This is a genomic window from Mycobacterium sp. SMC-18 (genome assembly GCF_045310895.1).
In the GTDB taxonomy this organism is placed as follows: domain Bacteria; phylum Actinomycetota; class Actinomycetes; order Mycobacteriales; family Mycobacteriaceae; genus Mycobacterium.
The window spans coordinates 57,672-114,737 of sequence record NZ_JBJIAL010000010.1 but is presented as its reverse complement, the minus strand read 5'-3'; the positions used below and the strand labels follow the sequence as shown (position 1 = coordinate 114,737).

At 69.7% G+C, this 57,066-nt stretch carries 54 protein-coding genes and 1 pseudogene (2 of these 55 running past the window's edge); 35 read left to right on the top strand and 20 right to left on the bottom strand.

Annotation, left to right across the window (positions count from 1 at the left end; translation table 11 throughout):
• From ACJH6J_RS11560 to ACJH6J_RS11545, 4 genes are all read left to right on the top strand, one after another.
• On the top strand, nt 1-819 hold the 3' portion of the coding sequence (locus ACJH6J_RS11560; RefSeq protein ID WP_212812102.1) for a cytochrome c oxidase subunit II. 222 nt of this gene lie to the left of the window's left edge; 819 of the gene's 1,041 nt are visible here — the last part of the coding sequence; its start codon lies beyond the left edge, outside the window; the stop codon is at nt 817-819.
• A gap of 10 nt (nt 820-829) precedes the next feature.
• On the top strand, nt 830-1,249 hold the full coding sequence (locus ACJH6J_RS11555; protein WP_020103569.1) for a cytochrome c oxidase subunit 4: 420 nt from the start codon (nt 830-832) through the stop codon (nt 1,247-1,249).
• Nucleotides 1,250-1,437: 188 nt separating this feature from the next.
• Nucleotides 1,438-2,265: a hypothetical protein gene (locus tag ACJH6J_RS11550; protein WP_212812101.1), complete on the top strand. Its 828-nt coding sequence runs from the start codon at nt 1,438-1,440 to the stop codon at nt 2,263-2,265.
• Nucleotides 2,266-2,937, top strand: coding sequence for a DUF2561 family protein (locus tag ACJH6J_RS11545; protein WP_212812100.1), 672 nt, complete (start codon nt 2,266-2,268; stop codon nt 2,935-2,937).
• Here ACJH6J_RS11545 and ACJH6J_RS11540 read toward each other — a convergent pair.
• Nucleotides 2,934-3,533, bottom strand: coding sequence for a TetR/AcrR family transcriptional regulator (locus ACJH6J_RS11540; RefSeq protein ID WP_212812099.1), 600 nt, complete (start codon nt 3,531-3,533; stop codon nt 2,934-2,936). The genes ACJH6J_RS11545 and ACJH6J_RS11540 overlap by 4 nt on opposite strands.
• A 55-nt stretch (nt 3,534-3,588) precedes the next feature.
• Between ACJH6J_RS11540 and ACJH6J_RS11535 the strand changes: the two genes are divergently transcribed.
• Complete coding sequence (locus ACJH6J_RS11535; RefSeq protein ID WP_212812098.1) at nt 3,589-4,326, top strand: hypothetical protein; 738 nt, start codon at nt 3,589-3,591, stop codon at nt 4,324-4,326.
• A 90-nt stretch (nt 4,327-4,416) separates the two neighbouring features.
• Here the strand turns inward: ACJH6J_RS11535 and ACJH6J_RS11530 are convergent, their stop codons facing one another.
• Genes ACJH6J_RS11530 through ACJH6J_RS11515 form a run of 4 tightly spaced genes read right to left on the bottom strand, consistent with a single transcriptional unit; the run spans nt 4,417 to nt 8,670 of the window.
• On the bottom strand, nt 4,417-6,054 hold the full coding sequence (locus ACJH6J_RS11530) for a cytochrome bc complex cytochrome b subunit (RefSeq protein WP_212812097.1): 1,638 nt from the start codon (nt 6,052-6,054) through the stop codon (nt 4,417-4,419).
• On the bottom strand, nt 6,051-7,214 hold the full coding sequence (locus ACJH6J_RS11525; protein WP_064985845.1) for a ubiquinol-cytochrome c reductase iron-sulfur subunit: 1,164 nt from the start codon (nt 7,212-7,214) through the stop codon (nt 6,051-6,053). Before ACJH6J_RS11525 ends, ACJH6J_RS11530 begins: the two co-directional genes overlap by 4 nt.
• On the bottom strand, nt 7,211-8,047 hold the full coding sequence (locus ACJH6J_RS11520; protein ID WP_346414655.1) for a cytochrome c: 837 nt from the start codon (nt 8,045-8,047) through the stop codon (nt 7,211-7,213). Before ACJH6J_RS11520 ends, ACJH6J_RS11525 begins: the two co-directional genes overlap by 4 nt.
• An 11-nt stretch (nt 8,048-8,058) precedes the next feature.
• Nucleotides 8,059-8,670, bottom strand: a complete 612-nt coding sequence (locus ACJH6J_RS11515; protein WP_064985843.1) for a heme-copper oxidase subunit III — start codon at nt 8,668-8,670, stop codon at nt 8,059-8,061.
• Between the two features lie 51 nt (nt 8,671-8,721).
• Here ACJH6J_RS11515 and trpD point away from each other — a divergent pair, with 51 nt between their 5' ends.
• Nucleotides 8,722-9,831 carry an anthranilate phosphoribosyltransferase gene (trpD, locus tag ACJH6J_RS11510; RefSeq protein ID WP_406775021.1) on the top strand — a complete coding sequence of 370 codons (1,110 nt, stop codon included), beginning with the start codon at nt 8,722-8,724 and terminating at the stop codon, nt 9,829-9,831.
• Here trpD and ACJH6J_RS11505 read toward each other — a convergent pair.
• Nucleotides 9,769-11,583, bottom strand: a pseudogene (locus ACJH6J_RS11505) (DEDD exonuclease domain-containing protein); the annotation flags it as partial. The gene trpD and the pseudogene ACJH6J_RS11505 overlap by 63 nt on opposite strands.
• Before the next feature lie 131 nt (nt 11,584-11,714).
• Here ACJH6J_RS11505 and ACJH6J_RS11500 point away from each other — a divergent pair.
• From ACJH6J_RS11500 to ACJH6J_RS11485, 4 genes are all read left to right on the top strand, one after another.
• Nucleotides 11,715-11,960, top strand: a complete 246-nt coding sequence (locus tag ACJH6J_RS11500) for a hypothetical protein (RefSeq protein ID WP_406803961.1) — start codon at nt 11,715-11,717, stop codon at nt 11,958-11,960.
• Nucleotides 11,961-12,118: 158 nt separating this feature from the next.
• Nucleotides 12,119-13,282, top strand: a complete 1,164-nt coding sequence (ripC, locus tag ACJH6J_RS11495) for a peptidoglycan hydrolase RipC (RefSeq protein ID WP_244872600.1) — start codon at nt 12,119-12,121, stop codon at nt 13,280-13,282.
• Nucleotides 13,283-13,413: 131 nt separating this feature from the next.
• Entirely contained in the window at nt 13,414-14,091 is a 678-nt protein-coding gene (locus ACJH6J_RS11490) for a peptidase (protein WP_244872599.1), read from the top strand.
• 18 nt (nt 14,092-14,109) lie between these two features.
• Complete coding sequence (locus ACJH6J_RS11485; RefSeq protein WP_212812092.1) at nt 14,110-15,246, top strand: glycosyltransferase family 4 protein; 1,137 nt, start codon at nt 14,110-14,112, stop codon at nt 15,244-15,246.
• Between the two features lie 17 nt (nt 15,247-15,263).
• Here ACJH6J_RS11485 and ACJH6J_RS11480 read toward each other — a convergent pair whose 3' ends face one another.
• Nucleotides 15,264-17,054: a long-chain fatty acid--CoA ligase gene (locus ACJH6J_RS11480; RefSeq protein ID WP_212812091.1), complete on the bottom strand. Its 1,791-nt coding sequence runs from the start codon at nt 17,052-17,054 to the stop codon at nt 15,264-15,266.
• Nucleotides 17,055-17,174: 120 nt separating this feature from the next.
• Between ACJH6J_RS11480 and ACJH6J_RS11475 the strand changes: the two genes are divergently transcribed.
• From ACJH6J_RS11475 to ACJH6J_RS11455, 5 genes are all read left to right on the top strand, one after another.
• Entirely contained in the window at nt 17,175-17,564 is a 390-nt protein-coding gene (locus ACJH6J_RS11475; RefSeq protein WP_212814877.1) for a polyketide cyclase / dehydrase and lipid transport, read from the top strand.
• Between the two features lie 105 nt (nt 17,565-17,669).
• Nucleotides 17,670-18,107 carry an SRPBCC family protein gene (locus tag ACJH6J_RS11470; RefSeq protein ID WP_020103587.1) on the top strand — a complete coding sequence of 146 codons (438 nt, stop codon included), beginning with the start codon at nt 17,670-17,672 and terminating at the stop codon, nt 18,105-18,107.
• The gene (locus tag ACJH6J_RS11465) at nt 18,100-19,353 is read left to right on the top strand and encodes an ArsA family ATPase (protein ID WP_406803988.1); all 1,254 of its coding nucleotides are present in this window, start codon (nt 18,100-18,102) and stop codon (nt 19,351-19,353) included. Before ACJH6J_RS11470 ends, ACJH6J_RS11465 begins: the two co-directional genes overlap by 8 nt.
• Nucleotides 19,350-19,760 (top strand): hypothetical protein, encoded by a 411-nt coding sequence (locus ACJH6J_RS11460; RefSeq protein WP_212812089.1) that lies wholly within the window; start codon nt 19,350-19,352, stop codon nt 19,758-19,760. Before ACJH6J_RS11465 ends, ACJH6J_RS11460 begins: the two co-directional genes overlap by 4 nt.
• Before the next feature lie 87 nt (nt 19,761-19,847).
• Complete coding sequence (locus ACJH6J_RS11455) at nt 19,848-20,549, top strand: 1-acyl-sn-glycerol-3-phosphate acyltransferase (RefSeq protein WP_020103590.1); 702 nt, start codon at nt 19,848-19,850, stop codon at nt 20,547-20,549.
• Nucleotides 20,550-20,714: 165 nt separating this feature from the next.
• Here the strand turns inward: ACJH6J_RS11455 and ACJH6J_RS11450 are convergent, their stop codons facing one another.
• A complete protein-coding gene (locus ACJH6J_RS11450) occupies nt 20,715-21,980 on the bottom strand; it encodes a glycosyltransferase 87 family protein (RefSeq protein ID WP_212812088.1) in 1,266 nt (421 codons plus the stop codon).
• 90 nt (nt 21,981-22,070) lie between these two features.
• On the opposite strand from ACJH6J_RS11450, the gene ACJH6J_RS11445 reads away from it, so the two are divergent.
• Both ACJH6J_RS11445 and ACJH6J_RS11440 read left to right on the top strand, forming a co-directional pair.
• The gene (locus ACJH6J_RS11445) at nt 22,071-22,937 is read left to right on the top strand and encodes a hypothetical protein (protein WP_110767224.1); all 867 of its coding nucleotides are present in this window, start codon (nt 22,071-22,073) and stop codon (nt 22,935-22,937) included.
• Nucleotides 22,938-23,432 (top strand): polyadenylate-specific 3'-exoribonuclease AS, encoded by a 495-nt coding sequence (locus tag ACJH6J_RS11440; protein ID WP_064858738.1) that lies wholly within the window; start codon nt 22,938-22,940, stop codon nt 23,430-23,432.
• Nucleotides 23,433-23,438: 6 nt separating this feature from the next.
• Here ACJH6J_RS11440 and ACJH6J_RS11435 read toward each other — a convergent pair whose 3' ends face one another.
• The 5 genes from ACJH6J_RS11435 to sigC all read right to left on the bottom strand — a co-directional run bounded on the left by ACJH6J_RS11435 (nt 23,439) and on the right by sigC (nt 27,277).
• Nucleotides 23,439-24,833, bottom strand: a complete 1,395-nt coding sequence (locus ACJH6J_RS11435) for a copper resistance CopC/CopD family protein (RefSeq protein WP_406803987.1) — start codon at nt 24,831-24,833, stop codon at nt 23,439-23,441.
• Between the two features lie 49 nt (nt 24,834-24,882).
• On the bottom strand, nt 24,883-25,572 hold the full coding sequence (locus ACJH6J_RS11430; RefSeq protein ID WP_406803960.1) for a YcnI family protein: 690 nt from the start codon (nt 25,570-25,572) through the stop codon (nt 24,883-24,885).
• An 18-nt stretch (nt 25,573-25,590) separates the two neighbouring features.
• Nucleotides 25,591-26,160 carry a DUF5134 domain-containing protein gene (locus ACJH6J_RS11425; RefSeq protein WP_406803959.1) on the bottom strand — a complete coding sequence of 190 codons (570 nt, stop codon included), beginning with the start codon at nt 26,158-26,160 and terminating at the stop codon, nt 25,591-25,593.
• Nucleotides 26,161-26,188: 28 nt separating this feature from the next.
• Nucleotides 26,189-26,647, bottom strand: a complete 459-nt coding sequence (locus tag ACJH6J_RS11420; RefSeq protein WP_406803958.1) for a hypothetical protein — start codon at nt 26,645-26,647, stop codon at nt 26,189-26,191.
• Nucleotides 26,648-26,722: 75 nt separating this feature from the next.
• Nucleotides 26,723-27,277, bottom strand: a complete 555-nt coding sequence (gene sigC / locus ACJH6J_RS11415; protein ID WP_029105716.1) for an RNA polymerase sigma factor SigC — start codon at nt 27,275-27,277, stop codon at nt 26,723-26,725.
• Between the two features lie 105 nt (nt 27,278-27,382).
• Here sigC and ACJH6J_RS11410 point away from each other — a divergent pair, with 105 nt between their 5' ends.
• A complete protein-coding gene (locus ACJH6J_RS11410; RefSeq protein ID WP_406803957.1) occupies nt 27,383-29,647 on the top strand; it encodes a heavy metal translocating P-type ATPase in 2,265 nt (754 codons plus the stop codon).
• A 64-nt stretch (nt 29,648-29,711) separates the two neighbouring features.
• On the opposite strand, the gene ACJH6J_RS11405 is transcribed toward ACJH6J_RS11410, so the two are convergent.
• Complete coding sequence (locus ACJH6J_RS11405) at nt 29,712-31,646, bottom strand: cytochrome c oxidase assembly protein (RefSeq protein ID WP_406802646.1); 1,935 nt, start codon at nt 31,644-31,646, stop codon at nt 29,712-29,714.
• Between the two features lie 113 nt (nt 31,647-31,759).
• Here ACJH6J_RS11405 and ACJH6J_RS11400 point away from each other — a divergent pair, with 113 nt between their 5' ends.
• On the top strand, nt 31,760-33,133 hold the full coding sequence (locus ACJH6J_RS11400) for a PepSY-associated TM helix domain-containing protein (RefSeq protein WP_406802647.1): 1,374 nt from the start codon (nt 31,760-31,762) through the stop codon (nt 33,131-33,133).
• On the top strand, nt 33,130-33,786 hold the full coding sequence (locus tag ACJH6J_RS11395) for a DUF5134 domain-containing protein (protein ID WP_406775662.1): 657 nt from the start codon (nt 33,130-33,132) through the stop codon (nt 33,784-33,786). Before ACJH6J_RS11400 ends, ACJH6J_RS11395 begins: the two co-directional genes overlap by 4 nt.
• On the opposite strand, the gene ACJH6J_RS11390 is transcribed toward ACJH6J_RS11395, so the two are convergent.
• On the bottom strand, nt 33,783-34,496 hold the full coding sequence (locus tag ACJH6J_RS11390) for a zf-HC2 domain-containing protein (protein ID WP_212812078.1): 714 nt from the start codon (nt 34,494-34,496) through the stop codon (nt 33,783-33,785). The two genes, ACJH6J_RS11395 and ACJH6J_RS11390, sit on opposite strands and share 4 nt — an antisense overlap.
• A 112-nt stretch (nt 34,497-34,608) precedes the next feature.
• On the opposite strand from ACJH6J_RS11390, the gene ACJH6J_RS11385 reads away from it, so the two are divergent.
• A complete protein-coding gene (locus tag ACJH6J_RS11385) occupies nt 34,609-35,994 on the top strand; it encodes a class II 3-deoxy-7-phosphoheptulonate synthase (RefSeq protein WP_020103604.1) in 1,386 nt (461 codons plus the stop codon).
• 75 nt (nt 35,995-36,069) lie between these two features.
• Here ACJH6J_RS11385 and ACJH6J_RS11380 read toward each other — a convergent pair whose 3' ends face one another.
• Nucleotides 36,070-37,311, bottom strand: a complete 1,242-nt coding sequence (locus ACJH6J_RS11380; RefSeq protein ID WP_318985157.1) for a protein kinase domain-containing protein — start codon at nt 37,309-37,311, stop codon at nt 36,070-36,072.
• Between ACJH6J_RS11380 and ACJH6J_RS11375 the strand changes: the two genes are divergently transcribed.
• Nucleotides 37,301-37,705, top strand: coding sequence for an Rv2175c family DNA-binding protein (locus ACJH6J_RS11375; protein WP_406775661.1), 405 nt, complete (start codon nt 37,301-37,303; stop codon nt 37,703-37,705). The genes ACJH6J_RS11380 and ACJH6J_RS11375 overlap by 11 nt on opposite strands.
• Here ACJH6J_RS11375 and ACJH6J_RS11370 read toward each other — a convergent pair.
• The 4 genes from ACJH6J_RS11370 to ACJH6J_RS11355 form a co-directional block, all read right to left on the bottom strand.
• Nucleotides 37,692-39,200 (bottom strand): alpha-(1->6)-mannopyranosyltransferase A, encoded by a 1,509-nt coding sequence (locus ACJH6J_RS11370; RefSeq protein WP_406775660.1) that lies wholly within the window; start codon nt 39,198-39,200, stop codon nt 37,692-37,694. The genes ACJH6J_RS11375 and ACJH6J_RS11370 overlap by 14 nt on opposite strands.
• A 6-nt stretch (nt 39,201-39,206) precedes the next feature.
• Nucleotides 39,207-40,265 carry a bifunctional (2E,6E)-farnesyl/geranyl diphosphate synthase gene (gene idsA2, locus ACJH6J_RS11365; RefSeq protein ID WP_064858727.1) on the bottom strand — a complete coding sequence of 353 codons (1,059 nt, stop codon included), beginning with the start codon at nt 40,263-40,265 and terminating at the stop codon, nt 39,207-39,209.
• A 141-nt stretch (nt 40,266-40,406) separates the two neighbouring features.
• Nucleotides 40,407-41,033 carry an LppM family (lipo)protein gene (locus ACJH6J_RS11360; RefSeq protein ID WP_406775668.1) on the bottom strand — a complete coding sequence of 209 codons (627 nt, stop codon included), beginning with the start codon at nt 41,031-41,033 and terminating at the stop codon, nt 40,407-40,409.
• 90 nt (nt 41,034-41,123) lie between these two features.
• A complete protein-coding gene (locus tag ACJH6J_RS11355; RefSeq protein ID WP_212812074.1) occupies nt 41,124-41,717 on the bottom strand; it encodes an N-acetyltransferase in 594 nt (197 codons plus the stop codon).
• Nucleotides 41,718-41,927: 210 nt separating this feature from the next.
• On the opposite strand from ACJH6J_RS11355, the gene ACJH6J_RS11350 reads away from it, so the two are divergent.
• The 13 genes from ACJH6J_RS11350 to ACJH6J_RS11290 form a co-directional block, all read left to right on the top strand.
• Nucleotides 41,928-42,320 carry a DUF3040 domain-containing protein gene (locus ACJH6J_RS11350; protein WP_406775659.1) on the top strand — a complete coding sequence of 131 codons (393 nt, stop codon included), beginning with the start codon at nt 41,928-41,930 and terminating at the stop codon, nt 42,318-42,320.
• 407 nt (nt 42,321-42,727) lie between these two features.
• Entirely contained in the window at nt 42,728-43,162 is a 435-nt protein-coding gene (gene mraZ, locus ACJH6J_RS11345; RefSeq protein ID WP_020103613.1) for a division/cell wall cluster transcriptional repressor MraZ, read from the top strand.
• Nucleotide 43,163: 1 nt separating this feature from the next.
• Nucleotides 43,164-44,285, top strand: a complete 1,122-nt coding sequence (gene rsmH / locus ACJH6J_RS11340) for a 16S rRNA (cytosine(1402)-N(4))-methyltransferase RsmH (RefSeq protein WP_244872956.1) — start codon at nt 43,164-43,166, stop codon at nt 44,283-44,285.
• Entirely contained in the window at nt 44,285-45,499 is a 1,215-nt protein-coding gene (locus tag ACJH6J_RS11335) for a hypothetical protein (protein ID WP_406775658.1), read from the top strand. Before rsmH ends, ACJH6J_RS11335 begins: the two co-directional genes overlap by 1 nt.
• Nucleotides 45,496-47,439 carry a penicillin-binding protein 2 gene (locus tag ACJH6J_RS11330; protein ID WP_212812071.1) on the top strand — a complete coding sequence of 648 codons (1,944 nt, stop codon included), beginning with the start codon at nt 45,496-45,498 and terminating at the stop codon, nt 47,437-47,439. The genes ACJH6J_RS11335 and ACJH6J_RS11330 overlap by 4 nt, the downstream gene beginning before the upstream one ends.
• A 42-nt stretch (nt 47,440-47,481) precedes the next feature.
• A complete protein-coding gene (locus tag ACJH6J_RS11325) occupies nt 47,482-49,017 on the top strand; it encodes a UDP-N-acetylmuramoyl-L-alanyl-D-glutamate--2,6-diaminopimelate ligase (protein ID WP_371824535.1) in 1,536 nt (511 codons plus the stop codon).
• The gene (gene murF, locus ACJH6J_RS11320; RefSeq protein ID WP_212812069.1) at nt 49,014-50,513 is read left to right on the top strand and encodes a UDP-N-acetylmuramoyl-tripeptide--D-alanyl-D-alanine ligase; all 1,500 of its coding nucleotides are present in this window, start codon (nt 49,014-49,016) and stop codon (nt 50,511-50,513) included. Before ACJH6J_RS11325 ends, murF begins: the two co-directional genes overlap by 4 nt.
• On the top strand, nt 50,510-51,589 hold the full coding sequence (gene mraY / locus ACJH6J_RS11315) for a phospho-N-acetylmuramoyl-pentapeptide-transferase (RefSeq protein WP_212812068.1): 1,080 nt from the start codon (nt 50,510-50,512) through the stop codon (nt 51,587-51,589). Before murF ends, mraY begins: the two co-directional genes overlap by 4 nt.
• 69 nt (nt 51,590-51,658) lie before the next feature.
• The gene (locus tag ACJH6J_RS11310; RefSeq protein WP_212812067.1) at nt 51,659-52,324 is read left to right on the top strand and encodes a DUF5642 family protein; all 666 of its coding nucleotides are present in this window, start codon (nt 51,659-51,661) and stop codon (nt 52,322-52,324) included.
• Nucleotides 52,325-52,619: 295 nt separating this feature from the next.
• Entirely contained in the window at nt 52,620-54,356 is a 1,737-nt protein-coding gene (gene ftsW, locus ACJH6J_RS11305) for a putative lipid II flippase FtsW (protein ID WP_212812066.1), read from the top strand.
• Nucleotides 54,353-55,516 carry an undecaprenyldiphospho-muramoylpentapeptide beta-N-acetylglucosaminyltransferase gene (gene murG, locus ACJH6J_RS11300; protein WP_256445356.1) on the top strand — a complete coding sequence of 388 codons (1,164 nt, stop codon included), beginning with the start codon at nt 54,353-54,355 and terminating at the stop codon, nt 55,514-55,516. The genes ftsW and murG overlap by 4 nt, the downstream gene beginning before the upstream one ends.
• 38 nt (nt 55,517-55,554) lie before the next feature.
• Nucleotides 55,555-56,964, top strand: a complete 1,410-nt coding sequence (gene murC, locus ACJH6J_RS11295) for a UDP-N-acetylmuramate--L-alanine ligase (protein ID WP_371824567.1) — start codon at nt 55,555-55,557, stop codon at nt 56,962-56,964.
• A protein-coding gene (locus ACJH6J_RS11290; RefSeq protein ID WP_305798713.1) for a cell division protein FtsQ/DivIB crosses the window boundary here: on the top strand, nt 56,961-57,066 show its 5' portion. It continues 875 nt past the right edge of the window; only the first 106 of its 981 coding nucleotides appear in the window; the start codon lies at nt 56,961-56,963; its stop codon lies off the right edge, out of view. The genes murC and ACJH6J_RS11290 overlap by 4 nt, the downstream gene beginning before the upstream one ends.

The window sequence follows — 57,066 nt, the reverse complement described above, 5'->3', positions numbered from 1 at the left end:
CACCGCAAGAAGAAGACGGACACCGAGCTGCCGCGCCAGTTCGGCTACAACATGCCGCTGGAACTGGTGCTGACCGTCGTGCCGTTCCTCATCATCTCGGTGCTCTTCTACTTCACCGTCGTGGTGCAGGAGAAGATGATGGACCACAGCAAGCCCGCTGAGGTCACCATCGACGTCACCGCGTTCCAGTGGAACTGGAAGTTCGGCTACCAGAAGGTCGCCTTCAAGGACAACACCTTCTCTTACGACGGCGCCGACGCGGCCCGTAAGGAAGCCATGAAGTCCAAGCCCGAGGGCAAGGACGAGCACGGCGAGGAGAAGGTCGGCGCGATCCGCGGCGAGAACCCCGAGGACCGCAGCTACCTGAACTTCGACAAGGTCGAGACCATCGGCACCAGCACCGAGATTCCGATCCTGGTCCTGCCGAAGGGCAAGCGCATCGAGTTCCAGATCGCCTCGGCTGACGTCATCCACGGCTTCTGGGTGCCGGAGTTCCTGTTCAAGCGGGACGTCATCCCGAACCCCGAGGCCAACCACTCGGACAACATCTTCCAGGTCAGCGAGATCGAGAAGACCGGTCCGTTCGTGGGCCGCTGCACCGAGATGTGCGGCACGTACCACTCGATGATGAACTTCGAGGTGCGCGTCGTGGAGCCGGAGCAGTTCAAGGCTTACCTGCAGTACCGCATCGACCACCCGAAGGCGACCAACGCCGACGCCCTGGTGTCGATCGGCCTGCCGCCGGTGGCCCAGACGACCCATCCGTTCGACTCTCGCCGCGGCGAGCAGGTCGGTTCGCCGGCTCAGGCGAGCAAGTAGGGGATACGCCATGCATATCGAAGCCCGACTTTTCGAGATTCTGACTGCCTTCTTCGCCTTGGCGACCGTCGGCTACGGCGCGCTGACCGCGCTGTACGCCAACGGTGGCATCGAGTGGGCCGGCACCACCGCGCTGGTGCTGACCACCGGTCTGTCGCTGATCATCGGCACGTTCTTCCGGTTCGTGGCCCGTCGCCTCGACACCCGGCCCGAGGACTACGAAGACGCCGAGGTCTCCGACGGTGCCGGCGAGCTGGGCTTCTTCAGCCCGCACAGCTGGTGGCCGCTGCTGATCGCCCTGTCGGCCTCGACCACCGCGGTCGGTATCGGCCTGTGGCTGCCCTGGCTGATCGTCGCCGGCGTCTGCTTCGTGCTGGCCACCGTCGCCGGCCTGGTTTTCGAGTACTACACCGGTCCCGAGAAGCACTAGACACCTACGGCCCCTGTGACCTGATCGCTCTGCGGTCAGGTCACAACCGTATGTCAGATGGTCCTCTGGCACCGTCCGGTACGGCCATGCCGGGCCCATGTTGGGTAATGTCTGCCAAAGGCTGGACTGTCGCCGCAAGCGGCGTTCACCAGCTACAGCGACACAGTGGTCGAGAGGGATAGGCGTACGTGAGCGGGTCACATTCCCCGGGCTCGGATGATGCGGCCCGGGAGTCATCGGGAGTCGGTGAAGGCACCGGCGAAACCGAGATCTATTCGCAGGCCTACTCTGCGCCCGAGTCCGAGCACTTCACCATCGCGCCGTACGTGCCGCCGGAGCCCGCGCTGTACGACTACGACAGCTACGAGGCCAAGTCCGAAGCCGACGACACCCCGCCGCCGCGGTGGCCGTGGGTTGTCGGCGTCGTGGCGATCATCGCGGCCATCTCGCTGGTGGCGTCCGTCGCCATCCTGGTGACCCGCAACACCGATTCCGAGAATGTGGCGACGCCGTCGACCAGCACCACCTCGGCGCCGCCGTTCCAGGACGAGTTCACCACCACGACCACGCCGCCGCCTCCGCCCACGACAACCGAGGCGCCCCCGCCGCCACCACCTCCGCCGCCCCCGTCGACGGTGACCGTGACGCAGCCGCCGCCACCTCCGCCGTCGGAAGAGCCGCCGCCTCCGCCGCCCAGCTCCGCCGCGGCCGCGCCGCCGGCGACGACGTCCGCGCCGCCGACCGGGCCGCGCTATGTCACGTACCGGATTTGGGGCACGAAAGCGCCGCTGGACCGCATTTCGGTGACGTACACCGACGCCGCGGGACGCCAGCGCACCCAGCAGAACGTCTACATCCCGTGGATGATCACTCTGACACCGATCTCGATGTCCGACGTGGGCTCGGTGCAGGCCTCCAGCCTGCTGCGGTTGAGCCACCTGAACTGTTCGATTGTGACGAGCGACGGCCAGACACTGGCCTCGCAGACCAACGATGATTGGCAGACGAGCTGTTAAATGCCGTACAACGCTGAGACTTCAACCCGGTCGCGAGTGACCGGCGGTAGCCCCGACCAGTTGGACCGTCTTCTGCTCGGCGGCTCGGTGGCCGTGTGGCTCGCGGCCCTGGGCGCCGGCGTGGCCGCCGTCGTCGCGATGGTCGACCTCGGCACCCGGCACCCGTCGGGTGCCGGGTCGTCGCACACGCCGTGGCTGCTGTACTCGGTCATCGCGGTATCCGCGGCGGTGATCGTGGGCGCCATTCCGCTGTTGTTGCGCGCCCGTCGCGGTGGGGCAGCGCCGCTGCCGCTGCTCGGCGGCGGGCCGTCCGAGGCCGACGACCGTCGTCCCGCCGGTGAGCTCCCGCAGAGTGCCCTGCGCTCCTTCGACGATCCGGTCGTGCGCCGCTACTCGGCGTCGCCGGCGACGAGCATGCTGGGCTTTCCGGTGGCGGCGGTGGATCAGCTGTGGCTGCGCTGCACGCTCGGGATCGCCGCGGCCATGGGTGGCGCGACACTGTTCGTCTTCCTGGGCGCGTACATGCTGGCCGACCGCCACGACGAGTTGGCCTGGATCCTGTACGGCCTGGCCCTGATCATCACGGCTGCCATGGTGGCCATTCCGTGGTACTGCCTGCGCAGCCTGCACGCCGTGTTGGAGGCGTCGGCCGAGGACGCCCGCGCGGCTTAGCGTTCCGCGAACGCACGGATGGTGCGCCGCGCGGTCTCACTCAGGTGGTCGGGCGTGATCGCGTCCGCGGTGAAGAGTGCGCGGAAATAGACCGGACCCGCAGCCATCTCCAGCACCGCGCGCGGGTCGGTGCCCGGCGGGATTTCGCCGCGGGTGATCGCGCGGTCGACGACAGCGCCGCTGCGCCGGAAGCGTTCCTCCCAGAACCTGGTCTGCGTGGTTCGCACGTCGTCGCTGTCGTCGGCGCCCGTCAGCGCGGCGTAGAGGACGGCGCGGATGGCCCGGTCGGACAGTGCGGTGACGATGTCCGAGAGCAGCTGCTCGAGGTCTGCCTGCAGTGACCCGGTGTCCGGCGTCGCGACATTGCTCTCCGTGAAGCGCGCCAGCAGGTCGGCGACCAGGGCGGCCTTCGTCGGCCACCGGCGGTAGACGGTCGTCTTGTTCACCTGCGCCCGCTTGGCCACATCGGACAGTTGCAGGTTGTCGTACCCGATCTCGGTCAGGAGTTCGAGGGTCGCCGCGTGGACGGCGGCAACAACACGCGCGGACCGGCCACCTGGTCGCGGCCGGGGGACTGCGGAGTCTTGACTGGGCATCGCACTCCATCATATAAAAGCAACTACAGATGCTTTTAGTGTAGGAGGTGTTCGCATGCCGGACCAGACGCTCACCATCGACGCCGTGATCGGGGGGCGTGCGGTAGCTCGCGACGAGGTGCTCGCCTGGGAGGCCAGGCGCCTGCCGAAGGCCGCCGGCAAGATCGGTCTGCCGGTGCCCGCCGGGGATATCGCCCGGCAGCGAACAGCTTTCGCCGACGCCAAACTGGCTCTGGGCGCCGACGACATCCGTTGTCGCTTGGCGCGTGACATCCGGGCGGCCGGCGTGGTGGCCCGTGGTACGACGCGGTTGTCGTTCGGACGTCGTGCGACGAGTGTGTGCGACCTGTACGTGACCGGCGGCAGCGCCCGCGCGTTCGTGGACTGGTTCACCGACGACGGCCGAGCCGACTACGCGCGCAGCATGATCGCCGCCAACCCCGACCACTTCCTCATCGACACCGCCCCGGACGGCCGGCAGGAGGTCATCGAGACGACCGGCGGAAGTCCATTGGCGACGCGGTTCTTCGTCGACTACGACGACACGTCACCGCTCGTGACGCCCCGTGACCCCGCGTTCCCCGTCGAGGCGGCGGGGGTCGCGCGTACCGAGGGCGGCTTGGCGATCGGCGGCGTCCGGCATGAATTCCGCGACGAAGCGGGCGGCTTCCATGCCCGGCTGTGCGTCGAATTCCCTTGGCTCACCGCGCCGTACCTGATCGCACAGCATCGCTGGCACCTGGCGTGCGAGTTCAGCAACTGGATCGAGGCGGCGTTCGCGGCAACCGGATAGGCGTGGGTCACCGGGGTAGGGGAGTGGACCCGAAAACGACTTCGGCCCGGTCTGGTGAAAAACCAGACCGGGCCGAAACCGTAGATCGAACTAGTGATGCCCGTTGGAACCGTTGGGCGAAATCTCGTCCTGGTATTCCTTGAGGGCGGTGAGTGCCTTGTGCTCGGCGGCGTGTTCGGCGTCGGCCAGGGCAGCCTGCTCGACGGCGGAGTCGGCGAACAGGAAGCTGCCGGTACCGGGCGAGCCGGCAGAGCCGAGCTTGTTCATGCGCTTGGGCAGTGCGGCACCCTGGTACTCCAGCGGGATCGGGTGGCCGTGGTCGTCGACCGGTCCCAGGGGCTGGTGCAGTTCGACGTAGGCGCCGTGCGGCAGTCGCTTGATGATGCCGGTCTCGATACCGTGCTCGAGGACGGCGCGGTCGCTGCGCTGCAGGCCGACACACCAGCGGTAGGTCAGGTAGTAGACCACTGCGGGCAGGACGACCATGCCGATGCGGCCGATCCAGGTGGTGGCGTTCAGGGAGATGTCGAACTTGAGCGCGATGATGTCGTTCATCGCGGCCAGGGTCAGCACCATGTAGAACGCGATGGCCATGGCACCGATGGCGGTGCGGACCGGCACGTCACGCGGACGCTGCAGCAGGTTGTGGTGCGCATCGTCGCCGGTGAACTTCTTCTCCAGGAACGGCCAGGCGATCAGCAGACCGAACACCAGACCCATGATCACGGCGACACCCATGACGGCCGGGATGGTGTGGCCGAACGGGTAGAACTCCCAGGCCGGCCAGATACGCGCCAGGCCTTCGGTCCACATCATGTAGAAGTCGGGCTGGCTACCGGCGGACACCTGCGAGGGCTTGTAGGGGCCCAGCTCCCAGATCGGGTTGATCTGCAGCAGACCACCCATGATGCCCAGGATGCCGGTGACCATGGCGAAGAACGCGCCACCCTTGATCGCGAACACCGGCATGACGCGCACGCCGACGACGTTCTTCTCGGTGCGGCCGGGGCCGGGGAACTGGGTGTGCTTCTGGAACCACACCAGCGCCACGTGAGCGCCGATGAGGGCCAGGATGATGCCCGGGATCAGCAGGATGTGCAGGGCGTACATCCGCGGGATGATGATGTTGCCCGGGAAGTCGCCACCGAACAGGGCCCAGTGCATCCAGGTGCCGATGACCGGGATGCCCAGGGTGATCGACGACAGCGCGGCGCGCAGACCGATACCCGAGAGCAGGTCGTCGGGCAGCGAGTAGCCGAAGTAGCCCTCGAACATCGCGAGGATCAGCAGCACCGAGCCGATCATCCAGTTGGCCTCACGCGGGCGGCGGAACGCACCGGTGAAGAAGATGCGGGCCAGGTGGACCATGATCGACGCGGCGAACATCAGCGCGGCCCAGTGGTGAATCTGGCGGACGAACAGGCCACCGCGGACCTCGAAGGAGATTTCGAGGGCCGATTCGTAGGCGCGCGACATCTGGACGCCACGCAGCGGCTGGTAGACGCCGTTGTAGATGACCTCGGTCATCGACGGGTCGAAGAACAGCGTCAGGTACACGCCGGTGAGCAGCAGCACGAGGAAGCTGTACAGCGCGATCTCACCGAGCATGAAGGACCAGTGCGTCGGGAAGACCTTGTTCAGCTGCCGGCGTACGGCGGCCGACGGGTGGTACCGCGAGTCGATCGCATCGCCTTGTGCGGCAGCGATGTCAGCGAGCTTGGGACTCATGATTTGCGCTCCCAGAATGCCGGTCCGACGGGTTCGATGAAGTCGCCGTTGGCGACCAGGTAGCCCTCTTTGTCAATCGTGATCGGCAGCTGCGCCAGGGCGCGGGCCGCCGGACCGAAGATCGGCCGCGCGAAGTGCAGCGCGTCGAACTGCGACTGATGGCAGGGGCACAGGATGCGGTAGGTCTGCTGCTCGTACAGCGACGAGGGGCAGCCCAGGTGCGAGCACACCTTGGTGTACGCGAAGAAGTCACCGAAGTTGAAGCTCTCCTGGCCCTTGCGCTTGACCACGCGGGACAGGTCCTCGGGCTTGATGCGGATGAGCATCACCGGGTTGCGCACACCGAGTGCGATCTCCGACAGCTTCTCGTGCGACTCGAGGGTGGTGCCGTCGCCGTCGGACTCACGCCACGGGAACACCGTCTCCATGCCGCCCGCGTCGATGTCCTCGGGGCGCATCTTCACGAAGGGGGACTCGCCCGGCAGGCCGGTGGCCCGAGCCAGGTAGATGGTCTCGCCGTGGAAACGCGGGGTCCAGCCGGACGTCCACAGGACGGCCTTCTTGCCCTCGGCGGTCGGGACGACCGGCTTCCACGGGTTCTTGATCAGACCGCCGATGAAGGCGACCGCGGTGCCCAGGCCGAACGCGCCCAGGCCGACGCCGAGCGACAGGCCGATCAGCTTGCGGCGCTTGAGGGTCGAGCCCTCGAGCGCGTCGGTCAGGTTGGCCGCGACGGTGGCGCGGTGGACCTCGGGGGAGGCGCCGTCGTGGCGGTCCTGGATCGAGATTTCCTCGGGGATGAACTTCTTCTGGAAGAGCACCGCACCGATGCCGATCGCCAGGATCGACAGGCCGAAGGTCAGGCCGTACAGCGGGGTCGCCAGCGAGTAGATGAACTCGCCCTCGGACTCGAACGGCTTGTACTCCCACGGCCAGAACAGGAACACCAGCAGCAGGGCCAGGCCGGACAGGCCGCCGAGCAGCAGCCAGGCCGCGACCTGACGCTCGGCGCGCTTCTCCGCCTTGGTGCCCTCGACGGGCCAGCGCGGCTCCTTGAAGACGGTCGTGACGCCGTCGATCTTCCCGCCCAGTTCGACGAGCTCCTCGCGCGACATCTCGCGCAGTTCGTCGTCACTGGGAATGTTCACGTTCTCGCTCATGCGCGAGCTCCGATCCACATAGCCGCGCCGATCACGGCGACCATCCCGATAATCCACATCGCCATGCCCTCGGGCGCGGGGCCGAAGCCACCGAGGCCGTAGCCGCCCTGGCTGCGGGCGTTCGCCGACTCGTGGACGTAGGCGACGATGTCGCGCTTCTCCTCCGGGGTCAGCTGACGATCCGAGAACTTGGGCATGTTCTGCGGGCCGGTGAGCATGGCGGTGTACACCTGCGCCGGCACTTCGGCGGCCTTGCCGAGGTCAGGCGCGTACTTGCCCGACGACAGCGCGCCGCCCTTGCCGGTGAAGTTGTGGCACGACGCGCAGTTCAGACGGAACAGGTCGCCACCACGGGCGACGTTCTCACCGATGAACGAGTGCTGGTTGATCTGACCGTTGGCGTCACGCGGGACCTGAGGTCCGCCGCCGTTGGCCTGGATGTAGGCACCGAGGGCGTCGATCTGGTGCTCGTCGAACGCCGCGTCCTTACGGGGCGCCTGCGCCTCACCGCGCATGGCGGGCATGCGGCCGGTGGACACCTGGAAGTAGACGGCCGCGTCGCCGACACCGATGAGGCTCGGGCCGCGGTCGGTCACACCCTGCAGGTTGGCGCCGTGGCAGGAGACGCACGACGTTTCGAACAACTGCTTGCCGGTGCGCAGCAGAGCCAGCTGCGACTCGTCTGCCTTCGCGACCTGAGGCCGCGGAGTCAGGGTGGCCGCCAGGCCACCAGCGACTAGAAGTCCGAGCAGCAGCAGCATCGCTGCCGAGAGGCGCCGGTGTAGCCGGCGACGGGACTTGCTGGTCATCGAACCCCTTCTCATAGGAAGCATCGGCGAGCCGATCAGCGAACGAAGTAGATGGTGGCGAACAGGGCGATCCACACGATGTCGACGAAGTGCCAGTAGTAGGACACGACGATGGCAGCGGTGGCCTGGGCCGGCGTGAACTTGCTCATCTTCGTGCGGGCCAGCAGGTACACGAATGCGACCAGACCACCGATGACGTGCAGACCGTGGAAACCGGTCGCCAGGTAGAACACAGACCCGTAGGCACTGCTCGGAATCGTGGTGCCCTCTTCGACGAGCATGAAGTACTCGAACGCCTGGCCACCGACGAAGAACGCGCCCATCAGCAACGTGATGACGTACCACCGGCGCAGGCCGAAGACGTCACCGCGCTCGGCGGCGAACACGCCCATCTGGCAGGTGAACGACGACGCGATCAGCACCAACGTCACCGGAACGGCCTCGGCCAGGTTCAGGTGCGTGGGGGGAGGCGGCCATACGCCGCCTGCCTGGGCGCGCGCGGTGAAATACATTGCGAACAGTCCAGCAAAGAACATCAGCTCACTGGAAAGCCACACAATGGTGCCGACACTGACCATATTCGGCCGGTTCAGCGAATGCACCCGCGACGTGATCGCGGTTCCGGAGGTACCTACAGCGCTCGTCACAGCGGTAAGTATGACGCTTTGTAGTTGTTGAACTCCACCCGGGTGCCGACATTGGCCATAATCGGGTCCGTGCCAACCACCGATCCTCATCAGGAACCGACCACCGACGGGCCGTTGTGGCCCCAGATCCTGGGCCGGCTGACCACCGGCCAGAACCTTGCCGCGGGTCAGGCGGGGTGGGCAATGGACCAGGTCATGACGGGTACCGCCACGCCGGCGCAGATCGCTGCATTCGCCATTGCGATGAAGATGAAGCGACCCACCTCCGCGGAGGTGTCCGAGCTCGCCGATGTGATGTTGCGACACGCCCGAAAAGTGCCCGCCGACGCGCTCGCCGCGATCGGCAGCGATGTGGTCGACATCGTGGGGACCGGTGGGGACGGCTCCAACACCGTCAACCTCTCCACGATGGCGTCGATCGTCGTCGCCGCGTGCGGGGTGCCGGTGATCAAACACGGGAACCGCGCGGCGTCGTCGTTGTCGGGCGGTGCGGACACCCTGGAGGCGCTGGGCGTCCGGATCGACCTGTCGCCGGGCGACGTGGCCCGCTCGGTCGCCGAGGTGGGTATCGGCTTCGCCTTCGCCCCGCAGTTCCATCAGTCGTACCGGCACGCGTCGTCCGTACGCCGGGAGATCGGGGTGCCGACGGTCTTCAATCTCCTGGGGCCGCTGACGAATCCGGCCATGCCGCGCGCCGGCCTGATCGGCTGCGCGTGGGCAGAGCTGGCCGAGGTGATGGCCGGCGTGTTCGCCGCGCGCGGCTCCAGCGTCCTGGTCGTGCACGGCGACGACGGGCTCGACGAGCTGACCACCACGACGACGAGCACCATCTGGCGGGTGCAGGCGGGCACCGTCGAGCGGCTGACGTTGGACCCGAAGGCATTCGGTTTCGCGCGGGCCGACCTGAGCGAGTTGCGCGGCGGTGACGCCAAGGCCAACGCGGAGTCGGTGCGGGCGGTGTTCGCGGGCCAGAAGGGTCCGGTCCGGGATGCCGTGGTGCTCAACGCCGCAGGGGCCATGGTGGCTCATGCCGGGCTATCCAGCGACGCCCAGTGGGTGCCGGCGTGGGAGCGGGGCCTGGCCCGAGCCACCGAGGCGATCGATTCGGGTGCGGCCGAGCAGCTGCTCGCGCGGTGGGCTCGGTTCACCCAGAAGGTCTGACCGCTCTGCCTGCTGCGCTGCCGCCCGGGCCGACCGGGCGGTGGCGGCCCACTCGGCCCACCGGCCCGCGGCGGTGATCGGCGAGCAGTAGCCGACCTCCGGCCCGGCGCCGGAATCGGTGCGCACGATGCGCACACCGGGCGCGGCGAGCCAGCGCACGATCAGTGCGACCTCCTCGACGGGCGCGCCGCCCAGTGGCCGCTCCGATGTCAGGATCACCTGTGCCGCAGCGGATATCGCGTCGACGACGGGCATCGGGGGGACTCGCCGCGGCGCATTGCCTGCGGCTGCCAACTGGCCGTACCGGACCACGACGAGATGCCAGCCGCCGGCGCCGTCGGGCCGGGCGGCCACGAGTTCGGGGAGCGCCGTCAGGGCGCGCAGGCGCTGGCCGCGCCACAGTCCGTCGATGACGGTTGCGGCGTGGTCCCGGAGCCGCGCCGCGCTCTCGAAACGGCCCTCGGCCGCCAGCTCGTCGATGTGTTTCACTGCCGCGCAGAGCGCGGAATCGTCAACGCCGGCAATGTTTTCCGCGGCCCGGTCGGCGAATTCGGCGTAGGCGCCGGCGGTGATGCCGCGGGGCGCCGGACATGGCGACAGTTCCCGCTCCGGACACTGCGGGCCGTGTTGGGCGGCGCGCGCCAGCCGCGTCGTACAGGTCCGCACGCCCGTGAAGCGCGCCAGCAGCAGCGCGGCGTCGACGGCGTCGGCATGGGCCCGGAACGGGCCGACCGCCCGGTCGTGTCGCGGTGCGCGCACCACGCTGAACCGGGGGAAGGCCTCGTCGGTGAGCACCGCCCACCACCACTTGTGCGGTGCCTTCGAACGCCGGTTGTAGGGCGGCGCGTGCGCGGCGAGCAGCCGCAGTTCGCGCACCCCGGCCTCCAGCTCGTGCGCGCACTCGACGTGGTCGACGCGAATGGCAAGGGACGCCATCTCTTTCATACGGGCGCGGGGGTCGGCGCCGGTGAAGTACTGCCGCACCCGGCGGCGCAGATCGACCGCGGTGCCCACGTACAGCACCTCCTCGGACGGTCCGCGGAACAGATAGACGCCGGGGGAGTTGGGCAGTGCGTCGGCGAGCTTGCGGTTGCGGCGCTGTGCCCTGGTGACGTCCGGGAGATAGCCGCGCAGCTCGGCCACGGTGTGCACGCCCTGATTGCCGATGCGCTCGAGCAGTCCGTGCAGGACGTCGACGGTGGCGCGGGCGTCGTCGAGGGCGCGGTGTGTGGGTGTGGTGGTGGCGCGGAACAACCGGGCCAGCTCCGAGAGCCGAACACTCGGCGCCTCGTCGCGCGTGAGGACCCGGCGGGCCAGCTTGACGGTGCACAACACCGGCGGGTTGGGCCAGGGCAGCTGCGCCCGCTCGGCCGCGGCCCGCAGGAATCCGATGTCGAAGCCCGCGTTGTGGGCGACCAGGACCGCGCCGCGGCAGAACTCCAGGAATGTGGGCAGCACCGATTCGATGCGCGGGGCGTCGCAGACCATGGCCGTGGTGATGCCGGTCAGCTGCACGATCTGCGGCGGGATGGCGCGACCCGGGTCGATCAGGGTGGCCAGTTCGCCGATGATCTCGCCGCCGCGCACCTTGACCGCGCCGATCTCGGTGATGGCGTCCCAGCCGCCTCCGGTGTCGTCCGCCCGGGCGCGGCCACCGGTGGTCTCCAGGTCGACCACCACGAATGTGGTGTCGCGCAGCAACGCCTCGTCGAGGTCGAAAGCCAACTGGTCGGTGGCGCTGCCGGAGCCCATGACGTGACAGTAGGGGCCGGCACCGACAAGAAATCCCATCGATGTCATTCCGTTATCCGGTTGCTGATCACCCGCACTTTTTTGTCGGTGGACGTCGCTAGCGTGCGCCTCAACCGATGAAGGAGTCAGAGATGAAGTTCGACAACGGGCCGGTCAAGATCGACTGCGACGACTGCGCGGTGCGCGGTCCCGGCTGCGGTGACTGCGTGGTCAGTGTTTTGCTGGGCGTGCCCGAGACACTGCTGGACGACGAGCGCCGCGCGCTCGAGGTGCTCGCCGATGCCGGCATGGCGCCGCGGCTGCGGTTGGTTCCGATCGGCCGACCCAAGGGAGGGGTGGGTACTCAAAACGAACAAAGTCAAGCACTACGGGCGTAGCGTGACGACCCTCACATTGTGATGCTGGTTAACGGGATCGGGGGACGGGCTGATAGATTGGCCATTCCCGTTGGACAACGCCGATGCCGTTTCGTAACCTATTCGAGACCTCACTGAGTTCGAAGCGGCTCGAACCCGCAGTTGAAGGACGCGAAATCTTGAGTCTCCACCGCACGCACCGCACCATTTGCGGTCTTAAACGACCAGTAGCCGGTGCGATCGCGGGGCTCACCATACTTGGTAGTGCCTTTGCGGGCAACGTCCAGGCCGATCCGGCGGACGACGCCGTAGCAAAGCTCAACGAGCTCTCGCGCCAGGCTGAGCAGACCACTGAGGCCATGCACGCCGCGCAGCTCGATCTGGACAAGAAGCTGGCTGCTGCCAAGGCCGCCGACAGCAAGCACGAGGCTGCGGCCGCCGCCGCGGAGGTCGCCAAGAACGACCTGGCTACCTACCAGGACTCGGTCGACAAGATTGCTGCAGCGCAGTACATGGGTGGCCGCACCGACGGCATCGACGCCATCCTCACCGCCGATTCCCCGCAGGGGCTGATCGACCAGCTCTCGGTCCAGCGCGTGATGGCCGGCGAGATGGCCGTGCAGATGGCCAACTTCCACAGCGCCTCCGACTCCGCCACCAAGGCCGAGGCCGACTCGGCCAAGCTGGCGTCCGAAGCCAAGACCGCGGCCGAGCAGGCTGCCGCCGTGCGTGCGGATCTGCAGTCGAAGCAAAGCAAGCTGCAGGTGCAGATCGCCATCGTCAAGTCCCGCTACACCGCGCTGACGCCGAGCCAGCGGCAGGCGCTGGCCGCCCTTCCGCCGGCTCCGGCCGCTGCGCCGCCCGCCCCGGCCCCGGACGGCCTCCCGCCGAACCCGGACGCGGTGCCGCCGGCCCCGGGCCAGGATCCGTCCATCAACGCCGCCGGCCCCAACCCGCCCGTCGAGGGTCTGCCCGCCCCGTCGGATGGCAGCGGCACTGCTGCCGGCGCCATCGCGGTGCAGGCCGCGCTGACCCGCATCGGCGACCCCTATGTCTGGGGTGCCGCGGGTCCCGGCCAGTTCGACTGCTCAGGTCTCGTGATGTGGGCGTTCCAGCAGGCCGGCATCTCGCTGCCGCACTCGAGCTACGCGCAGGCCGCCGGCGGACAGCCGGTGTCGCGCGACCAGATGCAGCCCGGTGACGTCGTGAGCTACTACTCCGACGCCTCGCACGTGGGCATCTACATCGGCGACGGCATGATGGTCCACGCCTCGACGTTCGGTGTGCCCGTGCGGGTGGCGCCGGTCGACAACGCGCCGATCTACAACGTGCGTCGCTACTGAGCGTCTCCCGTCGCGTAGTTCTCGGCCTTCTCGCCGCAGAGTCGGCTGCGGCCGCATTCGTGCTGAGCCGCGGCCATGCGGCTGACGTGCCGGCCGCCGCACCACCGTCCGTGCCACCGACGGCGCCACCGATGCCGACGGCGCCGACCACCATCCGGCTGGCCGATGGCCGGACCGCTGAACTGCTGGTCCTCGATCCCGGGTCGACGCTGCCGGGGCGCATCACCGCCGAACTCGACGGCGCGGCCGCCGCGGTCACCGCATTCTGGGGTGCCGACTGGCGCCGTCAGATCACCATCGTGACCACCGGCACCGACGAGGAGTTCCGGGCACTGGCCGGCGGGAAGGAAGAATTCGCCGCGGCCACCACCGTCGACCGCATCGTGTTCGCGCCCGGCGCCGCCGCGATGGGGCCCGGCGCGCTGCGAATCGTGTTGCGCCACGAGCTTTTTCACTACGCCTCCCGGCCCGTCACGGCAGCCGACGCGCCCTGGTGCCTGACCGAGGGCGTCGCCGACTACGTCAGCCGCCCGCGCACCCCGCGACCGGCGCCGGCCGGCATGGCGGTGCTGCCCACCAACGCCGACTTCCAGGTGGCCGGACCGGCGCTGTCGCTGGCCTACGACCGCGCCTGGTGGTTCGCCCGGTTCGTCGGCGCGCAGTTCGGCGATCCGGTCCTGCGCCGGCTGTATCTGGCGGCGTGCGGCGCCGGGCATCCCGACCTCGACACCGCGCTGACCGCCACCCTCGGCACGGATCGCGACGCGTTGACCGCTGCGTGGCAGCGGTGGCTCGCGGCCCGGGGCTGACGCGATAGCCTGACCGCGATGTCTCGGGTGCTGCTGTTGACCAACGATTTTCCGCCCCGCCGCGGTGGCATCCAGTCGTATCTGGAGAGTCTGGTCGGCGAGCTGCTCGTCCGCGGGTCGCACGAGCTGACGGTGTACGCCCCGAAATGGAAGGGCGCGCCGGAATACGACAAGGCCGCCGCGGCCGCCGGGTACGAGGTGGTCCGCCACCCGACGACGTTGATGGTGCCCGAGCCGACCGTCGCGCTGCGGATGCGCCGCCTCATCGCCGAGCACGACATCGACACCGTGTGGTTCGGTGCGGCCGCGCCGCTGGCGCTGCTGGCGCCGCTGGCCCGCGATGCCGGGGCGACCCGGGTGGTGGCCAGCACGCACGGGCACGAGGTGGGGTGGTCGATGCTGCCCGTCGCGCGAAACGCGTTGCGGCACATCGGAAACAACACCGACGTGGTGACCTTCGTCAGCCACTACACGCGGAACCGGTTCGCCGCGGCGTTCGGGCCGGACGCGGCGCTGGAATACCTGTCACCCGGCGTCGACGTCGACCGCTTCGTCCCCGATGAGGTGGCCCGCGCCGAGCTGCGGGCCCGGTACGGGCTGGGGCAGCGGCCGGTGATCGTCTGCCTGTCCCGTCTGGTGCCGCGCAAGGGACAGGACATGCTGATCCGGGCGCTGCCCGTCATCCGGCAACGGATCGACGGTGCCGCGCTGGTCATCGTCGGCAACGGGCCGTACCGCGACGATCTGCAGAAGCTCGCGCGCCGCTACGACGTCACCGACCACGTGGTGTTCACCGGCGGCGTGCCCGGCGACGAGTTGCCGGCCCACCACGCGATGGCCGACGTCTTCGCCATGCCGTGCCGGACCCGGGGCAACGGGCTCGATGTCGAAGGCCTGGGCATCGTCTTCCTCGAGGCCTCGGCGTGCGGCGTGCCGGTGGTCGCCGGTGACTCCGGCGGCGCACCGGAAACCGTCGTGGAAGGCAAGACCGGCCATGTGGTCGACGGCCGCGACGTCGAAGACATCGCCGCGGCCATCACCGACGTCCTGGCCAACCCCGACCTGGCCGCCGCGATGGGCGCCGCCGGCCGTCAGTTCGTCGTCGACAACTGGCAGTGGAAGCTCAAGGGCGAGCGGCTATCCGAGCTGTTGTAGCGCTCTTGTAGCGCTGCTCAGCTGTAGAGCGCCGCGATCTCGGCCGCGAACTTCTCGGCGACGACCTTGCGTTTGACCTTCAGCGTCGGCGTCAGCTCGCCGGTGTCCTCGGTGAAGTCGACCGGCAGAATCCGGAACTTCCGGATGGCCTCGGCCTTCGACACCGTCTGGTTGGCGTCGTCGACGGCCTTCTGGATCTCGGCGACCAGCGCCGCGTCCTCGGCCAGATCGCCCACCGATGCGCCGGCGTCCTTGTTGTTGCGCTGCTTCCAGCCCTCGAACGCCTCGGGATCGATGGTGATGAGGGCGGCGATGAACGGCTCCTGGTCACCCACGCACATGGCCTGGCTGATCAGCGGGTGCGCCCGCATGACGTCTTCCAGCGGGGCCGGGGCGACGTTCTTGCCGCCCGCGGTCACGATGATCTCCTTCTTGCGCCCGACGATCGACAGGTAGCCGTCGTCGTCGATGGCGCCGAGGTCACCGGTGTGGAACCACTCGTCAGTGAACGCCTCGTCGGTGGCGGTCGGGTTGTTCCAGTAGCCGCTGAACACCACGCCGCCGGACAGCAACAGCTCGCCGTCCTCGGCGATCCGCATGCTGTTGCCGGGCACCAGCTTGCCGACCGTGCCGACCTTCAACTCGCCGACCCGGTTGACGGTGATGGCGGCGCTGGACTCGGTCAGGCCGTAGCCCTCGTAGATGGTGACGCCGACGCCGCGGTAGAAGTGGCCCAGCCGGGCGCCGAGCGGGGCGCCGCCGGAGATGGCGCCGACGCAGTTGCCGCCGAGCGCGGCCTTGAGCTTGCCGTAGACCAGCTTGTCGAACACCGTGTGCTTCAGGTTGAGCAGCAGGCCCGGGCCGCCGGGGGTGTCCTGCGCCTTGCTCCATTCGATGGCCGTGTCCGCGGCGATCTGGAAGATCTTGCCCTTGCCGTCGTTGCGGGCGTTCTGCTCGGCGGTGTTGTAGACCTTCTCGAACACGCGCGGCACCGACACCACGAGCGTCGGCTTGAACACCCCGAGGATCGGCACCAGGTTCTTGATGTCGCTGGTGAAGCCGAGGGTCACCTGGTTGCTGAAGCCGGCCACCGCGACGGCGCGGGCCAGCACGTGCGCCAGCGGCAGGAACACCAGCAGCTTCTGACCCTTGGCGAGCAGGTCGGGGAAGCAGGCCTTGACGCCGCGCAGCTCCGACAGGAGGTTGGCGTGGGTCAGCTGGCAGCCCTTGGGGCGGCCCGTGGTGCCGGAGGTGTAGATCAGGGTGGCCGGATCGCTCGACTTGATGCCGGCCAGGCGGGCGTCCAGCTCGGCGCGGTCGACGCCGGCGCCGGCGGTGGCCAGCTGGTCGAGGGCGCCGCCGTCGATGACCAGCACCTCACCGAGCGCGGGCACCTCCGACCGGATGGACTCGATCTTGGCGGCGTGGGCGTCGGCCTCGGCGAACGCCAGCACGGCGCCGGAGTCGGCCAGCACGTGCCGGATCTGATCGGCGGCGGAGGTCTCGTAGATGGGCACCGTCACCGCGCCGATCGACAGGATCGCGAAGTCGATGATCGGCCACTCGTAGCGGGTCGCCGACAGCAGCACCACGCGGTCGCCGGGCTTGACGCCCTTGGCGATCAGGCCGAGGGCGGTGGCCCGGACCTGGGCGGCGACGTCGGCACTGGTGACGTCGGTCCAGGTGTCTCCGACCAGGCGCTGGATGGCTACGTGTTTGGGGTCATCGCGCTCGAGGGAGTACACCGGGGCGACGACGTTGTCGTATTCGCCGATGGTGAACGATGCGGGAACGCTGAACTCACGCACGGATGTGGCCTTTCGGGTCAGAGCAAAGCAGTACTGGCAGCAGTGCCGTGACAGCAATGCCGTGCTCAGCGTAGTCGGGTGCTTCATCACACTGTGGAGGCGTATGTGAAGCTGGTCGGGATGAACAGCATCCAGATCGCCGACGAGACCTTCGTGTGCGCCGACCCAGCCGCTGTCGGTGCCGCCGTGGCGAACCAGAGCAGCTGGCGGCGCTGGTGGCCGGACCTCAAGCTGACGGTCGTCGAAGACCGCGGTCCGGCGGGGCAGCGGTGGACCGTCACCGGTGCACTGACCGGGACCATGGAGGTGTGGCTGGAGACCGTCATGGACGGCGTCGTGCTGCACTACTTCCTGCACGCCGAGCCGACGGGCGTGTCCGGTGCCGCGCTGGCCGAGCTGAACCTGGCGGACCTCAACCATCGTCGCCGGGTGGCCGGCAAGAACATGGCTTTCGAGATCAAGACCGATCTCGAGCGGTCGCGCCCGGTGGGCGTATCCCGGTTGGCCTGAGCCCCGGCATCGCCCGGCCAGGGCCGGGCGCTGGCGGTACATTGAGAACTCGGCAGACGGGCGCACGACGCCCGCGCCGGCATCGTCAACTCGGGAAGTGGACACGTGGCTGACAAGACTGCGCAGACCATCTACATCGACGCCGACCCGGCGACCGTGATGGACGTCATCGCCGACATCGGCTCATATCCCGACTGGGTCGCCGAGTACCCGGAGACCGAGGTCCTGGACGTCTACGCCGACGGCTACCCGAAGACCGCCCGGATGGTCCTCGACGCCACGGTCCTCAAGGACACCATGGTGTTCACGTACCAGTGGCCCGCCGACCGCAAGTCGGTGAGCTGGTCCCTGGTGTCCAGCACCCTGCTCAAGGCGCTCGAAGGCACATACCGGTTGTCGCCCAAGGGTTCTGGCACCGAGGTGACCTACGAACTGTCGGTCGATCTGATGATTCCGATGATCGGATTGCTCAAACGCAAGGCAGAGCGCCGCCTGACCGACACGGCGCTCAAGGACCTCAAGAAGCGAGTCGAGTCTGAGTGACGCGGACCCTGCTGGGCGTGCCAGGATCAGTCTGTTCGTCGGTAAGGGTGGAGTAGGCAAGTCGACGGTGGCCACGGCCACCGCGGTGCGTGATGCCCGCGCCGGGCAGCGGGTCCTCATCGTGTCGACGGACCAGGCCCACTCCACGGGTGACGTGCTCGGCGCGGACGTCCCGCCGACCGGACTCCGGACGCCCACGCAGGTGCCCGTCGACGACGGCGCCGGCGTCGTGCTCGATGCCCTGGCGCTCGACACCCTGGCGCTGCTCGAGGCCAGGTGGCGTGAGGTGGCCGCGGTGCTGGTCGCCCGGTTCCCGGACTCCGATGTGGGAGACGTTGCACCGGAGGAACTTTCGGCGCTACCCGGGATTCAGGAGGTGCTGGGTCTGCACGAGTTCGCCGAGCTGGCGGCGTCGGGCAACTGGGACCACGTGATCGTCGACTGCGCCTCGACGGCCGACGCGATGCGGATGCTGACGCTGCCCGCCGCGTTCGCCCTGTACCTGGAGAAGGCCTGGCCGCGGCACCGGCGCCTGTCGGTCGGTCTGGCCGACGCCAAGACCGTCGCCATGGTCACGCTCGTCGAGCGACTCGCCGCCGCCACCGAGGCGCTGGGGGAGTTGCTCGACCAGCCGGACGTCACCGCGCACCTGGTGCTCACCCCGGAACGGGTGGTGGTGGCCGAAGCGGTGCGGACGCTGGCGTCGCTCACCCTGATGGGCGTGCACGTCTCGGAGCTGATCGTGAATCAGGTTCTGATCCAAGACGATTCGTACGAGTACGTGAACCTGCCCGCGCACCCCGCCTTCGACTGGTACGCCGAGCGCATCGCCGAGCAGCGCAGCATGCTCAGCGACCTGGATGCCGCCGTCGGTGATGTGCGCCTGGTGCTGGTGCCGCACCTGGCCGGCGAACCCATCGGGCCGAAGGCGCTGGGGGAACTGCTCGAGGCGTCACGGCTGCGGCACGGCGCCGCGCCGCCCGCGCCGCCGCGCCCCATCGTCGACCGCGAATCGGGCTCAGGATTGGATGCCGTCTACCGGCTGCGGATAGAATTGCCGCAAATCGACCCGGGGTCTCTGACGCTGGGCCGCGTCGACGACGACCTGATCATCGGCTCGGGTGGCACACGGCGCCGGGTCCCGTTGGCATCAGTCCTGCGCCGCTGCATCGTCATCGGCGCGTCGTTGCGCGGCTGTGAACTGACCGTCCGTTTTCGCCCTGACCCGGAGGTGTGGCCCAAGTGACGCACACCGATTTCGGGGCAGACGCTCTGGGCGACCTACCGGTGGACCTGCGGCTGCTGGCCCAGGCGCTTCTCGACAAGATCGACCCCGTCGTCCGCCTGTCCGTGGCCATGCTCGCCGACGGCGAGAACCCGAGCGACTGCAACCAGGTGTGGTGCCCGGTGTGCGCACTGGTCGCCCTGGCCAACGACGAACAGCACCCGATGCTGACGGCCATTGCCGAACACAGCACGACTTTTCTCGACGCGGTGCGCGCCGCGCTCGCCGACAAGGGGCCCGTCGGCCCGCACCCCGAGCCGCCGACGGACCCGTCCGGTCCGGGCGGCAGGCACCGCCAGGCCGACGATCCGGACGGCCCACCAGGGCCGGGTCGATACCAGTCCATTCCGGTATCTGTGGAGGAATGACCAGTCCGCTGCGGGCTGTGGTCGGGCCGACAGTCGGTGGGTAAAGTTGTCGGGGGCACCGTCCGGGGGCCCTCAGCGGGAGGTTCGATGTTCTTCTGGTTCTACAAGTACATCTTGATGGGCCCGTTGCTGCGCCTGCTGGGCCGTCCGAAAGTGACGGGGCTGGAATACGTTCCCGACGAGGGGCCCGTTCTGCTGGCCAGTAACCACCTGGCCGTCGTCGACAGCTTCTATCTGCCGCTGGTCCTGCGCCGCCGGATCTTCTTCCTGGCCAAGGCCGAGTACTTCACCGGTACCGGCATCAAGGGCAAGCTGATCAAGTTCTTCTACTCGTCGACCGGCCAGGTGCCGATCGACCGCACCAACGCCGATTCCGCGGCCGACGCACTGGCCGCCGCCGCCAAGATCCTCGACCAGGGCAAGCTGCTCGGCATGTACCCCGAGGGCACGCGCTCGCCCGACGGCAAGCTCTACAAGGGCAAGACCGGCCTGGCCCGCATCGCACTCGAGACCGGCATCCCCGTCATTCCCGTCGCCATGATCAATACCGACGTCGTGAACCCGCCGGGAAGCAAGATGTGGCACTTCGCGCGCGTCGAGGTGAAGTTCGGCAAGCCGATGGACTTCCGCCGCTTCGAGGGCCTGGCCGGTAACCGCTTCATCGAGCGCGCCGTCATCGACGAGGTCATGTACGAGCTGATGCGGCTGTCCGGCCAGGAGTACGTCGACCTCTACGCGGCCGACGTCAAAGAGGGCAAGACACCGCCGCCCGCGATCAAAGCCGGCTGAACACGCCACAACGCTGAGCCGAGGATTGCCGTCACCAAACGGCAGTCCTCGGCTTACGTGATTTCGTGGGCCGGCACGCCGCGTCGCCAACGTGACGCGGTGGCGGAAAATCGGCTCTCGGACCGCCGTGTCGTCACCGTCGCGCCGGCCGGGCCCCCGGCGCGGTCAGTTCGTCGCCGAGACCGGTGCGACGTGCTCGGCCGCGTCGGCTGACGGCGTGCCGCGGCCGGTGATGGTGCCCGCCGCGGCGATGACGGCCAGCGCCCACCACACGTACGAGCTGCCGATCACCTGACGCCACACCGTCGCGTCGACCTCGTGGTGCTCGGGCAGCAGCCGGATCGGCGTGAAGATCAGCAGGAACGCGCCGAGCGCGCTCACCGCGGCGAGCGTGGCACTGCGTTCGCGGTAGGCGATCACGGTGATGGTCACCATGGTCGGCAGGGCCCACACCCAGTGATGCGACCACGACACCGGCGACACCACCAGGCCGAACATCGCCACGCACATGAGAGCCAGCACCGGCTGTCCCGCGCGGAGCACCCGATGGGCCGCCCACACCGTCAGCGCCAGCACCGCGAAGCACAGCAGCACCCAGAGCACGAATCGCGGCGTCGCCGACATCCCGAACCGCGCCAGCGTGCCGGAGATGTTCTGGTTGGTGTTCAGCGTCGCGGTGCCGATGCGGTCGGTGTTGCGGACCGTCTTGGTCCAGTACTCCCACGAGTCGCCCCAGGCCAGCGCGAACGCGACAAGCGTGACCACGACCGACGACGCCACCGTGGTGAGCAGCGCGCGGAAATCGCGGCGCAGCAGGAAGTACAGCAGGAAGACGGCCGGGGTCAGCTTGAGGGCGATCGCCACGCCGAGCAGGACGCCGCGCGGCCACGGCGTACGGCGGGGGACGCAGTCGGCGATCACCAGCGTCATGAGGACGACGTTGATCTGACCGAAGTTGAAGTTGGACCGCACCGGTTCGAGGAACAGCACGGCCGGCCCGACGATGGCGACGGCAAGCCAGCAGCGGCGGGCCAGGGCCGATCCGCCGAGCCGCGACTGCGGCCAGACATCCAGCCGGGTCAGCACGATCACGATGGACACCAGCAACAACACGAACGTCGTCACCGTGATGGCCACGCTTGCCGCGGGCAGGGGGAGCCAGGCGAACGGCGCGAACATGATCGCGGCCAGCGGCGGGTAGGTGAACGGCAGGTCGATGCCGGCCTCGGTGCGGAAGATGGTGCTCTCGCTGTACAGCGGCGTGTTGTTCAGCCAGGCGCGGCCGCCCATGCGGTACACGTCGATGTCGATCCGGTACGGCGTATGACCCAGCAGCCGCCAGGCGCCCCATACCAACGTCAACATGGCCAGCAACTGCAACAGCAGCCAGGCCAGCCGTTGACCGGAGGAGGGCCACGACCAAGTTCCCATACGCATCTCGCCGGACAGCCTATCGGGGGGACCGGCGCGTCGACGCCCTGCGGGGCAGTGACACGCATGCACGGGCGTAAGTTTCTGCCCGTGCGGTCGCCCTTACCTACGGAGTTCGTATCGAGTGGGCGGCTGCCACTGTTGTGGTGCCTGATTGCGTTCATCCTGACGTTTTTCGTCACCCGCACCGTGGTCCGGTATATCCGGGCCCACGCCGACAACCCGGCGCCGCGCAAGTGGTGGCAGCCGCGCAACATCGGGCACGGCGGCCTGCACATCCATCACGCGGTGATCGGCGTGGTGCTGGTGATGGTGTCGGGCGTGACGATGGTGACGCTGGCGGTCGACGGCGGCGTCCCCGAATTCACCGTGGCGGCAATCTTTTTCGGTATCGGTGCAGCCCTGGTCCTGGACGAGTTCGCGCTGATCCTGCACCTGTCCGACGTGTATTGGGCCGAGGACGGCCGCACCTCGGTCGACGCGGTCTTCGTCGCGATCGCGGTGGCCGGCCTGCTGATCCTGGGGTTCAACCCGCTGTCGTTCTTCGACATCACCGTCTGGCGTGACGATCAGGACGTGGCGGCCCGCGTCATGGTCGTCGCGCTGGCCCTCATCACGCTCGCCATGGCCGTCATCGTGCTGCTCAAGGGCAAGGTGTGGACCGGTCTGATTGGGATGTTCATCACACCGCTGCTGGTCATCGGCGCAATCCGGCTGTCGCGACCGCACGCGCCGTGGGCCCGCTGGCGGTACACGAGCCGGCCGCGCAAGATGCACAAAGCGCTGGAACGCGAGCGGTGGCTGCGCCGGCCGGTGGTGCGGGCGAAGCTGTGGTTACAGGATGCGATCGCCGGTATGCCAAAGTTTCCCGACGACGCGGACGTGGACCAACAGCTCGACCGCGAGATCCACGCGGCACCCGCGCCGCCGGACCGAACGCCGACCGAGGTTGCCTGAATGAAGTTTTTTTACGACACCGAGTTCATCGACGACGGTCGCACCATCGACCTGATCTCGATCGGTGTGGCCGCCGAGGACGGGCGCGAGTACTACGCCGTCTCCTCGGAGTTCGACCCCGACCGGGCCGGCTCCTGGGTGCGCAAGAACGTGCTGCCGAAGCTGCCGTCACCGTCGTCGCAGGTGTGGCGGTCGCGGCGGCAGATTCGGTCCGAGCTCGAGGACTTCTTCAACATCGACGGTGACGAGCCGATCGAACTGTGGGCCTGGGTCGGCGCGTACGACCATGTGGTGCTGTGCCAGCTGTGGGGCCCGATGGCCGACCTGCCGCCGGCGATGCCGCGCTTCACCCGCGAACTGCGGCAGTTCTGGGAGGACTGCGGCAGCCCGCGGATGCCACCGCGGCCGCGCGATTCCCACGACGCGCTGGTCGACGCCCGACACAACCTGCACCGCTACCGGCTGATCGCCGAGATGATGACGGCGCCCCGGTAGCTCAGGTCACCAGGCCCGGAACGGCACGCTGGTGACGGTGGCGTCGTTCGGGCCGAACTGGACCGTCAGCTGCAGCGTCCACAGTCCCGGCCGCGGCGCGGTGGCATACGTGCTGTGCCAGTGACCGTCGGGACCCGCCGTGAAACGCACCGGCAGAGAGGCGATCTCGGCGCTCGACAGAGTGCCCCGCAGCCCGGTGGCACCGGGCACCGCGACGTCGATCGGGATGGCGCCGTGCCGCGTGGTGTCCAGATGCACCTGTGCCTGCCGACCCTCATCGAGTGCGGCGGTGGCGGTGAACGCGGGGCCGTACGTGGTGCGGGCGGGCGGCTCGCCGGTGAGCACCGTGGTCATGATCAAGACCAGCACCGCGAGCGCGGTCTCCCACGGTACGGTCCGGCGCAGCCGCTCCGGGGTGAGCCGGCGCCGGCCGAGGTAGGCCAGGGCGGCCATGAGCGTCACCAGGAAAACCTTGGCGCACAAGGCCATTCCGTAGCCGGTCGACCACAGTGACTCGATGGGCGACACCTGCCGCCAGGCCTGGTACTCGCCGGTGAGCAGGACCGCCGCGACGCACCCGAACGCCACCCGGGACCACCGCGGCAGCTCGTCGCTGCGCCGGGCGGGCAGGACCACCAGTGTCAGCACGGCCAGCCCGCCCAGCCACAGCGCCATGGCCAGCAGGTGGACGGTGGTGACGGTGATGGCGAGCCACGGGTCCGGACCGGCGGAAGCGTGACCGGAAGCGGCGACGCCGGCTGCGAGCGCCGTCGCAATCACGACGAACAGGGCAGTCCTGGCGCGGATGGTCGCCGCGAGCAGCACGAGCAGGGCCGCCTGCACGTAGAGCTGGACGTCGGGTCCTGTGGTGACGGCCTCGATGACGGTCGCCGCGGCCAGCAGCAGCCAGCCGATGCCGGCCAGGACACGCGTGCGGCGCAGCGCCAGTGCCCACCCCCACACCAGCCGGGCCGCCGCGAGCACGCCGACGCACAGCACCAGGCCGGTGTACGTCAGACCGCGGGAGACATCTGACGCCACCGACGACGCGGCGACGGGATGAACCTCCGGCGGCGCGTCCGGCGCCTGCTGCACGCCGAAGCTCACCGACCCGGACACCTCGTGTCCGTCGGCCGACATCAGCCGCCAGGTGGCCGAGTAGCTGCCGCGCGGCAGTTCCGGCGGCAGGTCCAGCTCGACGGTGGTGTTGCCCGCGCGCTGCCGGACCTCCCCGTCGACCCGGGCCCCGGCGTTCGAAATCACCTGGACCGCACCGGGAACCATGCGAACCGGCTCGTCGAAGGTCAACGTGACCCGGTGCGGCGCGGCCGCGAGCGTGGCGCCGTCGACCGGATCGCTGGAGACCAGGACGGCGTGCGCGTGTGCGAGGGGAGCCGGCAGCAGGAGCGCGAGCAGAGCCGCGAGCAGCGCTGCGACCGGCTTCAGTTCTCTAGTCGTGACTCGTCTTTCGTCGGGAAGCTGCCAGGTTAGCGATCCCCAGCAGCAGCGCGACCACCGACAGGGCCAGCGCCGTCAGGCCCGGCCAGGCGGGCGTCGCAGCGGCCGGGGCGGCGGCCGTGGGTCGGTCGTGGTCACCGCCGCCGGCGGGCTTCAGGTGCAGGGAGGGCGCTGGGTGCTCGGGCTCGGGCTGGCCGGGGTTGGCCTTCTCGTTCCAGTTGACCGTCTTGCCGTCGCTGTAGGTCTGGACAGCGGGCAGCGTCAGGGTGTTGACCTTGGGCAGCGGGCCTGCCGAGATCGCGAAGACGTTGAACTGATGCGGCGGGATGGGCGTGTCGGGGGCGGTGGCCTTCCACTCGACCGACGAGACGTACTCGGTGACCTCGGCACCGTCGTCGTCCTTCTGCGGGGTGGGCAGCTTCTTCTTGGTGAGGGTGGCAGTCCAGCCGGCCTTCTGCTGTGTGCTGACCGAGATGATCGGCTGGTCGTCGGGCAGTACGACCAGCAGGCCCGTGGTCGACGCGGTGTCCGACTCGGTCGGCACGCGGAAGTTCAGGACACCCCAGCCACCCTGGGTGGCGTCGCCGGTCACCTTGACGTGGGCGGCGGCCGGTGCGGCCAGGGCGACGGCGCAGGCCGTCGTCGCGGTGATGGCGGCGATGGTCCGGATCAGCTTGGGCATGTTGTCCTTTCGAGAGGGTCAGACGGCCATGACGGCGAAGGCGGCGCTCATGCCGAGCGCCATGAGCAGGTCGGCGTACGGGCGCTTCGGCCCGCGCACCAGCAGGTAGAACCACCACAGCGCGGCGGCGCAGAATCCGATCGCGAGCACGATGCACACCACGGTGAACCAGCCGGGGGGAGTCACCGCGACGGCGCCGTGGCCGAGGTGGACGTTGTGGTGACCGGAGGCTTGGGCCCCCGAACCGGCCGCAGCCACCGGAACGCCGGCATTCGGCGCCATCAGCAGGCCCATCAGTGCCATCGCGGCCATCATCGTGCAGTGGTAGACGGGGTGCGGTAGCTCGAAGCCGAACAGCGCGAGGTAGGCGAAGTACAGCGCGCCGGCGGTGAACACCAGCACGTACAGCAGCGGCGACACCTGCATGCCGGCCGGCCACAGCATCGCGATCATGCCCACCGAGGCCAGCGCATGCAGCACCCCGACGCCACGCTGTCCGGGCACCCGCCGTCCGGCACCCACGAACAGCAGCGCGGCCACCGCGAACACGGCAGTCAGCGCCCAGCGCAGGGCAGAGTCGGCGATCACGCTGTCATTGGTCGTACGAAAGGGGGCTTCAGTTCCCGGCGGGCTTGAACCGCATGTCGGGCTGGGACCGCTCCAGCGGCGTCAGCACCACACCCAGCCAGCAGACGGCCAGCACCGCGGCAGCGACGAAACCGGCCAGCGGCCACCACACCGAGACTCGCGCCGGTGACGTCTGGCACCACCAGACCGCGCCGAACCCGGCGGCCGTGGCCACGCCCGACAGGTACAGCGCCGCGCAACAAACGCGAAACCGCTTGCGCCACAGCGCCGTTGCCGATGCAACCGCGGCCAGCGTGAACAGGATGGCGACGACCTTCAGTACCCACCGATGTGATTCCGACCAGCTGACCCCGGCAGACAGCACCAGCACGACGACCGCGACAGCGGTGGGGTAGCGGCGGGCAGGACCGATCCAGACCTCGTCGAACACCCGGCGCCCGATGGCGCTCAGGGTGTGCTCGAGGTCGATCGCATGGCGGGTGGACAAGCCGAACTCCGTTCAGTCTGTTGACCAGTTTCGCAGAGTTGGTCGGGCAGGTGGCGGCCCGGGTTCCGCGGCGACTCAGCCCGCGCTCTGGTCCTGGTTGCCCGCCCGCAGCAGGTCGTCGCGGGCCCGGGCGACCCGGGAGCGGATGGTGCCGACGGGGCAGCCACAGATTTCGGCGGCCTCGGCGTAGGACAGGCCCAGCACCTGGGTCAGCAGCAGCGCCTCCCGGCGGTCGGCGTCGACGCCGTCGAGCAGCATGCGGATCTCGACGATGTCCTCGAACCGGGCGGTCGGCTGGTGCATGTCGATGACGGTCTCGGGCTCGATGGCGGCGCTGCTGCGCGGCCGGCACTGCTTGCGCCGGATGTGGTCGACGACGACGCGGCGCGCGATCGACAACAGCCAGGTGCGGGCCGTCGACCGGCCGCGGAACCGCGGCAGCGAGCCGAGGGCACGCAGGTAGGTCTCCTGCGTCAGATCGTCGGCGCTGCCGGGCTCGTCGAGGTAGGCGACAGTGCGCCAGACATCGCGCTGGGTAGCCTTGATGAACTGCTCCAATGCGGCGCGATCGCCCCGGCCGGCCGCCAATGCGAGGCGGGTCACCTCGTCGTCGTCGCCGCGGCTGTTCACAGGCCGACCATATGCGACGGTTGCCGGGAACTCACAGCCGGGCACGTCCGACCATTGATTTGGTAGCCCGCACAGCGCAGGACACGACCGGGGGACAATAGGAGGATGATGACGGCCAGCACAGCGGTCGGCAGCGCGGTCGACGCTGCCGCAGCTGCCGACGACAGTGCGGCCGCGCGCCGGGTGCAGCTCGACGTGACCGGCATGACGTGCGGCGCCTGCTCGGCGCGGGTCGAGCGGACGCTCAACAAGATGCCGGGTGTCCGCGCCTCGGTGAACTTCGGCACCCGCGTGGCCACGGTCGACGCCCTTCCCGAGATCGCCGATTCCGACCTGTGCGACGCGATCCGCAAGGCCGGTTACGAAGCCGAGCCCCGCTCCGGCGTGATCGCCGGCGACCGCGACGACGAGGATCTTTCGCACGCCCACTACCTGCTGCGCCGCCTGCTGGTGGCCGCGGTGCTGTTCGTCCCGCTCGCCGATCTATCGGTGATGTTCGCCGTCGTCCCCAGCACCCGTTTCACCGGTTGGCAGTGGGTGCTCACGGCGCTGGCGCTGCCGGTCGTGACGTGGGCCGCCTGGCCGTTCCACCGCGTCGCGTTGCGCAATGCCCGCAATCGCGCGGTCTCCATGGAGACCCTGATCTCGGTCGGCGTGTCCGCGGCCACGGTCTGGTCGCTGTACACGGTCTTCTTCGGACACCACGCCACCGAGGCCACCGGCATCTGGCAGGCGCTGGTCGGCAGCGACGCGATCTACTTCGAGGTCGCCGCCGGCGTCACGGTGTTCGTGCTGGCGGGCCGCTACTTCGAGGCCCGCGCCAAGTCCAAGGCGGGCAGCGCGCTGCGGGCGCTCGCGGCCCTCAGCGCGAAGAACGTCACGGTCCTCCTCGCCGACGGGACCGAAATGGTCATCCCGGCCGAGGAACTCGCCGAGCAGCAGAAGTTCGTGGTGCGGCCCGGTCAGACCATCGCGGCCGACGGACTCGTGGTCGAGGGCTCGGCCGCCGTCGACACCAGCGTGATGACGGGCGAGGCCAAGCCGGTGCGGGCGACGCCCGGCAGCAGCGTCATCGGCGGCACGATCGTGCTCGACGGACGCCTGATCGTCGAGGCCGCCGCGGTCGGCGCCGACACCCAGTTCGCCGGCATGGTGCGGCTGGTCGAGGAAGCGCAGGCGCAGAAGGCCGAGTCGCAGCGCCTCGCCGACCGCATCGCCTCGGTGTTCGTGCCGTGCGTCTTCGCCATCGCCGCGCTGACCGCGCTGGGCTGGGCGCTGGCCGGGGCCGGTCCCGACAAGGTTTTCGCGTCCGCGCTGGCGGTCTTGGTCATCGCGTGCCCGTGCGCGCTGGGCCTGGCCACGCCGACGGCGATGATGGTGGCGTCCGGACGCGGCGCCCAGCTCGGCATCTTCCTGAAGGGGCACCGCTCGCTCGAGGCGATCCGGGCCGTCGACACCGTCGTCTTCGACAAGACGGGCACCCTGACCACCGGGCACCTGGCCGTCACCGCGGTCACGGCTGCCGACGGCTGGGAGTCAGACGACGTGCTGGCCCTCGCCGCGGCGGTGGAGTCGGCGTCCGAACACGCGGTCGCGGTGGCCATCACCACGTCGGCGCCCGAGCATGCGGAAGTTGTTGATTTCCAGGCTGTTCCCGGTCGCGGCGTCGTCGGCACGGTGGGGGAGCGCGAGGTGCGCATCGGCAAGCCGTCCTGGGCGGCCGGCCGGGCCGCGGTGCCCGCGGCCCTCGCGGAAGCGCGGCGCGGCGCGGAATCCCGCGGCGAGACAGTGGTTTTCGTGGCCGTCGACGACGAGCTGTGCGGTGCCATCGCGGTCGCTGACGCGGTGCGCGAATCGGCGGCGGGTGCCATCGCCGCGCTGCACGAGCGTGGGCTGAAGACCATCCTGCTGACCGGCGACAACCCGGCGGCCGCCGCCGCGGTGGGGGCCGCGGTGGGGATCGACGACGTCATCGCCGATGTGCTGCCGGACGGCAAGGTCGACGTCATCCAGCAGCTGCGCGACCGCGGCCGCATGGTTGCGATGGTCGGTGACGGCATCAACGACGGCCCGGCGCTGGCCTGCTCGGATCTGGGCCTGGCCATCGGCCGCGGCACGGACGTCGCGATCGGCGCCGCCGACATCATCCTGGTCCGCGACAGCCTGGATTCGGTGCCGCAGGCCCTGGACCTGGCCAAGGCGACCATGCGCACCATCCAGTTGAACCTGGTGTGGGCCTTCGGCTACAACATCGCCGCCATCCCGGTGGCCGCCGCCGGGCTGCTGAACCCGCTGATCGCCGGCGCGGCGATGGCCTTCTCGTCGTTCTTCGTGGTGTCGAACAGCCTGCGGCTGCGCAACTTCAAGTGATTCGTGCACGATTTTCCGCGCGTGACGCGGAAAATCGTGCACGAATCACTTGTTGACGTCGGGACTACTGCTGGCCGCGCTGGCGGGCCAGCTCGCGCAGCATCGCGTTGTAGGCATCCAGGTCGTCGTCGGCATAGTCCGCGTCGGCGTGCCGGTCGGCGCGGGAGGCGGCGCGGCGATCCTGCCGCGCCCACTGTGCCACCAGGGCGATGACCACCAGGATCACCGGCAGTTCGCTCGAACCCCACGCGATGGCGCCGCCGAGGTGCTGGTCGGCGCCGATGCTCGACAGCCACGGCAGGCCGACGAACTTGTAGAACGGTCCGCCGATGGTGTCGGTCATGGTCATGGTCGCGATGCCGAAGAACGCGTGAAAAGGCATGACCGCGAACAACAATCCGAGCCGGCCGAGGAACGGCAGGCGCTTGGGGCCCGGGTCGATGCCGATGATGCCCCAGTAGAAGAGGTAGCCGACCAGCAGGAAGTGCACGCTCATCAACTCGTGGCCCCAGTGGTAGCGGACGAGCGTGTTGAAGATCGGGGTGAAGTACACCGCGTACAGCGACGCGACGAACAGCACGAACGCCACGATCGGATTCGACAGGGCGGCGGTGACTTTCGAGTGCACGAGCCACAGGATCCATTCGCGGGGTCCGGGCGGGGCGCCCTCGCCGGCCGGGGGCAGGGCGCGCAGCGCCAGGGTCACCGGGCCGCCCAGCACCAGGAGCACCGGCACGAACATGTTGAGCGTCATGTGCTCGCCCATGTGGACGCTGAACATCGCCGAGCCGTAGGCCCGCACACCCGAGCTACTGGTGAAAAGCAGTGCCGCGCAGCCGATCAGCCACGCGAGCAACCGGCCCACCGGCCACTCGTCGCCCCGGCGCCGCAGCTTCAGGTAGGCGTAGAGATAGGCGCCGGCAAGCACCAGCGCACCGATGCCGATGAAGGTGTCGAACCGCCAGACCGTCAGCAGCCGAACCACATTCGGCGGGTCGGGCAGCTCGTAGCCGAGGAAGACGTCCCAGGTCGTGTACTTGTGGTGCAGCAGGCGCGGCGCGGTTTGCACCGCCATCGCGGACACCGCGGCGAGCGCGGTGAGCGCGGGCAGGCAGGTGGCCAGTCGGGACGGCTTGGCGCGGCGCAGCGCCGCGGCATCGGTGATCCACGACGCCGCCAGCGCGATCGCCGCGACGATGGCCCACCGTCCGTAATCGCTGCCCGTCAGTCCGGGCGGGCCGAGTTGTTCGGCCAGCAGCAGCACGCCGTAGATCAGGGCCGCGGTGCCGCAGGCCACCTGGATGATCAGCACGCGCCGGTAGAGGTCGGCGGCCGGCGGGCTGATGACGGCCGCGATCTTGGTACCGGCCAGCACGGCCAGCGCCACCGCGAACACGATGACCGCGCTGGTCGTGTAGTCGTGGTCCGGCCCTTCGCTGGCATTGCCGGTCACCGGCAGCGCCAGGACGCCGATCACGCTCGGGAGCAACAGCACGACCATGGCGATCCACCGCACGCTGAACCGCAGCGTCAGCGCCACGAGGGCGGCGCACAGGGTGGCGGCGATCCAGCCACGGGCCATCTCGGACGCGCCGATGGCCTCACCCAGCCGGCCGCTCTCGACCAGCCGCAGGGCCGGCGCGCCGGCGTCGGTCGCTGCCTGCACCACCACCATGAACGCCGCGGCGACCAGCCAGACCAGCGAAACCCGTTCCAGCACAAGGTGGATGCGGTAAGTGGGCGGGTCGATGACGCCCTTGGAGTCGGGCCGGGCGGTGGTCACGATGTACAGCAGGCCGCCGAGGCAGATCGCGGCGGCGAGGACGGCCGTGAAGTAGCCGACCGGTTCGGCCACAGCGGTGAACGTGCCGGGGTAGCTGTCGCCGGTCGCGACGAAGCGCTGGTCGCTCGAGATGAGTGCGTAGGTGACCAAGGCGGCGACCGCGGCCAGATAACCCAACAGCGGCAGCGTGATCCTGCCCGCCCGGTCCGAGCCCATCGAAATACCGGCCTTCCACCTGAAGAACTGATCACGCCCAGTCTACGACCAGGTGTCGTAGAAATTTTCCGGGCGCAGGAACTCCTGGCGCCGCGGGCCGACCAATACAAGTTGTGAGTCACACCCAACTGCCCGAATCGGACGTTGCCGTCGCGTCCGATCCGTCGGCGTGGAAGCGCTTCCGCCCGGCATTGCTGCGGCTGCACTTCTACGCCGGCCTGTTCGTCGCGCCGTTCATCCTGATCGCCGCCGTCACCGGGCTGCTGTACGCGGTGATACCGCAGATCGACAGTGCCGTGTACCGGCACGAGCTCACCGTCGACCACGTCGGCGACCGGCAGCTGCCGCTGACCGCCCAGCTGTCGGCCGTCCGTGCCGCGCACCCGGAGGGCACCGTCACCAGCATCCGGCCGCCGGCCGCGCCGGACGAGACGACGCAGGTGACGCTCGCGGTCGACGACGTCCCCGCCGACTACGCGCGCACGGTGTTCGTCGACCCGTATACGGGCGCGGTCCGCGGCGCCCTGACCACCTACGGCCAGTGGCTGCCGGTGCGGGCCTGGTTCGACGAACTGCACCGCAACCTGCACCTCGGGGCCTTCGGCCGGAACTACAGCGAGCTGGCGGCCAGTTGGTCGTGGGTGATCGCCGGTGTGGGTCTGCTGCTGTGGATCGGGCACAACCGGGGACAGCCGCGGCGGCTCGTCGTCCCGGATGTGCGGGCGACCGGGCGACGTCGGCTGCTGTCGTGGCACGGCACCCTCGGGGTCTGGATTCTCGCGGCGGTCGCGCTGCTGGCGGTGTCGGGCATGACGTGGTCGCGGTTCGCGGGGGAGAACGTGGCCCAGTTGCGGACGCAGCTGAGCTGGACCAGCCCGTCCGTCGACACCGCACTGCCGGGGCAGGCCGCCGGCGCGACGCTCGATGAGGCCACCGCGCTGCGCGGCGCCGACGCGGCGCTGCAGGTCGCCCACGATGCCCACCTGCGGACACCGATGTGGATGTATCCGCCGACGACGGCCGGCCAGGGCTGGCAGGTCGCCGAACGCAAGCGTGACTGGCCGACGCAGTACGACGCGATCGTCGTCGACCCCACCACGAACGCCGTGACGGCGCGCCTCGACTTCGCCGAGTGGCCGCTGATGGCCAAGATGACCGACTGGGTCATCGACCTGCACATGGGCGTGCTGTTCGGCTTGGTCAATCAGCTGGCGCTGATCGCGGTCGCTCTCGCCATGATCGTCGGGATCGTGCTGGGATACCGGATGTGGTGGCGACGGCGGCCGACCCGCGGCGCCGGTTTCACCCTGCCGACCGGGCAACGGCGCGGTGCGCTGTCGGCGCTGCGGCCCTACGAGGCGGCGCTGCTGGTGCTGGTTCTCGCCGGTGTCGGGTGCTTCGCCCCGTTGTTCGGCCTCACGCTGGCCCTGTTCGTCATGGTCGACGTGGCACTGGGCTGGCGCCGCCGGCGGCAGGCGACGCGGTGATCGCGGACATCTGGCTCCGGTTGCTCGTCACCGGGCTGTTCCTGTTCAGCGCGGCCCAGTGCGTCTACGCCCTCGTCACGGCCCGCGAGAACCGGACGTGGGCCGACCAGACCAGCCGCGCGCTGCACCTGGTGATGGCCGTGGCGATGCTCGTCATGGCGTGGCCGGCCGGGATGGGCGTGCCCAACCGGCCGCCGCTGGTGTTCTTCCTGCTGGCGGCCGGCTGGTTCGCGGTCCTCTTGGTGGTGCGCTCCGGCCATCGGGTGGCCGACGGCTATCACGCGGTGATGATGCTGGCGATGGCGTGGATGTACGCCGTGATGGACGGGCGGGTGCTGCCCGGTCAGTGCGCCGGGACCGCGGCCGAGGCGTCGCAGTCGGCGTCGTCGATGCCGTCCATGCCGGGCATGGACATGTCCGGGACGCCGGCGCATGCGGGCCCGATGGGCGGCTGCGGGCACCCGTCGGCGTGGGTCGACGCCGTGAACTGGGTGGTCACCGCGTTGTTCGGGGCCGCTGCGTTGTGGTGGGCCATCCGCTACTTCACGGTGCGGCAGGAGCCCCCCGACGCCCCGGCCCGCCTGTGGTTCGCCGTGGCGTGCCAGGTCATGGCGGCGGCCGGCATGGCGATCATGTTCGCCGTGATGATCTAGGCCGCATTGCCGTCGGTGGGCCACAGGTGGCCCCGGCGGCGGCCGCGGGAGGCGTTGTCCGGCAGCGTGATGTCGTCGAGCGTGGGTGCCGCGTCGCGGTCCGGCCGCGGCGGCTCGCCGGCATGGCGGCGCCACACCAGCACCGTCAGCACCACCCCGGCCAGCGCCGGCAGATGGCTCAGCATGCGGACCGCACCGACTGCTCCGGTCAGTCCGTCGACGACGACGTAGCCGGTGAGCACGAGGGTGAACACGCCGCCGACGATCGCCAGGCCCATCGCCGCGGTCGGGCGGGCGGCGGCGACCAACATGCCGACGCCGAGTGCGACGGACCACGCCGTCGACTCGTTGACCACATGTCCGCCCGCGGCATGCCCGACGTGCACGCCGATGCTGACGCCCGCCGCCTGCAGCACGGCCAGGACGATCTGGATGGCGCCCACCACCGCGAGGCCGATGCGCAGCCAGTCGAGGCCGGGGCGGGTTTCGGGGAGCGCGGTCTGCGAGACCGTGTCGGCCACGGCGGTGATCCGGGTGCGGTCGGCGGCGATCAGCCCGCGCAGCAGCTGCATCTGGCTGTCCAGCTCGTCCTGCCACTGCCGGCACTCGGGGCAGGACGCCAGGTGCTCGTCGACGCGGCGCGCGGGGACGGGTTCGTGCTCGCCGTCCATCCGCGCGGACAGCGCCTCCCGGGCAATCTCGCACTCCACATCGTCAATAGTCGCGCACCGGGCCCGGTTTTCTCCCGGCAGTCCCGAATCCGTAGATCGGTGCCGTTTTGGTGGGTAAATAGTCGCTGGTCGGCGCCGGTACCATAGACACGTGAACTGGACCGTCGACGTACCCATCGACCAGCTGCCCGAGCTGCCCCCGCTGCCCGAGGACCTGCGCACGCGCCTTGCCGACGCGCTGTCCCGTCCGGCCGCGCAGCAGCCCAGCTGGCCTGCGGACCAGGCTGCTGCGATGCGCAAGGTGCTCGAGAGCGTGCCGCCCATCACCGTGCCGTCCGAGATCGAGAAGCTCAAGCTGCAGCTGGCCGACGTGGCGCAGGGCAAGGCGTTCCTGCTGCAGGGCGGTGACTGCGCCGAGACGTTCGTCGACAACACCGAGCCGCACATCCGGGCCAACATCCGGACCCTGCTGCAGATGGCCGTCGTGCTGACGTACGGCGCCAGCATGCCGGTGGTCAAGGTGGCCCGCATCGCGGGGCAGTACGCCAAGCCGCGTTCGTCGGACACCGACTCGCTGGGCCTGACGTCCTACCGCGGCGACATGGTCAACGGTTTCGACCCGGATCCCGCGGTGCGCGTGCACGACGCGTCGCGCCTGGTGCGGGCCTACGCCAACGCGAGCGCCGCGATGAACCTGGTGCGGGCGCTGACCTCGTCGGGCCTGGCGTCGCTGCAGCAGGTGCACGAGTGGAACCGTGAGTTCGTGCGGACCTCGCCGGCGGGTGCCCGGTACGAGGCGCTGGCGGCCGAGATCGACCGCGGCCTGAACTTCATGACGGCCTGCGGCGTCAACGACCGCAACCTGCAGACCGCCGAGATCTACGCCAGCCACGAGGCCCTGGTGCTCGACTACGAGCGCGCGATGCTGCGGCTGTCCACCGAGTTCGACGAGCCGCGCCTGTACGACCTGTCGGCGCACTACGTCTGGATCGGCGAGCGCACCCGTCAGCTCGACCACGCGCACATCGCGTTCGTCGAGACCATCGCCAACCCGATTGGCATCAAGATCGGCCCGACGACGACGCCCGAGATGGCGGTCGAGTACGTGGAACGCCTTGACCCGCACAACATTCCGGGCCGGCTCACGCTGGTCAGTCGAATGGGCAACGGCAAGGTGCGCGACGTGCTGCCGGGCATCATCCAGAAGGTGGAGGCCTCCGGCCACCAGGTCATCTGGCAGTGCGACCCCATGCACGGCAACACCCACGAGAGCTCGACGGGCTACAAGACCCGCCACTTCGACCGCATCGTCGACGAGGTGCAGGGCTTCTTCGAGGTGCACCGCGCGCTGGGCACCCACCCGGGCGGCATCCACGTCGAGATCACCGGCGAGAACGTCACCGAATGCCTTGGTGGCGCGCAGGATATCTCCGACGACGACCTGGCCGGCCGCTACGAGACGGCCTGCGACCCGCGCCTGAACACCCAGCAGAGCCTGGAGTTGGCGTTCCTCGTCGCGGAGATGCTGCGCGACTAGCTGCACCCCGCCGAATGGCCACCCGGCGCATGGTTTTCACCCGAAACCCGTGCGGCAGGTGGCCATTCGGCGTTTCTAGAACAGCCCGTCGATGTTGGTGCCGAGGGTCCACGCGCCGGCGGCGACCAACGCGGTCAGCGTCAGCACCGCGATGAGCCAGAACAGCACGGCGCGCCGCGACCGCTGCCGCGCCCAGGCGAAGTCGTCGAGGTCGATCCCGGCGAATTGTTTTGTCACCACCGGTGATTCGAGCAGTGCGGGGTCCATCGCGGGGTCCATCGTGAACTGCAGGGTGTGCTGCGGTGCCGGCTTCGGGGCTGCCGCCCGGCCCGTCGCGACCGTGGTGCGCTCGGCCCGGCCGCGCTGTGCGGCCGCCGCGGTGTGTTGCGCCGAGTTCGTCGGTGCCGGCACCCGGAATTCGGGCAGACCGAGGTCGGTGACGATCGCGGCGAGTTCGGCCGCCATGTCGCCGGCATCCAGGTAGCGGTCGTCGGCCAGGCGGGCCGTCGCGCAGGCCACCAGGTCGTCGAATTGCTTTGGCACACCGGCGATTGCCGAACTCGGCGGCGGCACGTCCTGGTCCAGCCGCTGATAGGCGACGCTGAGCGGATTGTCGCCGGTGAACGGCGTGGTGCCGGTCAGCAGCTCGTAGGCCAGGATGCCGACGGAGTAGACGTCGCTGCGCGGATCGGCGTCGCCGGTGCTGACCTGTTCGGGGGAGAGGTACGCCGCGGTGCCGAGGATGACGCTCGTCGACGTGATCTTGGCCTCAGCGACGGCACGCACGAGCCCGAAGTCGGCGATCTTGACCTCACCGCTGTCGGAGATCAGGACGTTCTCTGGCTTGATGTCGCGGTGCACCAGGCCGGCCTCGTGAGCCACTGCCAGGCCGTCGAGCATCGGAGCCAGCACGGCCGCCACGGCGTGCGGCGGCATCGGGCCACGCTCGCGCAGCAACTCGCGCAGCGTTCCGCCCTCGACGAGTTCCATGACCAGGAACGGGTGCCGGCCGTCGAATCCCTGGTCGTAAACCGCCACCAGCCCAGGGCTTTTCAGGCCGGCGGCGGCGCGGGCCTCGCGCTGGAAGCGCGTCAGGAACTGCTGATCGCCGGAGTACCGCGAATCCATGACCTTGAGTGCCACCAGGCGGTCGAGCCGGGTGTCCAGGCCGCGGTACACCGTGGACATGCCGCCACTGGCGATCGGTGCATCCACGCGGTATCGCCCGTCCAGCACCGCACCGATAAGTGGGTCCGGTTGTCGGGATGGCTGCACCTGGCAATCGTACGGCTCTAGAATCTCCTGGGTGAGCAGCATTCCGGCCGCCGAGGACGTTATCGATCCCGATGAAGCGGTCTACGACCTTCCCACAGTGGCATCGATGCTGGGTATCCCGGTGACCAAGGTGCACCAGCAGCTGCGGGACGGACACCTCCTCGGAGTGCGCCGGAACGGTGCCATCGTGGTGCCCAAGATCTTCTTCGACGCCAAAGGGCACGTGGTCAAGCAGCTGCCGGGCCTGCTCGTCGTGCTGCGCGACGGTGGCTACCACGAAACCGACATCGTGCGGTGGCTGTTCACCGCCGACGAGTCGCTGACGCTGACGCGCGACGGCACCACCGAGCGCGTCGTCAACGCGCGTCCGGTCGACGCGCTGCATTCGCACCAGGCCAGGGAAGTGCTGCGGCGCGCCCAGGCTATGGCGTACTAGCCGGCTCGGCAGCCGTCGTCTTCGGCTCCGGCGCGTGGGCCAGTGAGTACCACGCGGCCACAGCGCATCCCGTCGCCAGGATGACGTGCAGCCACGAGTACATGCCGTGCGATCCGTCGGGTTTGAAGATCACCATGATCCAGGTCGAGAACCCGGCGATCGCGGCGACGGCCGAGCGGCTCTGCGCCAGCGCCGAGACGATCGCCAGCGGCCAGGTGTAGTACCAGGGCAGCGCGGCGGGCACGAACAGCACCACGACGGCCATCACCAGCGCGATGCCGATCAGCGCTTCCCGGTCGGTGTGCCGGAATCGCCACCACAGCAAGGGCAGTGAGATCGCGATGATCGCGATACCGATGATGCGGGTGACGTCCAGCACCGCGTAGAAGCTGACGGTGGTGAACAGTCCGCCGATGGCGTGGATCAGGTTGGCCACGGCCGTCGGGATGGTCAGCCAGTTGACGATCTTGACCGAACCGGCCAGTGCCGTAAGCCAGCCGAGCCCGACGCCGGCCGCCACCGTCACCACGGCGAACACGACGGTGAAGATCGCGCCCGACGCCGCGGTGGCCGCCAGCCACGCGCGGACCTGGCCCCACGGGTGCCGTTCGCGCAACTGGCGCATCCAGACCCACACCATGAACGGAAGTGCCAGTCCCGCGGTCGCTTTCACCGCCACCGCGAGGGCGATCACGCTGACGCCGGCGATCGGATGCCGTTCGAAGGTCAGCGCGATGGCGGCCATCATCAGGCCGACCATCAGCATCTCGTTGTGGACGCCACCCATGAGATGGATGATCACCAGCGGGTTGAGGACGCAAATCCACAGGGCGGCAGCGCTGTTGGCGCCGACGTGGCGGGCCACTCGGGGCGCCGCCCAGATCAGCATGACCAGGCCGGGCAGCATGCACAGCCGCAGCAGCATGGTGCCCTCGACGACGTGGTCGCCGACGATCATGGTGACGAACTTGGCCACCAGGATGAAGGCCGGTCCATAGGGCGCGGTGGTGGTGGTCCAGATGGGACTCACGTTGTCCAGCAACGAGTTCGGGTTGTCGACCGGGCCGACGAGGTAGGGATCGAGGCCGTCGCGCAGCAGCGCGCCCTGCGCCAGGTAGGAGTAGGTGTCACGGCTGAACACCGGCACGCTCAGCAGCAGCGGCGCCAGCCAGAAGCCGGTCGTCGCGATCATGGTGTAGTCGGTGGCGGTGCGGTCCACGACGCGCCGGCCCAGCGCCAGCCAGGCGATCAGCATCAGGGCCACGCCGGTCCACAGCAGGATCGACGACAGCACCAGCCCGTGGCCGAACCGGAACCACGACAGGTGCATCGATTCCAGCAGGGGATCGTGCTGCCGGGTGCTGCCGGCGCCCAGGCCGCCCAGGGCGATCAGGATGGCGCCGGCGAAGCCGAGCAGCGCGGGGCGGCCCTCGTCGGATCGCCCGAACACGGTGAGCCGGGCCAGCGCCCCTGGAGCAGTGGTCGAGGTCGACATCGTGGCCTACGCGGACCGGTTGGACGCCCGCCGGGCGAGCTCGGTGAGGCCGGCCTTGGCGCCCTCGTCGATGGGGGCGGCGGCGAGGGCGTCCAGTCCACGTTGGGTGAGCAGCGTGATGCGCTGCTCGACGGCGCTCAGTGCACCCACGGCCTCGATCACGCCGCAGAGTTCGCCGACCTGGCCGTCCGTCAGATCGGTGCCGATCAAGTCCCGCAGCAGGGCCGCCGCGGCCGGGTCGGAGGTCTCGGCCAGTTCCACGGCCTCGGCCAGCAGCACGGTGCGCTTGCCCGAGCGCAGGTCGTCACCCGACGGCTTGCCCGTGACGGCCGGGTCGCCGAACACCCCGAGCACGTCGTCACGCAGCTGGAACGCGATGCCCAGGTCGGTGCCGACCGCGTGGAAGATTTTCTGCACGTCGGGCCGGTCGGCGGCGGCCGCGGCGCCCAGCTGCAACGGCCGGGTGACGGTGTAGGACGCGGTCTTGTAGAGGTTCACGTTCATGGCCGAGGCCACGGTGTCGGCGCCACTGGATTCGGCGACGATGTCGAGGTACTGCCCGCCGAGGACCTCGGTGCGGATGTGCGCCCACACCTCGTTGACGCGGCGGCGTGCGTCGGCCGACAGGTCGGCGTTCGCGATGATGTCGTCGGCCCAGGACAGGGCCAGGTCGCCGAGCAGGATCGCCGCGGACAGCCCGAACTGCTCGGACGACCCGCGCCAGCCCTGCTGGCGGTGCCGGTCGGCGAACAGCCGGTGCACTGTCGGCAGGCCGCGCCGCGTGGCCGAACAGTCGATGACGTCGTCGTGGACCAGGGCACACGCCTGCAGCAGTTCCAGCGCGGAGAACAGGCGCAGCACCGCCGGGTCGGCCGGGTGGCCGGGATCGGGGGCGACGGCGCGCCAGCCCCAGTACGCGAAGGCCGGACGGACGCGCTTGCCGCCACGTAGGACGAACTCTTCGAGTGCCCCCGTCACATCGGCGTAGGCGTCGCCGATGTAGGCGCTGTCCCGCCGGCGCTCGGCGAGATAGTCGCGCAGTTGATCTGTGATGGCATTCGCCAGCTCGCCAGCCGACGGACCTGCGGCATCGACGCTCAGCGCGCGTCCCCTCTCCTGACCCCGAAATCGTGCATTCAGATTAGAGGGTGCCGGGCCGGCGGTCGGACACTGCGGCGAAGTCGCTCATCTGACACTGCGGCGAAGTCACTCATCGGACACGGCGGCGAACTTGGGTGAGCGGTCGCGGCTCCAGTAGGCGAGACCGCCGATGACGCCGGCGACCGCGAAGGCCAGGATGGCCATCCAGATGGCGGCCGTGGTGAACGAGCGCGCGCTCGGGTCGGTGTAGCGGGCCTGGGCCTTCATGGTGGTCACGACGCCGGGCTTGAGCTTCCACTGCACGATGTCGCTGGCCACCCGCTCGCCGTTGGTCGAGGTGACATCGCCCGGAAACGCCACCGACAGCGTGACGTCGGACTCCGGGTCGCTCAGCGTCGTCAGGTCGACGCGGCCTTCGAGGATCACCAGGTCACCGGCGCGGCGCAGGGAGATGTCGGCACCCGCCGAGTCGCGGCTCAGGTTGGCCAGCTGCGGCACCTCGGAGAAGTTCAGGTCCGAGAACACCGCCTCGGAGCCGACGTAGTCGTCCTTGCGGTAGTCCGAGACCACGACCTTCTGGGCGAACGGCAGGTTGTTGGTCAGCTGCGGACCCTTGTCGTCCGCGTTCTTGGCCTTCGCGGCGGCCACGATCTGACCGGAGACCCGGTCGTCGGGCGAGATGGTGAGCGAGGTGTGGACGCGCACGCAGCCGACCGCCAGGGGGAGCAGCATCAGAAACAGCAGCAAGGCACGCAGGTGGCGGCGGCGGTTCACGCCGTTATCGTGCCAGATCGCGTCAGGGACAGCGGCACACCGGATGGATCACAGTGGCAGGGCGCGGCCGAGAATGGCGAACGGCCGGGGATCGCCCGGGAAGAAGTAGCTGCGCATGACGTCGTGGAAATCGAGCCGGCGGTACAGCTTCCAGGCCCGGTTGTCCTCGCCGTGGATCTCCGGGGTGGACAGCAGGACGTGGGATTCCGTGGCGCCGGCGAGCAGCCGGCGGGTGAGCGCCTCGCCGAGTCCCTGCCCCTGGGCCCGCGGGTGGATGTGCAGTTCGGTGAGCTCGAAATACCCGTTCATCAATTGGTCGATGCGTTCGCTGGGGGTGCCGACGTGGCGCAGGCCTGTCGCGACCTGTTGGTACCACCACTGATCGGGCGCGCCGCGGTACCCGTAGGCGACCCCGAGCATGGGGGCGGATCGCAGTGCCGCCTCCGGCGCCTCGTCGGCTGTGGGGACGTCGAACGCCGCGACGCCCGTCCAGCCTTCGCGGCGGGTGTGCTCCAGCCACATGGCGGCCCGCTGGCGTTCGGTGCCCCGTGGGTAGCGCATCGCGTCGACGTAGACGGACAGTGCGTCGTCGAGGCGGTACTGCATGTCAGCCGGCGACAGATCGGTCAGGAGCGTCGCCACGGTGTGAGCCTTTCGGTGCGGCAGGGAAGTCGGGTGTCGGGTTGCTGAACAGGCGCTGTCGCCCGGCCGACGTCCCAGTCTTACAATTCGGGAGTCTGAAGTATGTGGTACGTGTCTGTGTGACCTCGTATCATGACTGTTAGGTATCCGTGACCACGGGTGCAGACGTCAGGAGCCGCTGCCGGCAGCGGTGTGAGTTGGGAGGCGCGGATGCCACTCTCCGATCATGAGCAGCGCATGCTCGACCAGATCGAGAGTGCGCTGTACGCCGAGGACCCGAAGTTCGCTTCGAGCGTCCGGGGCGGCACGCTGCACGCGCCGTCGGCGCGGCGGCGAGTGCAGGGCGCAGGGCTGTTCGTCCTGGGTCTGGCGTTGCTGGTGCTGGGTGTGGCCTTTCGGATTCTGTGGATCAACCAGCTGCCGATCCTGAGCGTCATCGGTTTCGTGGTGATGTTTGCCGGTGCCGTGTTCGCGGTGACCGGGCCCCGGGTGTTGTCCAAGGAGAAGTCGTCCCCGGCGGGTGGCAAGTCCAAGCGGGCCCGTGCGGGCAACTCGTTCACCAACCGTATGGAAGACCGGTTCCGTCGCAGGTTCGACGACTAGACGCGGACGCGTGACGCAGGGGTAGCCGATTCGGCTGCCCCTGTTTTGTTTTTCGCTCGGCCTGGTTTGTTTTCGGCGCGCTCTTGCCTGTTCCGGGTGGTGTGACACCCGACACGCCGGATCCGTAGCGAAATTTGCCGGCGGCGATGTGCGCCGCGATTTTTCAGGGGCTGTGCTCCGCGGCTCCCCACAATGCCCCACCAATCTCCCACATGGGCTGCCAACTGGGATTTTGGCGGTCAGCCTGGCCGTTTGAGGCCGTTCTCCGCTCCCGTTCTCTCGTGATTGCTGCGTCAGGTGGGGCAGATAAGGCGATTTTTAGACTTGAGATGGAGAGAAGTGGGGGATTGTGGGGTAATGTGGCGGACATCGGAGAAACCGGACTCCGGAGTGGTGGGAGGTGCCTGATGTTCCTGGGTACCTACACGCCGAAGCTCGACGACAAGGGGCGACTGACGTTGCCCGCCAAGTTCCGCGATGCACTGGCAGGAGGGTTGATGGTCGCCAAAAGTCCAGATCACAGCCTCGCCGTGTACCCCAGGGCCGAGTTCGAAGCCGAGATCGCCCGCCGCGTGGCGAGCACTCCCCGGAACGACCCCGCCGCTCGTGCCGACCTGCGCGTTTTCGCCGCAGGCGCCGACGAGCAGCACCCCGACGCTCAGGGCCGCATCACCCTGTCGGCCGACCACCGTCGCTACGCGAGCCTGACCAAGGAATGCGTCGTGATCGGTGCGGTCGACTACCTGGAAATCTGGGACGCCGCGGCCTGGCAGACCTACCAAGAAACTCACGAAGAGAACTTCTCCGCGGCAAGCGATGAAGCGCTCGGCAGCACCCTTTGACCTGCAGGCCCGTGCAGCGTGGCCTCTGCCCGAACCGGCCCTGGCGTACTTCCCCAACGTCAGGTTCGCGAACTCGGACAGAGACCTCGCTGCAGGGGCCGCACAAATCCACCAGCTGAAGCCTTTTGGGGGTGTTGCGTTGACCGATCGTCGGCCGCACATTCCGGTGCTGCTGGACCGCTGCGTCGAGCTGCTGGCCCCGGCCCTCACCCGGGTCAGCGCCGATGGTGCCGGCGCCGTCATGATCGACGCGACGCTCGGCGCCGGTGGCCACTCCGAAGCCTTCCTCACGCGGTTCCCCGCTGTGACGCTCATCGGCCTGGACCGCGACCAGACCGCGCTGCGGCTCGCGGGGGAGCGCCTGGCGCCGTTCGGTGACCGCGTGCACCTGGTCCACACTCCGTACGACGGCATCGACGAGGCGCTGACCCAATCCGGTTACCGGCCAGGCGAATTGGACGCCATCCTGTTCGACCTCGGGGTGTCCTCGATGCAGCTCGACCAGGCCGAGCGTGGTTTCGCGTACGCGCAGGACGCGCCGCTGGACATGCGCATGGACCAGACCTCGGGCCTGACGGCGGCCGACATCCTGAACACCTACGACGCCAAGGCACTGACCCGCGTGCTGCGCGAGTACGGCGAGGAGAAGTTCGCCTCGCGCATCGCCGGCGCGATCGTCCGGGAGCGCGCCCGCCGCCCGTTCACCACGACGACCGAGCTGGTCGAGCTGCTCTACGCGGTGATCCCGGCCCCGGCCCGTCGCACGGGCGGGCATCCGGCCAAGCGGACGTTCCAGGCGCTGCGCACCGAGGTCAACGGTGAGCTGGACTGCCTGCGGGCGGCGATTCCCGCCGCGCTGGACGCGCTGCGTCCCGGCGGCCGGATCGCGGTCGAGGCGTATCAGTCGCTGGAAGACCGAATCGTCAAGGGGTACTTCACCGATGCCATCGCATCGCGTACCCCGGAGGGCCTGCCCATGGAGCTGCCCGGCTACGAGCCGCTCTTCACCGCGTTGACCCGGGGCGCCGAGCGGGCCGACGAACACGAACTCGAATTGAACCCGCGCAGCGCGTCCGTCCGCCTGCGCGCACTGGAAAAAGTTGTCACAAGGGGAGGTCTGTGATGGCAAAGCGGCCAGCACCGGTACGCGGCGGCAATGCTCGACGGGACTCCGACCCCGATCCGCGCCGCCGCACGACGCGCCGCGGCGGCGACCCGGCATCGCGTCGCGAGGGTGGCAAGGGGGAAGTCAAGCGCGACAACAAGACTGACGCGCGCGTCAAGCGCGGCAAGCGCGACGTCCGGCCGCAGCGGTCCAAGCCCACCGGCGCCGGCCCGCAGACCACACCGTTCGCCCGGCCGACGGCGGCGCCGTCGCGACCCAAGAGCGCCTCACAGGCCAAGGCCCGCGCCAAGGCACGGAAAGCCAAGGCGCCCAAGGTTGTTCGCACCCCGCTGCGGGAGCGGCTGCTCATCCGCATCGCCGAGATGGACCTCAACCCGCGGCATCTGATCGCGCGGGTGCCGTTCGTCGTGCTGATCATCGGGGCACTGGGCATGGGCCTGGGCGTCACGCTGTGGCTGTCGACGTCCGCGGCCGAACGGTCGTACGAGCTGGGCCGCGCCAAGGAGATCAATCAGGCTCTGCAGCAACAGAAAGAGGCGCTCGAGCGGGATGTGCTGGTCGCGCAGGCGGCGCCGGCCCTGGCCGATGCGGCGCGCAACCTCGGCATGATCCCGTCGCGCGACACCGCGCACCTGGTGCAGGACCCCACCGGCAACTGGCTGCTGGTCGGCAGCCCGAAGCCGGCGCAGGGAGTGCCGCCACCTCCGCTGAACACGCCACTGCCCGAAGCGGCCCCGCCCGCCCCGGCTGCGGCCCCGCGCCCGGCCCCGGCTGCCGCGCCCGCCCCGCAGCCGGCGCCTGCTGCCGCGCCCGCCCCCGCTCCGGCGGGTGTCCCAGCTGTTCCGGCTCCCGCAGCTGTTCCGGTCCCGGGTGCCGCTCCGGCCCCCGCCGGCGTTCCGGCCCCGGCCGCCGCTCCGGCGCCCGTCGTGGTCGACCCGCGCGAGCAGGTCGTGCACGCACCGGCGCCCGCGGCTCCGGTACTCGCGGCGCCCGCCCTCGCGGCGCCCGTGCCCGCGGCTCCGGCGCTCCCGGTGCCTGGGCAGGGCACGCTGCCCGGCCCGGCGTTGCAGCCTGAGGCCGCGCTGCCGGCGCCCGTCGCACAAGCCCCGGTCGCACAAGCCCCGGTCGCACAAGCCCCGGCACAGGCCCCGGCTCCCGCTCCGGTCCCGGCCCCGGCGCCGGCGCAGCCCGCCCCCGGTCTGCCCGCATGAGCGGCACGCGACCGCGCAAGACCGCTGCCGCGCGGACGGGCGCGCCCCGCAAGCGGCCGGCCGCCAAACCGCGTCCCGCGCAACCGCATTCGGCGCACGACCGGCGGACCCGTGAGGCCGTCGTGCCCGAGGGGCGGACCGGCTCGTTCGGGTTCCGGCACAAGGCCGGCAACATCGTTATCGCGGTGGTGCTGCTGGCCGCGGCCGTCCAGTTGTTCTTCCTGCAGGGCCCGCGGGCGGCCGGTCTGCGCGCCGAGGCCGCCAGCCAGCTCAAGGTCACCGACGTGCAGAAGGCGGTGCGCGGCAGCATCATCGACCGCAACAACGCCAAGCTGGCGTTCACCATCGAGGCCCGCGCGCTGACCTTCCAGCCGAACCGGATCCGTCAGCAGCTGACCGAGGCCAAGGCCAAGACCCCGGCGGCGCCGGACCCCGACAAGCGGCTCAACGAGATCGCCGTCGGCGTGGCCGGCCTGCTGAACAACAAGCCCGATGCCGCGACCCTGGCCAAGAAGATCACCGGCCGCGACTCGTTCGTCTACCTGGCGCGGGCCGTCGACCCGGCGATCTCCGACGCCATCACCAAGAAGTACCCAGAGGTCGGCGCGGAGCGGCAGGACATCCGGCAGTACCCCGGTGGCTCGCTGGCCGCGAACGTCGTCGGCGACATCGGCTGGGACGGCCACGGCCTGCTCGGCCTCGAAGATTCCTTCGACGCAAAGCTTTCCGGCACCGACGGCTCGGTCACCTACGACCGCGGCTCGGACGGCGTGGTGATCCCCGGCAGCTACCGGGACCGGCACGACGCGATCAACGGCGCCACCATCCAGCTCACGCTCGACAACGACATCCAGTACTACGTCCAGCAGCAGGTGCAGCAGGCCAAGGACATGTCCGGCGCGCACGACGTGTCCGCGGTGGTTTTGGATTCGAAGACCGGCGAGATCCTCGCCATGACCAACGACAACACCTTCGATCCGGCCCAGGAGCTGAGCCGGCAGGACGACAAGCAGATGGGAAACCTGCCTGCGACGTCGCCGTTCGAGCCGGGCTCGGTGAACAAGATCGTCACCGCGGCGTCGGTCATCGAGTTCGGGCTGTCGAATCCCGATGAGGTGCTTCAGGTTCCGGGCAGCTACAACATGGGTGGTGTCACCATCCGCGACGCCTGGGGCCACGGCACCGACCCGTACACCACCACCGGCATCTTCGGGAAGTCCTCGAACATCGGCACCCTGATGCTGGCCCAGCGGGTCGGCCCGGAGCGCTTCGCCGACATGCTGACGAAGTTCGGCCTCGGCCAGCGCACGGGTTCGGGCCTGCCCGGGGAGAGCGCGGGTCTGGTCCCGCCGATCGACCAGTGGTCGGGCAGCTCGTTCGCGAACCTGCCCATCGGACAGGGCCTTTCGATGACCCTGCTGCAGATGACCGGCATGTACCAGGCCATCGCCAACGACGGCCTGCGCATCCCGCCGCGCATCGTCAAGTCGATCGTCTCGGCCGACGGCACGCACCAGGACCAGGCGGCTCCCGAGGGCGTGCAGGTCGTGTCGCCGCAGACCGCGGCGACACTGCGCAACATGTTCCGCGCGACCCTCCAGCGTGACCCGCGCGGCACCCAGCAGGGCACCGGCTGGCCGGGCGCTGTCGAGGGTTACCAGATGGCCGGCAAGACCGGTACCGCCCAGCAGATCAACCCGGCGTGCGGCTGCTACTACGACGACGACCACTACTGGATCACCTTCGCCGGCATGGCGCCGTCGGACGACCCGCGTTACGTCGTCGGGATCATGGCCAACAACCCGCAGCGCAATGCCGACGGCACGCCGGGCCACTCGATGGCGCAGCTGTTCCACAACATCGCGGCCTGGCTGATGCAGCGCGAGAACGTGCCGCTGTCGCCGGACCCCGGTCCGCCGCTGGTCCTGCAGGCGACCTGACGGGCGGGGCGCCCGTCTCCGGCCCGGTACTGTGTCATGGCCATGTCTTCGCCTACCTTGCGCCCCGCTGACCCTGTCGGGGCCGCGCTGGGCTCGTTGGCCGACCACGTCGGCGCCGCGCTGCCGTCCGAGGCCCAGGCCGGTGAGCTGCGCGTCACCGGTGTCACGCTGAGCAGTCGCGACGTCGTCGCCGGTGACCTGTTCGCGGCGCTGCCGGGATCGGCCGCCCACGGCGCGCGGTTCGCCGCCGACGCCGTCGCGGCCGGCGCCGCCGCGGTGCTGACCGACCCGGAGGGGCGGGAGCTCCTGGACGTGGATGTGCCCGTCCTCGTGCACCCCGACCCGCGGGCGGTCCTAGGGGAAGTTGCCGCCGAAATTTACGGCCGGCCCTCGGAGCGGCTGCGCGTCATCGGCATCACCGGAACGTCCGGCAAGACCACGACCACCTATCTGGTGGAGGCGGGGCTGCGCGCCGCGGGACGGGTGGCCGGGCTCATCGGCACCGTCGGCATCCGGATCGACGGGCGCGACCTGCCGAGCTCCCTGACCACCCCCGAAGCGCCGGCGCTGCAGGCGCTGCTGGCCACCATGGTCGAACGCGGTGTCGACACCGTCGTGATGGAGGTGTCGAGCCACGCGCTGTCGCTGGGCCGGGTGGACGCGCTGCGCTTCGCCGCCGGCGGTTTCACAAACCTGTCGCGCGACCACCTCGATTTCCACCCCACCATGGACGCCTACCTGGACGCCAAAGCCCGGCTGTTCCAACCTGATTCGCCCAACCATGCCGAAGTGTCGGTCGTCTGCGTGGACGACGACTGGGGCCGCAAGATGGCGGCGCGGGCCGCCGATCCGGTGACCGTCAGCACCACCGGCGACGCCGACTGGACCGTCACCGACATCGAGGCGGACCGCGGCGGCCAGCAGTTCACCGCCGTCGGGCCCGACGGCGCCCGGCACGCGCTGCGGATCGGCCTGCCCGGCGGCTACAACGTCGCCAACGCGCTGCTCGCGGTGGCACTGCTCGACGCCGTCGGTGTCACGCCTGAGCAGGCGGCACCCGGACTGGCGACCGCCACCGTGCCCGGCCGCCTGCAGCCCATCGACCGCGGCCAGGACTTCCTGGCCCTCGTCGACTACGCGCACAAGCCCGGCGCCCTGGAGGCGGTGCTGCAGACGCTGCGCCCGCAGACCCAGGGCCGCCTGGCGGTGGTGTTCGGCGCCGGCGGCAACCGGGATGCCGGAAAGCGCGAACCGATGGGACGCATCGCCGCGGAACTCGCCGACCTGGTCGTGATCACCGACGACAACCCGCGTGACGAGGATCCCGACCTCATCCGGGCCACCATCGCCGCGGGCGCCGCCGACGGTTCGGCCGAGGTGGTGGTGATCGGTGACCGCCGGGCCGCCATCGACCACGCCGTCGCCTGGGCGCGCGCGGGCGACACCGTCCTGGTGGCGGGCAAGGGCCACGAGTCGGGCCAGACCCGCGCCGGCCAGACCCGGCCCTTCGATGATCGTGATGAGTTGGCCGCCTCGCTCGATGCGGCGGCCGGGAAAGCTGGGGAGTCACCCGCATGATCGACCTGACCCTGGCAGAGATCGCCGACATCGTCGGCGGCGAACTGTCCGACATCACGCCGGAGGCTGCCGCCGCCACGCGTGTGACGGGCACCGTCGAATTCGACTCGCGGGCTGTCACCGCAGGCGGGCTGTTCCTGGCGTTGCCGGGCGCCCGGACCGACGGACACGACTTCGCCGCGGGTGCGGTGGCGGCAGGTGCCGTCGCGGTGCTGGCGGCCCGGCCGGTCGGCGTGCCGGCCATCGTCGTGAAACCGGTTGCCGGACAGGTCGATTCGGCCTCGGGCGCGCTGGAGCACGACACCGACGGCTCGGGTGCCGCGGTGCTGGCGGCCCTGGGCAAGCTGGCCCGTGCCGTGGCCGACCGGCTGACCGCCGGCGGTCTGCGGATCATCGGCGTCACCGGCTCGTCGGGCAAGACGTCGACCAAGGACCTGCTGGCCGCGGTACTGGCGCCGCTGGGTGAGGTGATCGCGCCGCCCGGATCGTTCAACAACGAGCTCGGCCATCCGTGGACCGTGCTGCGCGCCACCGGCGACACCGACTTCCTGGTGCTGGAGATGTCCGCGCGGCACCCCGGCAACATCGCCGCGCTCGCCGAGATCGCGCCGCCGTCGATCGGTGTGGTGCTCAACGTCGGCACCGCGCATCTCGGCGAATTCGGTTCACGCGACGTCATCGCCGCGACGAAATCCGAACTGCCGCAGGCTGTCCCGGCATCCGGTGTCGTCATCCTCAATGCCGACGATGGTGCCGTGTCCGCCATGGCGGACGTCACCCGGGCCCGGGTCGTGCGGGTATCCCGCTCGCCGGGCGCCGACCTGTGGGCCGGTGACGTCACCCTCGACGAGTTGGCCCGCCCGCGCTTCACCCTGCACGCGGGGGAGCAGCAGGTTGACGTCGCTCTGGCCGTGCACGGCGACCACCAGGTGTCCAACGCGCTCAGCGCCGCCGCCGTCGCGCTGGAATGCGGCGCGACGCTGCCGCAGGTGGCCGACGCGCTCGCCGGCGCCGGCCCCGTCTCGAAGCACCGCATGCAGGTCACCACCCGGGCCGACGGCGTGGTCGTGGTGAACGACGCCTACAACGCCAACCCCGACTCGATGCGCGCGGGCCTCAAGGCACTGGCCTGGATGGCCAAGTCGGCGCGCGCCGAATCCGGCGCGCCGGTGCGTAGCTGGGCGGTGCTCGGCGAGATGGCCGAACTGGGTGACGACGCGATTGCCGAACATGACAGCATCGGTCGACTGGCCGTGCGTTTAGATGTGTCACGACTGGTCGTCGTCGGAACCGGGAGGACTATGGGCGCCATGCAACACGGCGCGGTGATGGAAGGTTCGTGGGGCAGCGAGGTATCGCCCGTCCCCGATGCCGAAGCCGCGCTTGATTTGCTGCGCGCCGAGCTGGAGCCCGGCGACGTCGTGCTGGTCAAGGCCTCGAACTCCGCGGGGCTCGGCGCGCTGGCCGAGGAGCTGGCACGGGAGGGGCAGGCATGATCCAGATCCTGTTCGCCGTCGGTATCGCGCTCGCGGTGTCGATCGTGCTGACGCCCGTGCTGATCCGGCTGTTCACCCGCCGCGGCTTCGGTCACGAGATCCGCGAGGACGGTCCGGCCAGCCACCAGAAGAAGCGCGGGACACCGTCGATGGGTGGCGTGGCGATCATCGCCGGCATCTGGTGCGGGTATCTCGGTACCCACCTTGTCGGCTTGCTGGTCGACGGCGAGGGGCCGTCGGCCTCGGGCCTGCTCGTGCTCGGTCTGGCCACGTCGCTGGGTGCCGTCGGCTTCATCGACGATCTGATCAAGCTCCGCCGGGCCCGCAACCTGGGTCTGAACAAGACCGCCAAGACCGTCGGCCAGCTGGTGTCGGCCGTGCTGTTCGGCGTCCTGGTGCTGCAGTTCCGCAACGGCTACGGGCTGACGCCCGCCAGCGCCGGCCTGTCCTACGTGCGCGAGATCGCGACCGTCACCCTGGGCCCGCTGCTGTTCGTGCTGTTCATCGTGATCCTGGTCAGCGCGTGGTCCAACGCCGTCAACTTCACCGACGGTCTGGACGGGCTGGCGGCCGGCGCGATGGCGATGGTCAGCGCGGCGTATGTGCTGATCACGTTCTGGCAGTACCGCAACGCGTGCGCCACCAGCCCGGGACCGGGCTGCTACAACGTTCGTGACCCGCTGGACCTGGCGCTCGTCGCCGCCGCGACAGCGGGCGCATGCATCGGCTTCCTGTGGTGGAACGCCGCACCGGCGAAGATCTTCATGGGTGACACCGGCTCGCTGGCACTGGGCGGCATCATCGCCGGCCTGTCGGTGACCAGCCGGACCGAGACGCTGGCCATCGTGCTCGGCGCCCTGTTCGTCGCCGAGGTGACCTCGGTCGTGGTCCAGATCCTGGCCTTCCGCACCACGGGACGGCGGGTGTTCCGCATGGCGCCGTTCCACCATCATTTCGAGCTGGCCGGCTGGGCCGAGACCACGGTGATCATCAGGTTCTGGTTGCTCACTGCCATCGCCTGCGGGCTCGGGGTGGCGCTGTTCTACAGCGAATGGCTGTCGGCGGGTGGCCGCTAGACACGCGGCTCCCAGCCGACATTCAGCATTTGCGCGGTGGTGCCCGAGGCCGCTGTTAGGGTTCGCGCCATGAGTGTCGAGAAATACCTGGTCGGGCCGGTTGTCGTGCTGGCGGGCGCGGCGCTGATCGCCGGTTGCGGCGGTTCGGACGGCAAGTCCGGGAGTGGTGGCCAGGCCGCGGCGAAGTACGACATCTCGAAGGTCGGCGGTGCCAAGAGCAGCCTGCCGCCGGGTTACGACCCGATGGATCTGGAGGCCGACACCGTCACGCAGGAGAAGCTGGACGCACCTGGTGTCGGCGCGCTCACCACAACTCCGCCGTCGATCGTCACTCCCGCCGAGTGCGCGTCGCTGCTCAAGCCGCTCGCGCCCGCCGGCGTCGGCGCCAAGACCGCGGGCTTCATCGGCAGCAACCAGGAGGGCCACACCGTCATCGTGATGGCGGCGGAAGCGGCCGGCACCGTCGGCGAACTCGGCCACGCGGGCTGCGATCAGTTCACCGTCGACTCGACCGACGGCGTCACCGCAACGGTCGACCGCGTTCCCGGCCCCGACATCGCGGGCGCCAAGACCATGGGCGTACAGGCGCACATCGCCGCCAATGGCAAGGCCATCGAGGAGACCACCTACACCGCCGTCCTGGGGGACAAGACGGTGGCCGTCGTCCAGGCCGACGTCGATCCGCAGGTCGCCAAGGAGTTGCTCGTCAAGGCGGTCGCGGCGATCAAGAGCTGATTTCTCCGACGCCGCGGCCGCCGCGAATGTAACCAGGCGGCGGCAGAACGCGCCGAATCTCGCCGTGACGTCGCATTCGTGACGGCGCGCCGCTGACCGTGCGCCCGCGGCGCAGTGTCAAGGAGCCACGGGGGCCTCGCGGGCCGTGTGATGAGGGACTCCTGGCAAATCGCCCCATTCCGGCGACACGCGCCGGATGTGCCACGCCCTGCGGGTGCGACAGGGGAGGATTTTGGGATGCAAGGGACAGTTGTGGTTTCTGTGACCAATGTGAACGACGAGGTCGGGTAGTCACATGCCGGACATCCTTGCAAAGCTGCGCCGGGGCAAAGCCGGCCCGGAAACGCCGCAGGCCCCGGACGAGAAGAACCCGAGCGCCTCCGACGCCGGCGGCAAAGACGCGGGCAAAGACGCGGGCAAAGACGCGGCCGCGGAGTCGACGGCGAAGGCCGCTCAACCCAAGCGGCAGGGCCCCCGGGCCCGGTTCGGGGCCTGGCTGAGCCGGCCGATGACGTCGTTCCACCTGGTCATCGCCTGTGCGGCACTGCTGATCACCCTGGGTCTCACCATGGTGCTCTCGGCCTCGGGCGTGCACTCGTACGACGAGGACGGCTCGCCCTGGACGATCTTCGCCAAGCAGGTGCTCTGGACCGTCATCGGCCTCATCGCGTTCTACGTCGCGCTGCGGTTGCCCATCGCGTTCATGCGCCGGATGGCGCTGCCGGCGTTCATCGTCAGCCTCGTGCTGATCGCCCTGGTGCTGATCCCGGGCATCGGCCACCTGTCCAACGGCGCCCGCGGCTGGTTCGTCGTCGCCGGTTTCTCGATGCAGCCGTCCGAGCTGACCAAGATCGCCTTCGCGATCTGGGGTTCGCACCTGCTGGCGACCCGCCGCATGCAGCACGCCGGCTGGAAAGAACTGCTGTTCCCGCTGGTCCCCGCGGCGGTGCTGGCGCTGGGCCTGATCGTGGCCGAGCCCGACCTCGGGCAGACGGTGTCGGTGAGCATCGTGCTGCTCGGCCTGCTCTGGTACGCCGGTCTGTCACTGCGGATCTTCCTGAGCTCCCTGGTCCTGTGCATCGGTGCGGCCGCGATCATGGCGGTCTCGGCCGGCTACCGCTCCGACCGCGTGCGGGCGTGGCTGGACCCCGACTCCGACCTGCAGGGCATCGGTTATCAGTCGCGGCAGGCCAAGTACGCGCTGGCCAACGGCGGCATGTTCGGTGACGGGCTGGGGCAGGGCACCGCGAAGTTCAACTACCTGCCGAACGCGCACAACGACTTCATCTTCGCCATCATCGGTGAGGAACTCGGCTTCATCGGCGCCGCGGGCCTGCTGGCGCTGTTCGGCCTGTTCGCCTACACCGGTATGCGCATCGCCCGCCGGTCGGTCGACCCGTTCCTGCGGCTGCTGACCGCCACCACCACGCTGTGGGTGGTCGGCCAGGTGTTCATCAACGTCGGCTACGTGCTCGGCCTGCTGCCGGTCACGGGTATCCAGCTGCCGCTCATCTCCGCCGGTGGAACCGCAACGGCCACAACGCTTCTGCTGATCGGCCTGATCGCCAATGCGGCGCGCCACGAGCCCGAGGCGGTGGCCGCGTTGCGCGCCGGCCGCGACGACCGGATGAACCGGATCCTGCGGTTGCCGCCGCCCGTGCCGTATTCGCCGACCACGCTGGACTCGGCCCGGGACCGGCTGCGTGGCCGCGGCGACAAGCCGGTCCGCAAGCCTGCCGCCCGGCAGGCCAAACCCACCAAGCCGGCAAAGCCCGCCAAGGCTGCCCGCCCCACCCGGCAGGCCACCCGGCAGGAGCCGCCGGGCCGGCAGCGCCGGACCGACGCCCCGCGGCGCACGCGACGCACCGAGGAACCGGACCGGCGGTCGGACCGCGCCCGCCGAAACCCCGTACCGGCCGACGGTGCCGGACGGCGTGCAAGGCAAAATGGTGACCTCAAGGGTCAACAAAGACGTGACCCGCGCCGGTCGGACCCGCGGGTCCGCACATTGGAAGGTCAGCGGTACGGGTGAGTGTGAGTTCGGGCCGGAGCGACGGGGGAGGGCCCCGCATCTCGGTGGTTCTGGCCGGAGGCGGCACCGCAGGTCACATCGAACCCGCGATGGCGGTCGCCGACGCACTGGTGGCGCTGCGGCCCGATGTCCGGATCACCGCCCTCGGCACGGCCCGCGGGCTGGAGACCCGGCTGGTTCCCGAACGTGGCTACGACCTCGAGTTGATCACGCCGGTTCCGTTGCCGCGCAAACCTTCTGCCGACCTGGCGCGGCTGCCGCTGCGGGTTCGCGCCGCGGTGCGTGAGACCCGCGACGTCCTCGACGCCGTCCAGGCCGACGTCGTCGTGGGCTTCGGCGGCTACGTCTCGCTGCCGGCCTACCTCGCCGCCCGCGGTGGGGGACTGCGCCGGCGCCGCACCGTCCCGGTCGTGGTGCACGAGGCCAACGCCAGCGCGGGCTGGGCCAACAAGGTCGGCGCCCGCTCGGCGCGCCGGGTGCTGGCCGCGGTACCGGATTCGGGTCTCAAGGGCGGCGAGGTCGTCGGCATCCCGGTGCGCGAGTCCATCACCTCGCTCGACCGGGCCGCGTTGCGCGCGCAGGCCCGCGAGTTCTTCGGATTCGCCGACGACGCCCGCGTGCTGCTGGTGTTCGGCGGCTCCCAGGGCGCGCAGTCGCTCAACCGCGCCGTTTCCGGTGCGGCGAAAAGCCTCGCCGCGCAAGGTGTTTCGGTCCTGCACGCCTACGGCCGCAAGAACACCCTCGAGCTGCCGGAGCCGGCGCCGGGCGCGCCGCCGTATGTCGGGGTGCCGTACCTCGACCGCATGGATTTGGCTTATGCGGCTGCCGATCTGGCCATCTGCCGGTCCGGCGCCATGACCGTCGCCGAGGTCAGTGCCGTCGGTCTGCCCGCGGTCTACGTGCCGCTGCCGATCGGCAACGGCGAGCAACGACTCAACGCACTCCCGGTGGTCGACGCCGGCGGCGGCCTGCTGGTCGACGACGCCGAGCTGACCCCGGACTTCGTCACCGAACGGATCGGAAACTTGATGCGCGACACCGCCGCACTGGATCAGATGACGACGGCGGCCGCGCTGGCCGGCCACCGTGACGCGGCCCGGCGGGTGGCGCAGATCGCCCTGGAAGTCGCGGGCGTCGCGGCCGGATCGGATGCCCGGTGACGGCGCGGGAGCTGCCACCCGAGCTGGCCCGGGTGCACATGGTCGGTATCGGCGGTGCCGGGATGTCCGGCATCGCCCGGATTCTGCTGGACCGCGGCGGCCAGGTGTCCGGTTCGGACGCCAAGGAATCCCGTGGTGTCGCGGCGCTGCGGGCCCGCGGGGCCGAGATCCGGATCGGGCACGACGCGTCGTCGCTGGACATGCTGCCGGGTGGTCCGACCGTCGTGGTCAGCACGCACGCCGCCATCCCCAGGGACAACCCTGAGCTGGTGGAGGCCCACCGGCGCGGCATCCCGGTGATCATGCGCCCGGTCGTGCTCGCCAAGCTCATGGACGGCTACCGCTCGGTGCTGGTGACCGGCACGCATGGCAAGACCACGACGACGTCGATGGTCATTGTGGCGTTGCAGCACAATGGTTTTGACCCGTCGTTCGCCGTCGGTGGCGACCTGGGTGAGGCCGGCACCAACGCGCACCACGGCAGCGGCGACTGTTTTGTCGCCGAGGCCGACGAGAGCGACGGCTCGCTGCTCGAATACACGCCCGACGTGGCGGTGGTGACCAACATCGAGGCCGACCACCTGGACCACTTCGGCAGCGTCGAGGCCTACACCGCGGTGTTCGACGACTTCGTGGCCCGGCTGCGTCCCGGGGGCGCGCTGGTGGTGTGCGCCGACGACCCGGGCGCCGAGGCGCTGGCCCAGCGGTCGGTGGAGCGCGGCGTTCGCGTGCTGCGGTACGGCATGGGTAGTGCGCAGCGCACGGATCTGGAAGCCACGCTGCTGACCTGGCAGCAGCAGGGCACCGGCGGCGTGGCCGCCATCCAACTGGCGGGCGAGCCGCACCGCCGGGGCATGCGGCTGTCGGTGCCGGGCAAGCACATGGCGCTCAACGCGCTGGCCGCGCTGTTGGCGGCCCGCGAGGTCGGCGCGGATCCGGAGGCCGTGCTCGACGGTCTCACCGGGTTCGAAGGCGTGCGGCGCCGCTTCGAGGCGGTCGGAACCGCTTACGGCGTCCGGGTTTTCGACGACTACGCGCACCATCCCACCGAGGTCCGGGCGACGCTCGAGGCGTTGCGGGCGGTGGCCGGCACGTCGCGCTCCATCGTGGTGTTCCAGCCCCACCTGTATTCGCGCACACAGACTTTCGCGAAGGAGTTCGGCCAGGCGCTGGATCGTGCCGACGAGGTGTTCGTCCTCGACGTGTATGCCGCGCGGGAGGCCCCGCTGGCCGGCGTCAGCGGCGCGAGCATCGTCGAACACGTCTCGGCCCCGGTGCATTACGTGCCGGACTTCTCCGCGGTCGCCGAGCAGGTGGCGGCCAAGGCCGGTCCCGGTGACGTCATCGTCACCATGGGCGCCGGCGATGTCACGCTGCTGGGCCGCGAGATCCTGACCGCGCTGGAGATCAAGGCAAACCGCGCAGCTCCGGGACGGCCCACGCCGTGACCGTGGAGGACGGCTCGGGGGAGCCGGCTGCCGAACCTATTGCGGCGCAGGACGACACGGTGCCGGGCGAGGTCGCGGCGGAGGTGGCGCCGGACGCGGCGG

Coding starts and splice junctions, on each gene's coding strand:
- ACJH6J_RS11555 (WP_020103569.1), top strand. CDS start 830: ATGCATATCGAAGCCCGACTTTTCGAGATTCTGACTGCCTTCTTCGCC.
- ACJH6J_RS11545 (WP_212812100.1), top strand. CDS start 2,266: ATGCCGTACAACGCTGAGACTTCAACCCGGTCGCGAGTGACCGGCGGT.
- ACJH6J_RS11540 (WP_212812099.1), bottom strand. CDS start 3,533: ATGCCCAGTCAAGACTCCGCAGTCCCCCGGCCGCGACCAGGTGGCCGG.
- ACJH6J_RS11535 (WP_212812098.1), top strand. CDS start 3,589: ATGCCGGACCAGACGCTCACCATCGACGCCGTGATCGGGGGGCGTGCG.
- ACJH6J_RS11530 (WP_212812097.1), bottom strand. CDS start 6,054: ATGAGTCCCAAGCTCGCTGACATCGCTGCCGCACAAGGCGATGCGATC.
- ACJH6J_RS11525 (WP_064985845.1), bottom strand. CDS start 7,214: ATGAGCGAGAACGTGAACATTCCCAGTGACGACGAACTGCGCGAGATG.
- ACJH6J_RS11520 (WP_346414655.1), bottom strand. CDS start 8,047: ATGCTTCCTATGAGAAGGGGTTCGATGACCAGCAAGTCCCGTCGCCGG.
- ACJH6J_RS11500 (WP_406803961.1), top strand. CDS start 11,715: ATGAAGTTCGACAACGGGCCGGTCAAGATCGACTGCGACGACTGCGCG.
- ACJH6J_RS11490 (WP_244872599.1), top strand. CDS start 13,414: ATGCCGACGGCGCCGACCACCATCCGGCTGGCCGATGGCCGGACCGCT.
- ACJH6J_RS11485 (WP_212812092.1), top strand. CDS start 14,110: ATGTCTCGGGTGCTGCTGTTGACCAACGATTTTCCGCCCCGCCGCGGT.
- ACJH6J_RS11475 (WP_212814877.1), top strand. CDS start 17,175: ATGAACAGCATCCAGATCGCCGACGAGACCTTCGTGTGCGCCGACCCA.
- ACJH6J_RS11455 (WP_020103590.1), top strand. CDS start 19,848: ATGTTCTTCTGGTTCTACAAGTACATCTTGATGGGCCCGTTGCTGCGC.
- ACJH6J_RS11450 (WP_212812088.1), bottom strand. CDS start 21,980: ATGGGAACTTGGTCGTGGCCCTCCTCCGGTCAACGGCTGGCCTGGCTG.
- ACJH6J_RS11440 (WP_064858738.1), top strand. CDS start 22,938: ATGAAGTTTTTTTACGACACCGAGTTCATCGACGACGGTCGCACCATC.
- ACJH6J_RS11430 (WP_406803960.1), bottom strand. CDS start 25,572: ATGCCCAAGCTGATCCGGACCATCGCCGCCATCACCGCGACGACGGCC.
- ACJH6J_RS11410 (WP_406803957.1), top strand. CDS start 27,383: ATGATGACGGCCAGCACAGCGGTCGGCAGCGCGGTCGACGCTGCCGCA.
- ACJH6J_RS11405 (WP_406802646.1), bottom strand. CDS start 31,646: ATGGGCTCGGACCGGGCGGGCAGGATCACGCTGCCGCTGTTGGGTTAT.
- ACJH6J_RS11380 (WP_318985157.1), bottom strand. CDS start 37,311: ATGCTGCTCACCCAGGAGATTCTAGAGCCGTACGATTGCCAGGTGCAG.
- ACJH6J_RS11370 (WP_406775660.1), bottom strand. CDS start 39,200: ATGTCGACCTCGACCACTGCTCCAGGGGCGCTGGCCCGGCTCACCGTG.
- ACJH6J_RS11360 (WP_406775668.1), bottom strand. CDS start 41,033: ATGCTGCTCCCCCTGGCGGTCGGCTGCGTGCGCGTCCACACCTCGCTC.
- ACJH6J_RS11350 (WP_406775659.1), top strand. CDS start 41,928: ATGCCACTCTCCGATCATGAGCAGCGCATGCTCGACCAGATCGAGAGT.
- mraZ (WP_020103613.1), top strand. CDS start 42,728: ATGTTCCTGGGTACCTACACGCCGAAGCTCGACGACAAGGGGCGACTG.
- ACJH6J_RS11335 (WP_406775658.1), top strand. CDS start 44,285: ATGGCAAAGCGGCCAGCACCGGTACGCGGCGGCAATGCTCGACGGGAC.
- ACJH6J_RS11330 (WP_212812071.1), top strand. CDS start 45,496: ATGAGCGGCACGCGACCGCGCAAGACCGCTGCCGCGCGGACGGGCGCG.
- ACJH6J_RS11325 (WP_371824535.1), top strand. CDS start 47,482: ATGTCTTCGCCTACCTTGCGCCCCGCTGACCCTGTCGGGGCCGCGCTG.
- murF (WP_212812069.1), top strand. CDS start 49,014: ATGATCGACCTGACCCTGGCAGAGATCGCCGACATCGTCGGCGGCGAA.
- mraY (WP_212812068.1), top strand. CDS start 50,510: ATGATCCAGATCCTGTTCGCCGTCGGTATCGCGCTCGCGGTGTCGATC.
- ACJH6J_RS11310 (WP_212812067.1), top strand. CDS start 51,659: ATGAGTGTCGAGAAATACCTGGTCGGGCCGGTTGTCGTGCTGGCGGGC.
- ftsW (WP_212812066.1), top strand. CDS start 52,620: ATGCCGGACATCCTTGCAAAGCTGCGCCGGGGCAAAGCCGGCCCGGAA.
- murC (WP_371824567.1), top strand. CDS start 55,555: ATGGTCGGTATCGGCGGTGCCGGGATGTCCGGCATCGCCCGGATTCTG.